Raw genomic sequence first — 57,671 nt, 5'->3', positions numbered from 1 at the left:
ATTATGTCTCAGCTTGCGGAACAAGTTGGAAATAGAATACGAATGTATCGGAAATCCTCCAATTTAACTCAAATAGAACTAGGCGATCTGCTTAATATTGATGCTTCTTATTTGGGGAAGATTGAGCGCGGCGAAGCAAACGCTACTTTAGAAATGATAAATAATATTGCTATTGCTCTTAAAATTAGTCCGTTTGAATTGTTTGTCTCTCCATCAAATAAAAATAGTAGTATTGAGAATATAAGTACTACGTTATTAGGCTTCAATAATAATGATTTAAAAATTGTTTCTCGAATAATAAAGGATATCTATTCTTTGACTGAAGGCAAATAATCCTGACCCAAATGTTACGCTACCCTAATGGTTAGAAAAATGTATTTGAAAAAGTAAAGGAGCTATGCAGGACGTATCTGCTTAACTCCTTTGCTTTTGTCGTTTATTATTGTTTTCTTCAATAAGTTCCGGGTGAGTGAAGGCTACCTGAACTCCAAACTTTCTTTCTCTGTAAGCCACGAAACAGGAATCTATTGAATCTCTGGTTACTTTTAATATACCCAAATACAGGATCCGGTTCGATCATCTTTTATTTTAAGTTACACATTCAAAACAATAAATTCTTGAAATTCTTGAAGGTTTAACGAAATAACTTCGGTAGTATAAATATGCGTTGCTCTTATTAATTGAATTTCTTCCTCTAATTCATTAAATTCAAATGGGAATGGTTCTGGTCTAGTTGTTCTCCCAAAGCCACTATTCTTATTTTTAAGGATGTACCACTCGCCATAAGTACTATCTTCTGGATTCTCAATCAAAAGGATGTTAAACCCTTTATTATTATGCTCTTTCAAATAACCCCAAGCAAGCACCTTCCGATTGTCTAGGACAGGCCTAACCACTCTTTTAAAGGTTCTTTTTCTTTCCCCAGGAAAAGAAAATTCCGCAGGAACATCTCTTACAAAATCCTCATCGAACAATGCTTTTAAAATAATTGTTAATACATTCCCTGAGAGTAAATGAATCTTTGTTGTAATTTCATCTGAATCCATCGACCCCAAGCCTGATATTTTGATCTTTCCTTGTGTGTACCTTGAATTAAACTCATCAATAAAACCTTTTAGTGGATTATATATGTCGTTCGAATATTGGTAATTAATTATATTCAAAAACATAAGCCTTTCTTCACGTTCTTTATTCTCTTTTAATTGCTGTTCTTTAATCGAGTTGTCCTTAGCTAGTCGGATATTTATCATGTTTTCAATAATTGTGGTGTTTTCAGTGTTTGGTATATCTTGAATCGTTAAATCTCTTCTAATTTCATCCCATGTCTTATACCTTTTACCAACACTCTTTTCCACCATTTTCAAAACAACTTGAGCAATGGTTGTGTTTAATGAATTATTAATTGTTTTAGGAGAAGGAGCAGTAGTAAACAGATGTGCCTGCTGCCACTGATGCATATCTGCATCTTGCTTCAAATTGTAAGGGTGCTTTAATGTGGCCAATTCAAAGAAAGTGATTCCCATAGCATAGATGTCCATCTGGATTGTGTTCTTTTCGTTTTTCCATCCTTCAGGAGCCATATATCTTAGAGCACCAAATCCTTTAAAAGTAAGTTGTCTTGTACTGTCATGAACTATTTTGGATAATCCAAAATCAGATATCTTGATGACACCTTCATTTAAAAGAATATTATCCGGTTTAATGTCACGATGAACAAGTACAAGGTTTATTTGTTCCATTCCATCAATAAGTTGATTATAATAATTTAATAACTCTGAATTCGAAAAAAATTCACCTTTTTTCTTTGCCTTTTCAATTAAATCAAACAAAGTACCACCGTTAGCAAACTCCATAATAATATATGGGGGTAATTGAGGATATGTATCGCCATCATGAATATAAACATATTTTACAACATTCTCGCCATTTACATTTATAGCCATAGAACTTTCATTAATAAATGCTTGTAACTGCTCTTGACTTGGAAAGTTAGAGGGTAGAGTTTTTAAAGCCCATACAGAATTATCGGATTGCTTTTGGATTTTATAAACGTAACCAAATGCTCCATTTCCTAATGGTTCTATAACATTATATTTTTGATTTTCTGAATCATATACAATGGAATTTGGCTGTATAATCATTGATTCGGACCCCCCAGTACTAGGAATTTATACACAACTAATTATATATTGGTATTTATTATCTTTCCATCTGAAATTGTCCTAAAGGGTATTCTGAAACCAGATATGGCTCATCACCATTAACTTAATGATTCTATTACGACAGTGTGGTCTTTCCGCGAAAAGCTCCAATTACCCTACTTGCCTCATCGTATATCCGAACCAACCGCCGCGGAATCCAGGCCGCGCGCCTCTCCACTTTTGAGCAGGAAGTAAGTCCGTAGGTGGAACTTAGCGTCTATGACCGCATGCTGGAGACCCTTGGACGGTGCAGGGCGATGAGTGTGGTTCGGGAGAGAGAAGCGCGCTGCGTACGGAAATCTCGGCCTATTGCAAAGCTGGGCTCTGCCAGCGTGCCGTGCAGCTCTGTGAGCTTGAGGCCATGCCGAAGCAGGGGGAAATTCTACATCGCGTCCTCACCGAGGAGATGGAGAACCGGGAACACAGTCGCCGTGTTGGCTCCTTAGTCGCGCCGGATTTACGGTATACAAAACGCTGGAAGGCTACGAGAGTCATGGCGTGAAACTGCCGAGTTCCTTGCAGTGAAGCGATCTGACGGAAGGCACGTTCATTGAAGCGCGACGGAATCTGGTATTGTATGGCCCCATCGGAATGGGCTTGACGCATCTGGCGATTGCCGTAGGTCTGCATGCCTACGATATGAGCATGCCGGTAAAGTTCTACACGGTAGCAGCGCTGGTGATGCGACTGGGCGAGAAACGAAGTGAAGCGCGGTGGAAGCTGAAGTATCTGTTTAGCGAGATCCAGCGAGCACAGCTGCTTATTCAGGACGAATGGGGCTACATTCCCGTAGAATAGGAAGGCGCGCAACTCCTGCTCCACGTCATAACTGACAGCTACGCGAGCCGCAGTGAGGTCATTCCGAAGAATCCGAAATTTTCCAAATGGGGCTCTGTATTTACGGACGACCAGATAGCGCGGCGATGATTGACCGCCTAGCGCATCATGGGCATTTGCTTGTGTTTGAAGGCGAAAGCTACCAGCTGAAGCATGCGTTGACGAAAGAACGCTAGATGAGGGAGGAAAACCGGATGAACGTGCAAGCAGATCAAAATGGGATCGCAGAAATGGAAGCCGCCGTCGAACGATTGCGGGAAGAGATCCGGCGTCTTCAAGCGGAACGCGATGCCTTAGTGCATGGCAATTTAACGCTTTACCGTAAGCTAACCGAGCCTGATTTTTAGGCTTGGTTGGTGGAAAAATCCCCACGATAAAATGCACGTAGCCTAGCTTGGCGGATACTTAATTTGCAGTTCCGCAGCAACTCGATGACGAAGAGCTTGAAGAACAATAACTAACGTTGAAACACTTTCAACAGCAAAAAAGACGCCTTTATTCTGGCGCCTTTTTCCCCTTAGCAACTCCGTGATTCGATTCATGCGTGCGCTACTCATTCAAGAATTTCCCTTTTTAAGTTAGTGCTCTGTATACTGGTCCTTCCCCACTATATCCTTCTATGTGATACTGGGTTATTTTTTTATTCCTCATTTTTACGGCGAGTAGCTCCGCAAAATTGTCATCGTGAGTTGAGATTATCAAATGTTTAGTATTAGATTCAGCATCTAGCAGCGCTCTCAGAACATCAATAAATGCTAAAACGTTAACATCGTCCATACTTTGAATTGGATCATCAAGGAGCAATTGATCTAACTTGCTAAGCTTTTGAGTAATTCCAATACCTAAGAAAGTACTTAATGCTAAAATATTTAGTTGCGCTTGACTAAATATCTGATCTAAATATAGATTCTCGCGAATTTCTTCACTCGTAAAATGGGCTCCTTGCTTATCCACTATCACCTTTAGATCTTTGTATTGTGAATGAGGATTTATTACATTGTATACCCATGAAATAACAGGGTGCCCGTGTAGTTTATCACCCAGTATCTGATTTTGCTTTTGAACTAACTGCTGTAGCTTACTTTTTGCTTTATCTTGTAAATCGACTATTTGCCCCAATATATCATTTAGCCTGTTAATATCAATATTCAGATTTTCATATTGCTCAAAATGATTGGCGAATTCAACAGGTACCTTCAACTCTAAGAATTTTGATAATCGTTTATGAAGAGCTTCAATAAATCTGAGGTTCCATTTAGTTGAGAATATCTCTTTAAGTAGCTCGTCAGGTTTGTCCATAAAGTAGGATACTTCGTTTAAGCCTTTTACATATTGTATTTTGGTAGCAACTTCTTCGGTTGTTGGGGGGACTTGAAATTCGATTTTTTCCAGATTTGTTTTAAACCATGTCTCTTTTGTCTTTATACATTCATTTAAAGTATTGATACTAATATTTTGTAAAGGAACATCCTCCCCAAAAATTATTCTAGAAGAATCTTTAATTCTATCCCATTGGCTCTTCAGTTGTTGGCTGTTAATTATCAATTTATTTTCTTCTATAACTAGATCATCTATTTGTTTAATTAAGTACTCACGAATACCCTCTAAAGATTTTTCACTGCTCTCCCTCATTAGTTTTATCCAGTTTAGCAATGGAACAATAACTTCTTCTTCAATAAGTTTTTTTATGTATGAATCTTTCTTTACTAATTCATTCTCCTCATTGCTTAGCTCAAGTAAGGCTCGATCTCCATTTGCTATTGTGTAGTCAATAATTGCAACTAGTTTCATGTCAGTATCAGCATCTTCTGGAATACCTAGAATTTTTTCTACAACTGAAAAATTATCACTTTTGCAAATCGGACAACTTTTAATTGGCTCACTTTGGTTTTGTATATATTGTTTTACTCGTTCTAATATTTGTTGATATTGTTGATTTAATGTGGACAAGCTCTTCTTGTTATTAATTAGATGGTCTAATTCTAAGAAACACTGATTTCTGTCCCATTCTAGATCCAGCAACCTGCTCTTCCATTCTTCTAATTGCTCCTCGTCTTTTGTTGGTAATTGCAAATGCAAATTGGGGGGCAGTTTTAAAACACTTTCAAGTTCAAACTGAAAAGTATTTAGCCTTTCGAATTCTTCATTTATTGCATTCCAAATTAATTTATTAACTGAAAGGTTTTCATTATCAATGTGTTTGTCTAAGGAATTAAACAAGTTCTGATACTCTGAAGTAGTTTCAAGCTTCAAATTAATTTCTTTCTTGTTATTTTCGAACTCCAATCTTTTTCTTTCATATTCCCCATATTTGCTTTGTAGTGAAGCGATATCGCTTTCCAACAAAAACTTTGCGTGGTTACTATTTCGAATTACTCCTTCTGTAATAAATAATAGATTAAGCAAATCTATATTTTGTTTCGCACTCTTTAATTCATTGTCTCTTGTTTGAATTCTTACTTTTTCTTGGTTAATCTTTTCAATCAAAAGTTCGGCCTTTTGGAATAAATTTATATAATTCTTAATCTCAATTGGCCCCTCGGTTACAAGCATAACTAGTGGGACAGCGTAATATCTACGTCGTCGCTTAATGTACGGTAATAAATTTCTATAGGTATTTAAAAACTGTTTCTTGTAATCGTCAATACTAGAATACCCAATATTTTGCAAGAAGTTATTAATCCTTTCTTGCTGAACTACATATTCATCTCGTTTATTCTCTAATTCTGTCTTCTTCCTAGCAAGCAAGTTTCCTCCATTAACATACCCTTTTAAACTTTCAATATGGTTCGATATTCCTTCTTGCTGTAAGAATCGCATGAACAATGATTTTCTTTCCTCAGGACTTCTTATGCGTATAAAATCAGTAATTCCATCTTGTGCTAATATATGAGCTCCAATAATCCCCTTTTTATCTCCCGAAGAATAAGCCAAAAATTCTAGCAACTCTGAGTTAGAAATTAGTTTTGCCGGATGTCCCTTTTCGGTCAATTCAACAGTGGAACTGTAATCAGTAGCTCCAATCGACCCGAGTACCTTACTCTTACTTCTCCTGATGATCCGTGTTCCATTATTAAAGTATATCTCTACGCTAATTTCACGTTCTGATTCTCCATCATCATTTGAGGTACTGGGTGAAAATTTGAGGTAATGACTCTTTTTTAATATGGGAGCAGAGTATGCCCCCCCATGAATCCCCCCTTTGTATAATTTTTCCAGACGAACAACTGTATCGGTGAGACACCATTCGATTGCTTCAAAGAATGATGTCTTTCCGTGCCCATTAAATCCATGAAAAATAACCAACTGACTATCAAGATCTTTAAAAACAAAGTGTCTATCTGGGCCTGCTTTATATTCGCCATACCCTCGGAAATTTCTAATTCTCAATTCACTTAGAAGCATAAGAGTCACTCCTATTTTGTATTCAACAATTCTTCAATAGTATTTAAAAGTTCATCAATTTCTAATGGCTCATAAGAAACTTGTTCACTTTTATAATTCTCTAATACTTGATTTAATGCTCGTTCCGGTAGTACCAATTGATTAAACTTATGAATAAGGTCCTCAGTTGTCTGGTATTCAATAATTATTTTTCTTGCAACAAAACGATTTCTTTGAATTTTTGAGACTATAAGTGGATCAAATTTATCATCCTCATTCTGAACTAGATGAAGTCCAATCACATATAAATCCCACAAAAATTTTGATAAGTGCAACTCCGGTACCACAAATAGATTTTCCTCATTGGAGATTTTTGAACTTAATTTTTCTCTCAACTGAGGTAACTTATAAACAGTATCCTTTAGTTCTTCTACATCCACTATTTCTTGTATAATCAATACTTTATCATTATTGAAATTGGAAATAAGTGCATTCTGCAATTCATCCATTACTTGAAAATCATTTAACTCTAGTAATTTCGCAATCCGTTCCGAGTCCATGACTCTCCCTCACTTCCTGAATAAATGGACATTTACCTATATATGACAACTTCATGCATTTAGAACACTTATATTTAAACGACTTATACATTTCTTGGAATTGTATATTGCTTCTTATTTTACAAATATCAATAATCAGATTATCTATCGCTTCTGCTTCGAATTCACAAACATTAATGTCTGTATCAAATACAACCGTTTCTCCCCCAGAAGCTTTAGAGATCTGGTGGTTCTCGCGTGTATGGTCGATAAAATTATTGAGAATAAGATAAAAACCTTTGTTGGCTGAACGCGCGGCAGGAAGTGTCCTCATTGAAACTGATGTTGCTTCTCCAATAGAAATGTTATTAAAGCCTTCAATATCTTTGATACTGACCTTTAAGTGTTGCAAGTCGTTTTTTACAATCATCTCACTTAGGGCTTCAAATAATTTAATTGTCTCAAGGGGGTGGCTTCTGTGGGACATTACAAATCTACCCAGAACTTCTTTCACGCCATATTCATCTATTTCAGAATATAATTCTTCTTTAAGGCAGATTATTAAAGACATAATGTCATCCAAATATTTAGAATGTCCTTCCGCAGCAAGTACATATTCATAATCAAATAACTCTTCTTCTATTTCTTTGATAATATCTTGATACTCGATCTGTTCGAAGTATTTCAATTTAGCATTTTCTTGGTCTTGTATAATTTCTTTACAAGCCTTCACCGTCAGTGTCCTAATTTTGGGATCAACTGTCGTATTAAGAAAACCTTCAAGTATTAACAACTTTATTTTAGCTACGTCTTGTTCGTTTAAACTATTATCAAATTTCAATAACTCATGTTTAATCGTTTCATTTAACCTTGATATTGACTCATACTTGGCACTTTTTTTTAATGGAAAATCAAACTCTATTGTGCTTAAAAACAACTCCAATTCAGCATCATCACAAATAAGTTCTGGAAACAAATATTTTTGGAATTCTGTAGGATCTGGGTGTAAAGCGAGATGTTGAAGCAGGGCCTGTTTATACTGCGGCTTTTTCAAATGGGGGTTCTTCTTAATGTAGTCGTCTTTGAATTGTTTATAAATATTCGTTGAGATTGGCTCTTTGTCAACTGATTCATAGATAAAGCATTCTCTTATATATTTTATTGTTTCACTCGACTTATTCCATTTGTTAAATAAGTCCGCATCATCAGGATGGATAGGAACATTACATTTAAATCGATATTTAACCGTTGGATCCTTTTTAAAGGTATTATAAAAATTATAAATACTATGAGTTATTGCTTCTTTATATCTTGTAAATACATTACTATTATAAAACTTCGCTTCCATTCGAATATCAAATGCATCGAAGATTCTAACGTCTGCTCCGAATTCTACAGCAACATAACTCTTATCTGATTGGAAATTATTTAATAACGTAATCAACTCTTTACACGCTAGCATCAACTGGTAGTAAAATCCTGCAATAGAGTGCTTTACGTCTGATGACTTCAATTTGGACACCTAAAGTCCCCTCCTTGCAGTTGGATAATAAAAAATTTTTATATTTCACATAAGACTCTTTTTGACAAAAGGTGAGTTCGTTCTACACTATAGTATATATTACCATTTACTCCAAGCTGTTTCTATGCACAATTCTAAATTCGATAAAAATAGGAAATATAATAATGATGGATCAAAAACTTATTAATGCGGGGGTACCAGATGGTCAAAATTGGACTGGCTGGTTGGGGCGATCACAATCGTCTATACTCAAAAACAAACTCTAAAAGTCGGTTAAAAGAATATAGTGAACATTTTCAAGTTGTCGAAGTCGATAGTTCCTTTTACGCTTTACATAATCCAAATCAATATGAAAAATGGGTGACAGATACCCCGAGCGATTTTGGTTTTATTATTAAGGCATTCCGTGGTCTAACTGGTCATGATCGTGGTAGTACTAATACAATGACTAAAACAGCCATGTTTCACGCATTTAAGGACTCAATCTTTCCTGCTTCCCAAAGTGGAAAATTAATAGCTGTGCTTTTTCAATTTCCACCTTGGTTTGCTTGTAATCGAGATAGTGTTCAAATGTTACGTTTAACAAAGGATTTGATGGGTCATGTACCTGTTGCTTTAGAATTCCGAAATCAAACCTGGTATACGGAAGAAATGAGAGATAAGACACTCGAATTTATGAAACAAGAAGGTTGGATTCACAGTATTTGTGATGAACCGCAAGCAGGTGTTGGTTCAGTGCCAACCGTATTAGAGGCCACGAATAGGGAACTCACCATTGTACGTATGCATGGAAGAAATGTAGCCGGTTGGAAGTCAGGAGGGCAATCAAATTGGCGTGACGTTCGTTATCTGTACGATTACAACATAGAAGAATTGATTGATTGGAGGAACAAAATAGAGAAGCTTCAACAACAGACAAATCAGATATATACGATATTTAATAATAATTCTGGTGGGCATGCAGCTGCAAATGCAAAACAACTTATGGAGTTGTTTAATTTAAAAACAAAGGATCTTCTCCCTATACAGGTAGACTTGTTCGACTTATAATACCTCTATTATTTAGAAATGTTAGATGAGAACTTAGACCAAGATCTAATTCTGATAGAGAGCTTATCAAAATATAAATGCCGAAAATATCAAAATTCAGAAGCTAGAATTATGTACAGAGGGATAAACATATTAATAGTTTAAGTACAGTCACATAATTATGTACATCTGTGAAATAACCAATTCCTACTTATATTTCAACAAAAATTATACCCAAATTAATTTTGTACACCTAAATTTATAAAGATAATGGCGGGTATTGAAACAGCACAAGCCGAAGCTTGCCGGCCTGGAGCAGCGGCTCGACCGACTCGCGGAACGCGGCGAACATCTCGGCCGTCCCGGGAAACGGATTGTCGCCGCGCAGATGGCCCGTCATCCCTTGATACGCTTTGACCACGAAGGCAAAATCGGGCGGCGTCTCCTCCGCCCACTTGGCGTAGTTTCGCGCCGGCTGCACGGCGTAGAAGGAACTATCTACCTCGACGACGGAAAAATGGGCGGCATAAACGCGCAGCTTCTCCCGCGCCGGAATGCCCGGCGGCAGCGCCAGCACCTGATCTCCCCAGCCCGCAAGCCCGATGCGAATCATTCCGTCTCCCCTCCTCTACTCGCCATCAGTTGTTTTCGATCGCTGCATCGTTACCCAATCCTCGCTGGACAGTCGCTCTCGGCTCGTTACCAATTGCTTACCCCATTGTCACATATCCGGCTCAACCCGCCACCCGGCCGGCCTGCCGAATGACGTCCCAATCCTGCTCGGTAAACAGCCCCATCCGCCACAACGATATGCCGGACAGGCCGTAGTACCGGGCCAGCCACAGCTTGCGGGCGATCGCGTCGGCGTCCTCATACCAGATCTCATGCGCGCCGCGCTGGTCCCGGAACGTGATGTGCCGCAAAAAGTAAGGCATTTCCGTCTGCGCTTGCACGCCTTCCGTTTTCAGCCGCGCTTCGACCATATCCGCCGTCGGTTTGGCGGAAGTCGTAACGCCGTCCGCAGCGGTCGTCCACTGGTTGGCTTGCTTGGAAATGCCCAGCACCAGCTTGCTCCGCGGCACGTCCCGCAACACGGCGGCGACGGTTTCGCCGACGAGCGGCAGCGGCGCCGAAGGCAGCCGGTCCGGGTCGTAGGTGAAATCGTAAGCCATCAGAATCACACGGTCGGCAAGAGCGCCGATCGCCGCCATGTCGTAGCCTTTGTAATAAAACGTCGGCTGCACCGCAACGGTCAGCGGAAGATCGCCGATCGCCCGTTTCACCTGGCGCAGGAAATCGACGTACGGGTTTTGCAGCCGTTCGTCGAGCAGCCCTTCCCAATCGAGCGTCACGCCGGTAAACGCGTCGGGCGCCGCCGCCAGCTTCTCTTGCAGCGAAGCGAGAAACGCCATCTGCGCGAGCGAATCGCCGAGGAAGGCGTCCAGCATCCGCCCCTCATTATTCGCGTACACCATCAGGTCGCGCGACACCCCGGCCGCTTGCGCCGCTTGTACGGCGGACTGCCAGTCCGCGGGAAGCTTGTACTCCGTCGTATCGACATTCAGGGATGCCGCGCCCGGGGCGGCATAGTCGAGATGCGACCAGCCGAACGCCACATGCCCGAGCGCATCCAGTTTGTCGATATCCGCATAGGAACGGATGGCGTAAAAGCCGGTGACGTCAAGCGGCGCATCCCCCGACCGCTCGTTGATCGTGCGGTACAGAATCGCCGCCGCTTCCCGCCGGGTCAGCGTGGCATCGGGGCGAAACCGGCCCGCATCGCCGACCATAATAGCGGCGTGGGCCGTCAAGTAGGCGTAAACCGCCTGCGAGACGTCGATCTCGCCGTCATCGGCGAAAGCGCGCGTCTGCCGCTCCGCCTTCCAGCCGCTGTCGCTCCAGCTCCGGCGCTCGTCCGCCGTCATATGCCCGAACAGCTCCCGGCCGACGGCAACGGCAACTTCTTCGCGCGTCATCGGCTTGTCCGGCTGGAACGCGCCGCCGTCGATCATCGCGCCGAGCAGGCCCTCTTCATAGGCGCGCTCGACGAACGGATACGACCAGCGCTCCGGCGATACGCCGGCAAGCGGCGGCAGCGCGGGCTCCGTCGCTGGAGGCGGCGGCGCAATCGGCTGCACGGGCGCCGAACCGCCGGCAGCCCCCGGCTGCTCATCCGTCGCCGCATCTTCCTGCCAGGAAGTGACAAGCATTTTCAGAAACGCTTCCCGCGTCACTTGATCGTCCGGACGAAACGTCCCGTCGTCATAGCCGGATATGATGCCTACCGCCGATAGCGCGTAGACGCTCTCTTCTCCCCAGTCCCCGGCCGGGACGTCGGGAAACGGCTTCAACTGCGAATCGTACGCCGACGCCGACGTTCCGAAGCCGCACAAAAGCATGCCGAGCAAAGCGCCGGCGATTATTTTTCCCCGCATGGGCTGTCACTGCCTTTCCGAATTGTTCTCGGCTGTCGCCTGGATCGCCCGCGTCACCGCTACTCTATGACTCTACTATAAGCAATCCCGGACTGGAAGGCCAGAAAACGACCCTCCGCCCCGCATCCAAATAGACAGGCAAGCCGCGCTAATTGTTGCGCATTCCCGCCAATTCGGATACGATGGGGACAAATCGGAGGTACCCGTTCAGGAGGACAGCCTATGCGCGGCGTCTGGAAATCGAGGATGTTTTACCGATACTTGCTCTCCTATCTGCTCATTTTCCTGTTCCCGCTCATTGCGCTCGGTTATTTGATGTACGGCAATGCGGTCGCCAGCCTGCGCAGCGAGGTCAAGGACTCCAATCTGCACAAGCTGGAGTTCGTCAAGGACACCCTCGACGGCCAAATCAAGACACTCGGACAGACCGCCGCCAAAATCGCCTTCGACCCCCAATTGACCTCCTTCGCCGTCAAGAACGGCGGCTACAACTCGCGGGAAGCGATCGCCCGGCTGCAAAATTACCGCGACAACAGCTACATTTTGGACGATGTGATGCTGTACTACCGGGGGGACGATTCGATTTATTCGGCTACCGGCCTGCAATCTTTGTATACGCTTACACACTATATTTACAAATTCTCCAACTGGCAGGAGGACGCGTTCTACCGGGACATCAACACCGTCGCCCAGGCGACCATCCGCTCCGCCGAGGTCGTCAGCGTCAACAACAACGAGTCGCGACGCGAGCTGACATACTTGTTCCCCATCCCCGTCAATGCGCTCCAGCCGCTCGGCACGGTCATGTTCCTCGTGCGCGAGTCGACGCTTACCGAGCCGATCGAACGGCTGCTCGGGGAGTATGACGGCAGCATTTTCGTCTGGGACGAGAACCGCACGCTGCTCGCTTCCGGCAGCCGCAACCTCGCCTTGAGCGATGCCGCCCGCGACCGGATCGTCGATACCCGCTACGCGACGGGCGTTTACGATCTTACGCTCGACCGGCAGTCGCTGTCGCTCGCCACGGTGACGTCGGCGGATACCGGCTGGACGTTCAGCATCGTGATGCCGGCCGATCAATTCATGCAGCGCGTCGTTGCGGTGAAAACGCTGATTCTGTACGCCCTGCTCGCGGTGCTGTTCGTCGGCGTCGTCCTCGCCGCCTTGCTGTCGTCGAACAGCTACAGGCCGATCCGGCACCTGGTCGAGCATGTTCGCAAAGGCTGGCTGAAGCCCGGCGACTCGCCGCGCGGCAACGAGCTGGACATCATCCGCCACTCCGTTCACGAAGCGTTCGACATGAATGCGAATTTGCGCGGCCAAATCGATACCCAGCGTCCGCTCGTGCGCAAGCAGACGCTGCACCGGCTGCTGCGCGGCGAAGTCCGGTCGCGGGAAGCGCTCGACCGCGAGCTGGCGGCGCTGCATATGGCGCTGGACGGGCCGACCTACTACGTCATGGTGATCGCCCCGGACGATTCGGCCGGCCTGCAAACCGTCGAAGCGAACGAGCGCCTGCAGCTGCTGCTCGACGAATTCGCCTGCGGCGGGCAAATCGGCTACGGCGTCGAACTGATCCGCGAGCACGCGTATGCGATGACGATGAGCGCGCCGGTCCGCGCCCACGACGTCCGGCGGCAGCAAGACGAAGCGGCCGCCCGGCTGCGGGAGCTGTGCCGCGACAACGCGCTGCCGCTGCCAACCGTCGCCATCGGCAAAGGCTGCGACGACCCGCTCCAGCTGCACCGCTCCTTCGTCGAGGCGTGTGCGGCGCTGGAGAACCGGGTACGGGCGGGCAACGGCAGCGTAATCTTCTTCGAGGACGTTTACGCGCGCGGCGACAACAAAGGCTGGCATTCCGCCGAGGAACAAATCAAGCTCGTGCACGGCATCAAGCAAGGCAACCGCAGCGTTGCCCTGGAAGCGCTGGAGCGCATGCTGGCCGAAATCAAGCACACCGAACAACCGCTCCATCTGCTGAAAATTTCCTGCTTCGACGTCATCAACACCGTGCTGCGCACCATGCGCGAGCTGGAGATGGACGACGCCCCGGAAGCGGTTCGGCGGGCCGCCGGGTTCGGCACGATCGAAGAGCTGCAGGCCGAGCTCGGCGCGCTCGTCGGCGTTTTGTGCGACCGCGTGGAGCGGCACAAGGAAAGCAAAAACTCGTCGCTTGCCGAAGCCATGCTGCGCCATACGCACGAGGCGTATTTGTCGCCCGAGTTCAGCCTCGAGGGCCTGGCCGATGCGCTCGGCTTGTCGGCGGCGTACGCGAGCCGCTTCTTCAAGGACCAGACCGGCCTAACCTTCACCGATTACGTCGGCGGCTTGCGGCTGACGCGCATCAAGCGCGAGCTGATCGAAACCGACGACCCGATCAAGGACATCGTCGTCCGCTGCGGCTATCTTGACGTGCCCAGCCTGCTGCGCAAATTCAAAAAAGTCGAAGGCATCACCCCCGGCGAGTACCGCCGGCTGCATGTCCTGCAGCTGCAGCGCGAACAGAACCGCACCTAGCCGCTCCCCGTACAGCACAAGACACAGCGCCCCTCCTCTCGCCCGCCCGCTTCGAAATGAAGCGCGGCGGGCTTTTTGCGGCTGGGCGCCGAATGGCCGCCGCCCCGCATGTAACCTCCCGCATATCGCCGCAACCGCCGCATATCGCGCCGCTCGGCCCGCGCCGGAAGCCGATGTAGCCTGCCGCACATCGCCGAATGAACGACAAATTTACAGCCGCTCGAAACCCGGCGTACAGTAGGCTCAAACGCAGCGAAGGAAGGGAACAGATGGGATCTTTCGGAATGAAAGCGGTTATCCGCAATTGGCAGCTTTACGCATTCGTGCTGCCGGCAGTGCTTTATTTTGTCGTCTTTCATTATTTGCCCCTGTACGGCGTGCAGATCGCATTCAAAAACTTCGTCGCCACGCAGGGGATCTGGGGCAGCAAGTGGGTCGGCTTCGACCACTTCGAAACGTTTTTCCACTCCTACTATTTCTGGATCCTGATCCGCAACACCGTGCTGATCAGCGCCTACCAACTGCTGCTGTTCCCGGTGCCGATCATCGTCGCGCTGTCGCTGAACGAGCTAAAGAACGGCCTGTTCAAGCAGCTGGTGCAGACGGTGACGTATGCGCCCCATTTTATTTCGGTCGTCGTCATGTCGGGCATGATTCTGGCCTTCCTCAGCCCCAGCGCCGGCATCGTCAACAAGCTGCTCGGCTGGGTCGGCTTCGGACCGATCGGATTTTTGAGCGAGCCGGGCTGGTTCAAGACGGTGTACGTGTTCTCCGGCGAATGGCAAAGCATGGGCTGGGGCGCCATCATTTACCTCGCCGCGCTGGCCGGCGTCAACCCCGATCTGCACGAGGCGGCGACCATGGACGGAGCGAACCGGCTGCAGCGCATCTGGCATATCAACCTGCCCGGCATCATGCCGACGATCGTCATTTTGTTCATCCTCAATATGGGCAGCTTCATGGCGCTCGGCTTCGAAAAAATACTGCTGCTGCAAAACCCGCTCAACATGGAAGCGTCGGACGTCATCCAAACCTACGTTTACCGCAACGGGCTGCTGCAGGGCCGCTACAGCTTTTCGGCCGCCGTCGGGCTGTTCAATTCCGCGATCAACCTGGTCATTCTGGTGACCGCCAACCAGGTGGCGCGCCGGCTGAACCAGGCCAGCTTATGGTAATCGAAGAAAGGACCCCACAACCATGACACCAACTTTTCTGGACAAAACGTTCGAATGGGCCAACCGTCTGTTCCTGCTGGCGCTGTTGTGCATCGTGCTGTATCCGCTGCTTTATGTCGTAAGCGCCTCCATCAGCGACCCGGTTGCCGTCAATTCCGGCGCCATGTGGCTCTTCCCGCGCGGGATTACGTTCGAAGGCTTCTGGCGCGTGTTCGACAACCGCGACATTTGGATCGGCTACCGCAACACGTTCGTGTACACCGCCGCCGGAACGCTGATCAACCTGCTCATCACGCTGCCCTGCGCCTACGCGCTGGCACGCCGCGACATGGCCGGCCGTCATTTCGTCATGGGGCTGCTGCTGTTTACGATGTTTTTTAACGGCGGGCTCATCCCTACCTATTTGCTGGTCAAACAGCTCGGGCTTGTCGATTCCTTCTGGATCCTGCTGCTGATCAATGCGGCTTCGGTGTGGAATATCATCGTGACGCGCACGTTTTTTCACAGCGCGGTGCCCCGCGAGCTGGAGGAAGCGGCCGAAATCGACGGCTGCTCCAACTTCCGCCGCTTCGTATCGATCGCGCTGCCGCTGTCGCTGCCGATCGTTGCCGTCATGGCACTGTTCTACGGGGTTGGCCACTGGAACCAATATTTTACCGCGATGATTTATTTGTCGGACCGCCATCTGTTCCCGCTGCAGCTCATCCTGCGCGAAATTCTCGTCATGAACGAAATGAGCGCAATGATGATGGACGGCTCGGACATGGAAGCGATGGCCGAACAAGCGCGCATTGCCGACATCGTCAAATACGCGGTGATGATCGTGTCGGCGCTGCCGCTGCTGGTCGTGTACCCGTTCGTCCAGCGCCTGTTCGTCAAAGGCGTGCTGATCGGTTCGCTCAAAGGGTGACGCTGCGGCAGGCGGAGGCGGGGACGGGCGCAGGCTTGAAAGGAGGTGTTGGCCATGGCAACATAGAGGGCAAGAACCGGAACGATCGGCTGGGCAAAAGGGGCTATGCTAGCGGTAGCGGCAGTACACTATAAGCGAAAGTCGGGGATACAATGAAAAAGAAAGCGACACAACGGGGCCTATGGACGTTGACGGCGGTGGCGGCGGCAGTCGCGGTGGCGGGATGCTCGGGCAACGGCGGCGGCGGTTCGTCGGACGGAGCCAAAGACACGGGCAAAGAAACCGGCAAGGAGCAGCAGGCTCCGGCCAATTTGAATACAAGCGGCTATCCGATCGTCAAGGAGCCGCTGACGCTCAAGATGATGGGGCCCAAGGCGCCCATTCACGGCCCTTGGGAGCAGATGGATCTGTTCACCGAGATGGAAAAGCGGACGGGCATCAAATTTACGTTCGACACGCCGGCGTCGGAATCGTACCAGACCAAAAAGAACCTCGCTTTCGCCAGCGGCGAAGTGCCGGACGTGTTCTTCAGCGGCCCGCTGACGGCGAACGACGAAGTCGTGTACGGCCAGCAGCAGCATATCCTGATCCCGCTGGAAGGGCTCATCGACAAGTACGCGCCGAATTTGCGGCAAATTTTGCAGCAGTATCCGGAGGTGCGCAGCGCCGTTACGCTGCCGGACGGCCACATCTATTCGCTGCCGCGCATCAATAACGTCACGCGCGACCTCGCGCCGACGAAGCTGTGGATCAACAAGAAGTGGCTCGACAAGCTCGGCCTGCAGCCGCCGAAAACGACCGACGAGCTGTACGAGGCGTTGAAAGCGTTTAAAACCAAAGACCCGAACGGCAACGGCAAGGCGGACGAAATCCCGCTCACTTCGATCAAGATCGGCGATCTTCGGCCGATGTTCCTCGCCGCCTTTGGCGAATTGAACGGCGGCAGCGGCTATATCAGCCTGATCGGCACCAAATTGAATTTTTACCCGACCCAGCCGGGGTATAAAGAGATGCTTGTTTATTTGAACAAATTGTACAAGGAAGGACTGCTCGACAACGAAACGTTCGCCCAATCGTCGCAGCAGCTGAACGCCAAAGGCAACTCCGGCGTGCTCGGCGTCGTATCGGCAAGCGGCGGCGCGTTCACCGCCGTCGGCACCGACCGGAACGACGATTATACGATGATCGCTCCGCTCACCAGTCCGGCGAACCAAACGGCGATGTACCCGCAAATGTCGAGCGTAACCCGCGGCCTGTTTTCGATCACCGGCAAAAACAAGGCGCCCGAAGCGACCATGCGCTGGATCGATTATTTTTATTCCGACGAAGGGTCGGTGCTGGCCGTGTTCGGCAAAGAGAACGAAGGCTGGAAATGGCTCGACGCCGGCAAAACGCAGTGGGAGCGGCTGACGCCAAACGGCATGCAGCCGGAGGAATACCGCGGCGGCAAAGTGACGCCGGATGCCGGTACGGCGGTGCCGACGATCCGCAAGCAGGATTTTCTCGCGAAGCGGGCCAACACCGGCCAGATCGGCCAGGTGGACAAGGAAGTCGACGACAAAATCGTCAAGGTATGGAAGCCGGTGTACCCGCTCGTCTATTTCAATGAAGCCCAGCAGAACCGGATCAGCGCGCTGGAAGCGGACATGAAGCCGTATATCGAGCAGATGGAAGGCAAGTTCATCACCGGTTCCGAGCCGCTCGACAACTGGGGCAAATACGTGGAGACGCTGAAGAAAATGGGCGTTGACGAATACATGAAAATCCACCAGGACGCCTACGACGTCTGGAGCAAAACGAAAAAATGACGCGGCGCTTAATTAAAGAAGCGGAGCGTTTGCGGAAAGGCGGGAAGGAACAAGGTGAGCGAAATGGATGGAAAAGCGGAGACGACGGCGGAGAGCGTCATGGAGCAGGCGAAGCGGCTGCCGCTGGCGGGGAGCTATGACGCGATTGTCTGCGGCGGCGGACCGGCCGGCGTGGCGGCTGCGCTGGCCGCGGCGCGTGCGGGCGCACGCGTGCTGCTGATCGAGCTGCACGGCTGCCTGGGCGGCGTCTGGACCGCGGGCGCGCTCAGCTGGATCATCGACGCGGGGAACAAGCCGGGACTGATGCGGGAGCTGACGCTTCGCATGGAGCGGCAGCGCGTCAGTCGGGACGGCGCGGGCGGTGCGGACAGCTTCGCGTACGATCCCGAGCGGATGAAGCGGCTGCTTGAGGCGATGTGCCTCGAAGCCGGCGTCGACATCCTGCTGCACGCCCGCGTCTGCGGCGCGCTGAAGGACGAAAGCGGCCGGCTGACGCACGTGCTCGTCGAGTCGAAGTCCGGCCGCCAGGCTTATTCGGCGGCGGCGTTCGTCGACGCGACCGGTGATGGCGACCTGGCGGCGCAAGCGGGCTGCGCGTTCGAGAGCGGCCGCCCGGACAACGGCGAAACGCAGCCGATGAGCCTCATGGCGCTGCTCGCGGGCATTACCTTCGATGCCGCCGGTCGCTTCTGCATGAACAACGGCATCGCCGAAGACGGGCGCAAGCTGCTGCTCGCGGAGCTGGCGCGGGTCGGCGTCCGCCCTTCGTACGCGGCCCCGAGCTTGATCCATATCCGCGAAGGCTTGTTTGCGCTGATGGCCAACCACGAGTACGGCGTCCCGGCCACCGACGCCGCCGCGATCACGAAGGCGACGCTGCGCGCCCGGGCCGAAGTGCACGCCATGGTCGACGCGCTGCGCGCCGCGGGCGGCATCTGGGCCGGTTTGGCGCTGGTCGCCACGGCGGGACAGATCGGCGTGCGCGAAGGGCGGCGCATCCGCGGCCGTTACCGCGTCGACGTGAACGACGTCGCGACGGGAGCACGGCACCCGGACGCCGTCGCCCGCGTCACGTTCTGGACCGACATCCACGCCACGAACCCGGCTCGCGGGCAGGCATACGGCGACGACGGCGTCCGCAGCCAGCCGTACGACATCCCGCTGCGCGCGCTGATCGCTGCGGATGCGGACGGGCTGCTGCTCGCCGGCCGCTGTATCAGCGGCGACTTCTTCGCCCACGCGAGCTACCGGGTCACCGGCAACGCGGTGGCAATGGGCGAAGCCGCGGGCGTGACGGCGGCGCTCTCGGCCAAAAGCGGCGCGCTGCCGCAGGACGTGCCGTGGGAACTGGTGCGGCAGCAGCTGGAGCGACTCCGCGAAGGGTGATTGACGCAAACGAGAGAGTTGCGGCAATGCGATCGGGCCGGGCTGGACTAGGCCAGCCACAGCGGGAATTCGCGGGCAGTCCAAATAAGCCATGTTTTACTGGCTATTTGGCCCAAAATGGCCAACAGCCCGAAAATAGCCAGCGTTTTCACTGGCTATTCGTGAGAAAAACGCCATTTGACAGCTGTATAGCTGGAATAGCCAGTGTTTTCACTGGCTATTTTGGAGCGGCAGACCGTTTTTGGTAAAATAGGCCATAAAACCTGGCCTATTTCACCAGAGGCCTCATCGGAGCGGCACAAAAAGCGAATTTGTTAGTTGCCGGAGGGGAGAATGCCGCGATTTTTGTGCAACTGTCTGCTTGGCGATGATTCAAACAGGAGCGAAGGGGCGGGAGCGGAGAGCGGGGGTTGGGATGGAGAAGCGGCAGCGTTCGCCTTTGTTTTCCGGATTCCCCCTTGGTCTGATTGTTCAAAGAATCCGGAAAACAAGAAGCGATCGGAATCCCATCCCCCGCGCGCAGCGGGAGCCGGTTTCGCTTACGTATTCACAGCAATTTTATACAAGAGGCCTCCCTTCCCGGGAGGCCTTTTTGTGCGTTCCTGTGCCGCGCCGAAACCCGCCCGCAGCGCAAAAAATCGGAGCTTGCTTCTCCGATCCTGTTTTCACTCTTGATTTTGCCGGGGGATGTTGTTAGACTTCTGCACAAGGGGATGCTGTATCTTTGGATGTCGCAGGCTGATTCTTGCACATTGACGCCAAGGTAGGGAATCCTTTTTGTGTTTCAACCAGGCGAGTAAAATGCGAAACATGTCGTACAATATCTGTTGTTCGACAAACATCTAATAAAAACTGCATATTTTGTCGAGATATTACCTGTTAAGTATAGTCCACTAGCCCTATGAAAGCAACGATTTTATCTGCTCACATAAACTCCTTTAACCCGTCATGGATGAAATCCGGCGCCGCCTTTTTCAACTGCTCTACCGTATGCAAGTAACGTTGGGTCGTATTGATATGCGAATGGCCCAAATTCTCCTGAACCTGCTGCAGCGATGCGCCGAACAACAGAGCCAGCGTAGCGCTCGTGTGACGCAGCCAGTGCGGGGTCAGTTTTTTGTCGATGCCGCTCAGTACGCTGGCGCTGCGAATGATTCGTTCCACCTGGCGCACCGACAACGGAAACAGCCGCTGCTCCGCCGCACGACTCATTCGCTTTCCATTGCCATACTCCTCCAGCTTCTTCCACAATTCGGCCGGCACCTTGACGTTCCGCTTCTTGCCGCCCTTGCCGTCATGAACGGCAAGCCACACCGACGATTCCGCAATGTCTTTGCTGAAATGGCCCCATCGGATGCCGGTCAGCTCGGAAACGCGCAAGCCAAGCAGCACGAATACCATGCCAATCAAATAATCGCGCGGGCTGCTCCGCCGCAAATGCTCGAGGAACCGGCCGACTTCCTGCTTGGTCAAGTAATGGTTTCGGCTCGTCACCTGAATGTGCGGGGTTCGTACGCACGAGGTCGGGTTAAGCGGAAACAACCGAATATTCGGATCGCTTCCCCACTTGTACAACGATCGCAGCGGGGCAATAAAGCTCGCCACCGTAGCCGGCGCAAGCGGTTTCTTCTGAAAGCTGAACATGCCGTTCATCAAGCCAAGCTTGAAAATCTCTATCTCTTTCCAGGTTACTTCAGAAAGCGATTTGTCGGGTACGAAGCGTCGGAAAAGATCGATGGCCCGCTTGTAATTGCGGAGGGTGTATTTGGAGCGAATGCCCGTCGACAAAAACATCTGGACGATTTGTTCATCGGTATAACCTTCGTTGCGTAAAGCAGGGTCAGGCAATCGAATCGAAACAAGTTCATGCTGACTCACCAATATTCCCCCTTCTATCGTACAACAGATATTGTACGACATTTCCAATGGAAGCGTAAGCGCATCCTCTTCCGACACTGGCATCACAATCTTCTTCAGGACGGTGAAACGTGGCGAATGCAAAGTGTGCTCATGATCAAGGAGCTGGAACAGCTGCGGAGCAAGGATGCCGACACGTACGAGCACAGCCTCCGCGTTGCCGCGATTGCCGGCAAGGCCGCTTCTCGGCTGAATTACGACGAGCGGCAAAAGTACCAGCTGGTCAACGGATGTTTGCTGCATGACATCGGAAAACTGTACGTACCGGATGAGATTTTGCAAAAATCGTCTGCGCTGACGGCCTCGGAATGGAACATCATGAAAAAGCACACAACGCTGGGGGCGATGATTATCCGGGACTATCCCCGCATCGATGAGGAAATCATCGAAACGATCGAATTTCATCACGAAAGGTGGGATGGCAAAGGTTACCCGATGGGGCTCAGAAAGAAGGAAATTCCCGTCTACGCACGCATCTGCGCCATTCTCGACGCCTACGACTGCATGGTGTCGGACCGCCCGTACCGGCCCGGGATGCCCGACGCGGAAGCGAAGAAACAGTTGCTCCAGCACGCGGGTTCGCAGTTCGATCCGTCTTACGTGCAATTCGTCTTGGAACTGCTTGAGAAGTGACACCGCGGCAACATACATATGAACAACAAGGAGCGACAGACCATGAAATGGTATACGAACTTGAAAACGGCCACGAAGCTTGTTTCGGCTTTTATCCTGGTGGCTTTGATTTTGGCGGCCACCGGAATGTATGCGCTTTCAAATTTAAGCAATATGAATGGGCGCATGAAAGTACTCTATAACAACAACCTCATCTCCGTCCGCGACTTGTCCGCGGCGGAGATTTCCTATCAGAAGATGCGCGTCACGCTGCGCGACCTCAGCATCGCTTCGACCAAAACGGAAACGGACACGCTCGCTCTCGACATCCCCGTCGCCAAGAAAGAAATTGAAGACAAATTCAACTCCTACCGGAACACCACGCTCACGAAAGCGGAGAAGGACGAACTGAAAGTGTTCGACGCCGAATACGCGGCTTATGTGAAGCTGTACGATACTGCCGCCCAGTTGGCGGTACGCGATGATCAAACGGAATTCAACACTTACAAGAACGACACGCTGAACCCCCAGGGCGCCAAAATGAGGGACAGCATGGAGCGCCTGATCGCGATCAACGTCCAATTGGCCGAGGACGCGAACCAGGATGCGGCCCATTCTTACTCCAGGTCGCGCAACGCCACGATTGCGGTCATCGTGGGTGCGCTGCTGTTCAGCATCCTGCTCGGCTACGCCATCTCGCAATCGATCGCCCGGCCGCTGAATCGCATCGTGGGCCTCGTAGCGAAGGTCGCGGAAGGCGATCTGCGGGAAAAGTCGCCGATCGTCACCAAAGACGAAATCGGCGCGCTCGCCGCTTCCGTCAATCACATGATCGACAATTTGAGCAATCTGGTTGGCGGCATTGCCCAGTCGTCGCAAAGCGTCGCCGCCGCGTCCGAGCAAATATCGGCGAGCAGCGAGGAAATCGCCAGCGGCAGCACCAGCCAGGCCCGCTCCGCCCAGAACATCTCGGAGCTGTTCGGCGAGTTGTCGAAGGCGATCAATTTCGTCGCACGAAGCGCGGAGGAAGCGGCCGAGCTGTCGACGAGCACCGTGCAGACGGCAAGCGAAGGCAGCAAAATCGTCGAAGGCGCCGTGGCGGGCATGAAGAGCGTCAGCACCTCGATGTCCCGTCTGGAGGAAGACTCCAACAAGATCGGCGAAATTATCGAAGTGATCGACGACATCGCCGATCAAACGAATTTGCTTGCGCTGAACGCCGCCATCGAAGCGGCCCGCGCCGGCGATCAGGGGCGCGGCTTCGCCGTTGTGGCCGACGAAGTGCGCAAGCTGGCCGAGCGCAGCAGCGCGGCGACCAAAGAAATTTCGACCATCATCAAAGCGATGCAGCAAAATACGAAGCTGAGCGTCACCTCGTTCAACGAAAGCATGACGCAATCGATGCAAACGGGCGAAGCGTTCCGGCTCATTACCGGGATGGTGAACGACTCCGCGAACAAGGTGTCCGAAATTGCGGCAGCTTGCGAAGAAGAAGCGGCGCAAGCGTCGGAAGTGATGCAATCGGTCGAATTGGTCGCATCCGCCAGCGAGGAATCGGCCGCCGCATCCGAGGAGACGGCCGCCACTTGCCAATCGCTCGCGCAGCTGGCCGACGAGCTGAACGTATCTGTGTCTGTATTCAAGCTGGGCAGCGTGAAAAATTAACGATCCGGATGTGAGGATATGAGCGCGTATTTGCAGGAGCAGTACATCGAACTGGCGTTGCAGCAGGAGCAATACGCCATTCGGATACAGGATATCCATGAAATCATCAAGCTGCAGCCGATTACCGAAATTCCGAATTGCCCGCCGTACGTTCGCGGCATCATCAACCTGCGCGGCGTCATCGTGCCCGTCGTCAGCTTGCGGCAGCTGTTCGGGCTGCATGAAGTGCCCTACACGAAGGCGACGCGCATTGTCGTCGTCAATCATCGCGAGGAATCGGTCGGCATTATCGTCGACGAAGTGAGCAAGGTGTCCGTCTACCAGGACATCCAGAAGCCTCCGGTGCGGGTAGGCGGCGTGAGCGGCGACTTTATGACCGGCATCGGCATTCGCGACGGCGCGCTGGTCGGCATTCTCAAGCTGGACGAGCTGCTGGTGCGCTCGTGAGTTAAACCGCGCGAAGCGGCTGCGCCAATGGAAACGGGGCTGTTCCCTCTGTCACGAACATGACGGAAGGAACAGCCCCGTTTGCGCCCGCGGGCGTCACACTTCAAACGAGCTTTTGAGCGAAACGATGCGATTGAATACCGGCTTGCCGGGCGTCGAATACTTGGAATCGACATTGAAATAGCCGTGGCGGAAAAACTGAAATTTGTCCTGCGGCTCCGCCGCCTGCATATTCTGCTCGACAAACCCCATCTTCACCGCAAGCGAACCCGGATTCAGCTGGCTGAGGAACGATTTGTCCACGGTGCCGTTCTCTTCCGCTTCTTCTTGCTCCTGCAGGCCCAGCTCCGCCTCATCCGGCAGCGCTGCCGGTTCCGCGGCTTCGCCCTGCGCGGCGCTTGCGCCGGCTTCTTTCTTGAACAACGGCTCGAACAGCCGAAACTCCGCCGGTACCGCCTGGCTAGCCTCGACCCAGTGGATCGTGCCTTTCACCTTGCGCGCGTTGAAGCCGCTGCCCGACTTGGTCGCCGGGTCGTACGTGCAGCGCAGCTCGACGACATTGCCTTCGGCGTCCTTGATAACTTCCTCGCATTTGATGAAATACGCCGACTTGAGCCGCACTTCGTTGCCGGGGTACAACCGGTGATACTTGGGCGGCGGGTTTTCCATAAAGTCTTCGCGCTCAATGTAGATTTCGCGGGAGAACGGGATTTGCCGGGTTCCCATGGATTCGTTTTCGGTATTGTTTTCGGCTTCGAGCAGCTCGGTTTGGCCTTCCGGGTAGTTGACGATCACAACCTTGAGCGGGTCGATGACCGCCATCGTGCGCGGCGCCTTCAGCTTCAGGTCCTCGCGGACGAAATGCTCGAGGTAGCCGAAATCGATGATGCCCGCGCTCTTCGAAACGCCGGTCTCGCGGCAGAACGCACGAATCGCTTCCGGCGTAAAGCCGCGGCGGCGGACGCCGGACAACGTCGGCATGCGCGGATCGTCCCAGCCGTCGACGATGTTCTCCTCGACCATCAGGCGCAGGTAGCGTTTGCCCATGACGGTGTCGGTCAGCTTCAGCTTGGCGAACTCGTACTGGTGCGGCTTCGCCGGCGTTTCGCATTCGCGGATGACCCAATCGTAGAACGGGCGCTGGTCTTCGAACTCCAGTGTGCAGATCGAATGCGTCACGCCTTCGATCGCGTCTTCGAGCGGATGCGCGAAGGCGTACATCGGGTAGATGCACCATTTGTCCCCGGTATTGTGGTGATGGGCGCGTACGATCCGGTAAATGACCGGGTCGCGCATGTTGATGTTCGGCGACGCCATATCGATCTTCGCGCGCAGCACCTTCTCGCCGTTCTTGAACGCGCCGGCGCGCATCTGCTCGAACTGCGTCAGGTTCTCTTCCACGCTGCGGTCGCGGAACGGGCTCGGCGTGCCGGGCTTCGTCAGTGTGCCGCGCGTTTCGCGGATGCGGTCGGCGGACTGCTCGTCGACGTATGCGAGTCCTTTGCGAATGAGCAGCACGGCGCGCTCGTACATCTTGTCGAAGTAGTCCGAAGCGAAGAACAGTCCGTCCCACTCGAACCCGAGCCACTTCACATCGCGTTTGATCGCTTCGACGTATTCGACGTCCTCCTTGAGCGGATTCGTATCGTCAAAGCGCAGGTGCGTACGGCCGCCGAACTCGTCGGCCACTTCGAAATTCAGGCAGATCGACTTGGCGTGGCCGATATGCAAATAGCCGTTCGGCTCGGGCGGGAACCGTGTGACGACGGTCGACTCCCGGCCGGAGGCGAGGTCGCTTTCGATAATCGATTTGATAAAATGCGTTGCCGCAGGCTTGCTCTCCGGTTTGGTAGGCTCCACAGCGACCTCTCCCCTCTCTGGTCTGGTTCTGGCTCATTCTTTTCAGTATACCACAAATTCCCGCGGAATAAGCGATTGAGCGTATTGACGAGGGCAATCGCTTACGAATGGTTACGATTCACCGTCACCCTGCTCCTGAGGCACGATTCCATGAAATAGCGGAAAGCGGTTCCGCAATTGCCCAAAGTTGGCTGTTGAGCACCGGATAGCGGAAGGAGGTTCCGCTATTGCTCCAAAGTTGGCTGTTGAGCACCGGATAGCGGAAGGAGGTTCCGTTATTTTTCCTACGTTGGCCTTCCAACACGCCTTAGTGGAAGTCGGTTCCGCTATTGCTCCAAGGTGTTTTTGAGGCCCGGGACTATGGCTGGCTGTGAATCGTAACGATACATTTTCAGGAAGCTGGAGGACGTTCCGTACATCATTGGGATCCAAGCCGCAAATGTTCCGCTTCACACCGGTCATGTCCAGCGTCTCGTGCAGGGTGTTTTCAATCCTCCGGTGACTGGCCTACCTGCAAGAGTGGCTCGGCGGTTGTCCCTTTTCACTGTGAATGAAATAGCGGGTTTCAACCGATTGGGCTCCCGTTGTCCCGCGGCTTGCAACGGAGCTTTATCTCGCATCGTTTTTATCGTTGACTTGCAGGACATAGTCGGCCCCTTGTTCGATGATCGTGGCTGCAATCTCTTTTGGAGTGCGCATCGCATCAATCGTGATACTTCTTTTGAGATCGAGCAGGTGCTTTCATTGCTTGTTTGATCAACGGCAACTCCCCTTGTCTTTTTCCAGCTTGGGTTTACTTTCGTAAGCGATTGCCCAGGAGTTGACGCAAGCGAGGCCGGTTTCGGATCCCATTGCTTTCTTCGGCATCTTCACGTACAATCGATATGTAAATAATTTTCTTATAAACTTGCAAATATGATAAAACTATTTTCACGAAAGGCGGTGCATCCGTGTCCAGCATCACGAGCGCACTGCAAGCGGGCATGGCGCAGCTGCACCCCAAGGAGCAGGAGCTTGCCGCTTACGTTCTGGCTCATCCGCAGCAAGTGACGCAGCTCAGCATCACCGAGCTGGCGGCGCAATCGCAGATCAGCACGGCGACGATTTCGCGGTTTTGCAAGACGTTTCATTTTACGGGTTATGCCGACTTTAAAATGAAGCTGTCCGCCGAGCTCGCCGCGTTGCCCGCGGTGCAGTCGTACCAGGACATCGTCGCCGGCAACGACCTCGGCAGCATCGTGCAGGCGATTGAAACAAACCACCTGCGCTCGATCGCCGACACGACGCGGCTGCTGGACCTGGCGCAGCTGACGCGGGCGGTGTCGGCGCTGCGCGCGGCGAAGCGCATCGATATATACGGCGTGGCGACGTCGGGCGTGGTGGCGCAGGATTTTCACCAGAAGCTCGTCCGCATCGGCCGGCACGCGACCTGCTTCAGCGATCCGCATATGCAGCTGACGTCCGCCGCCAACCTGGGGCCAGGCGACGCGGCTTTTGCGATTTCGTTCTCGGGGGAAACGCAGGAGACGATCGACGCCCTGACCTGCGCCAAGGAAGGCGGAGCGGCGACGATTTCGTTGACCGGCTACGGCGCGAACAAGCTGGCCGGCTTGTCCGATATCGCCCTGTTCACGTCATCGCTCGAGCGCGGCATGCGCCGCGGCGACATGGCGTCGCGCATCGCGCAGCTGCATGTGATCGACATCCTGTTCACGTCACTGGTCAGCGAGCAGTTCGACGAGTATGTCCCGCGATTGGAGCAATCCTATCATATGGTGCGCAAATACCGCAAAAACGCCAAAACCGGCTTGTGAGCAAGCCGCAAGCCCGCGTTTGGAATTCGGCAAGATAAGGTTAAGGAGAGGGTACATCCATGAATCGGTTGATTTTCCGTTCCACTCAGGAGCTTAACGAAGCGGGAGCCGGCATTATCGTCGGGCTGCTGCAGACGAACCCGAAGGCGGTGCTGGGCCTTGCCACCGGCAGCACTCCGATCGGCATTTACGAGGAGCTGGTCAAATCGCACCGCCGCGGGCTCGTCAGCTTCCGTTCGGCGACGTCGTTCAACCTTGACGAATACGTCGGCTTGCCGCCGGAGCATTCGCAAAGCTATCACTACTATATGCAGCAGCATCTGTTCTCCCATATCGATCTGCCCGCTTCGCGCGCGAACATCCCCGACGGCACCGCCGCCGACTTGGCCGGGGAATGCGAACGCTACAACAAGCTGCTCGACGACGCCAAGCAGATCGACCTGCAGGTGCTCGGGCTCGGCCATAACGGCCACATCGGTTTCAACGAGCCGGACCAATCGCTTGTCAGCGGCACGCATGTCGTGACGCTGGAAGCGGCGACGCGCGAAGCGAACGCGCGCTTCTTCGACAAGCCGGAGGATGTGCCGACACATGCATTGACGATGGGCGTCGGGACGATACTGAAAGCGAAAACGATCCTGCTCGTCGTCCGCGGCGCCGATAAGGCCGATATCGTGTTTCGCGCGCTGACCGGCCCGATCAAGACGGAAATTCCCGCTTCGCTGCTGCAAACCCATCCAAATCTGGTCGTCCTGCTGGACGAACAAGCCGGGAGGCTCTTCTCATGAAAAATCGCCATTTGACCCGCATCGTCGGCGCCAACGTCATCCTCGAAAACGAAGTCGTCGAGAACGGCATTGTCGTACTTGCCGACGATCACATCGTCTACGCCGGCCATGCCGAAAGCGCACCGCCGCCGGCCTATGAAGCTGCAATCGGCAGCCATCATTATGAGGGCGATCCCGAACACAAGGACCAGGCGGTCGTCATCGACGCCGAGGGAGGCTGGGTGCTGCCCGGCTTCATCGACATGCACGTTCATGGCGGCGGCGGAGCCGATTTCATGGACGCGACGAGCGAAGCGTACGAAACGATCACCCGCTTCCACGGCCGGAACGGCACCACCACGATGCTCGCCACCACGATGACGGCGCCGCGCGAAGCGATCGACCGCGCCATCGCGGCGGTCGCCGCTTTCCGCACGGGCGACATGCCCGGCGCGGACTTGCTCGGCGTTCACGTCGAAGGTCCGTTCGTCAACACGGACTGGCGCGGAGCGCAGAACCCCGCGTATATCGTGCCGCCGCAGCCGGAATGGGCCGAAGCGTGGGAACGCGACTATCCCGGCCTCGTGCGGCAAATTACGCTCGCGCCGGAAATCGACGGCGCGCTGCCGTTCATCCAGTGGCTGAACGAACGCGGCATCGTCGCTTCCAGCGGGCATACCGCCGGCACGTACGAGCAGCTTGTTGCCGCGGCCGATCACGGCCTGCGCCAGGCGACGCATACGTACAACGCAATGACCGGCCTGCATCACCGCAAGCCCGGCACGCTCGGCGCGGTCATGACGGACGAGCGCGTCTACGCGGAAATTATCGCCGACGGCCACCACGTGCATCCCGCGGCAATCCAGGTGCTGGCGAAGATGAAGCTGCCGAACCGGCTGATCATGATTACCGACGCCATTGCCGCTGCCGGGCTTCCCGACGGCGATTACGAGCTGGGCGGCTTGCCGGTCGTCGTCAAAGAGGGCGTTTGCAAGCTGCGCGACGGCGACAGCCTCGCCGGCAGCACGCTGACGTCGATCAACGCGTTCCGCTATCTCGTCCGCGAAGTCGGCCTGACGATGGCGGAAGCGAGCCGCTGCGCCAGCGGCAACCCGGCGCGCCAGCTTGGCATCGCGGACCGTACCGGCACGCTGGCCGCCGGCAAGGCAGCCGACCTGCTGCTGCTCTCGCCCGATCTGGAGCTGCAGCAAGTGTGGGTCAAAGGCCGGGCGCTGCTTTAGCGTCTGTGCCAGGGCTGAGGCCGAGACCGCAGCCTGGCTGATACGCAACTTGCGTTGTCATCGAAGTCTGTCCATAAAAAAGTGGCTTTTTGCGCCACTTCACTTGTTCGGCCGGAATAGCCAGTGATTTCACTGGCTATTTCGGCGTTTCTGTCCATTTTGGCAAAATAGCCCATGATTTCACTGGGTATTCGTGTCAGTTCGCCCGGATTGGGGCTGTTTGGCGCAAATAGCCAGTGTTTTCACTGGCTATTTTTGATGAGGCACCTGAAATGATGCAAATAAGCCACTTTTCATGGCTTATTTCGCCCCGGCCAGCCCATCCGCAAGGGCATGTAACGTTGCCGCTTAAACCAAGTCCGCTTCGGTAGCCGCTTTTTCCTCATCGCCTCCTTCCTCCTGAAGTTAAGTAACAAGTATGTCGAGCAGCGGTCGCTTTACCTGACAACATCCCTCGCCCTCCCCTTATGCCGCACCGGTACAGCAACGGTGTATGTCAACAGGGGTTATTCCGACTTCGCATCCATGCTCCTGAACCGCAAAGATGTTAGAAATCGTTGATTTGTTGTATTTCCAGACGGAATTTGCGGCGCCTATGATGGGGGTGCAATCGATCACGATGCCGCTTTGCCGGCAGAAATACACAGGGGGTGTCAGGCAAACGATGAACATCGTAGTTGCCATGAATGTCCGGGATCGGTGGAACCGGATTCCCGCCGGCATGGCATGCACGTATTGCGCTCCGGACCCGCAGGCGATCGCCCGCGCCATCTCGCCGGATACGGCGGTCCTGGTAACGGACGCCATGCCGACGGACGTTTCCTCCTGCGGCGGGCTGAAGTGGCTCCATCTCGTATCGGCCGGAACCGAACAGCTGATCGGCCACCCGCTGATGAAGCGCGAGCTTCGGGTGTCCAACGCCGCAGGAATCGGCGCCGTCCACATGGCCGAGTTCGCCGTCGGGCAGCTGCTGCGCCACCGCAAACGGTTCGACGCCTTGGCGGCGTTCGCCCACGATCGCCGCTGGCCCGACCGGCTCGCCGAGTCGCGCCCTTCGCTGCGCGGCGGCCATGCGCTGCTCGTCGGCTACGGCGGTGTCGGCCGGGAAACGGCCCGGCTGCTGACGGCCTTCGGCATGACGATCACCGCCGTGCAGTCCGCCGCCGTCAGGCAGCCGTATCGCGGCTTCCTGCCGTACGATGGGATCGGCGACCCCGACGGGTCTCTGCCGGAGCGAATCGTCACCGCGGCCGAGCTGCCGCAAGTGCTGCCCCAGGCCGATGTTGTCCTGCTTTCGGTGCCGCTTACAGCGGCGACGCGCCATCTGATGAATCGCGAGGCGTTCGCGCGGATGAAACGCGATGCCGTGCTGATCAACGTGTCGCGCGGGGGAGTAATCGACACGACGGCTATGCTCGCAGCGCTCGACGCGGGAGAATTCGCCCATGCGTACCTCGACGTCTTCGAAGTCGAACCGCTGCCCGCCGAATCGCCGCTGTGGACTCATCCGCGCATAACCGCTACTCCGCACATGTCGGGCGTAATGCCGGATTCCGCGGAGCTGCAGCAGGAGCTGTTCCTGCGCAACCTGGAGCGCTTCCTGCAGGGCGAGACGCTGCTCAACGAACTGGACCGGGCAAGATTCATCTGAGCGAAAGGGATAGTGATGGAAAGCAAGCGAAAGGAGCTCAACATGAACATTACAAGCGTAGCCTGCTACTTATGCGGCGCCCGGAACGCTTCCGGCTACGAAGCCGGTTCCGCGATCGTCCGCATCGAAACGGACGAAGGATTGATCGGCCACGGCGAATCGCTGGTGGGGCTATTTTGCGGCGAGGTCGCCAAGGCGCTGACCCGTTACTACGAGCCGCTGCTGATCGGCCGCAACGCTGCCGCCATTGCCGCGATTCGGCAGACGATGTTCGATTCCAGCGTCTGGTGGGGACGGTCCGGCGCTGCGGTCAGCGTCATGGGCGCGATTGAAAACGCGCTCTGGGATATCGCCGGCAAAGCGGCGGACAAGCCGGTTTACCGGCTGCTCCGCGATAACGCGCCGGCATCGCTGCCGATCTATGCCAGCATGGGGCCGTCGCCGCAGCCGGAGGAAGTCGGCAGCGTGATCGCAAGGCTGCAGCGGGCGGGCTTCAAGGCCGTGAAGATCGGCCTCTCCTTCCGCGAGCCGGACGGGTCGCTGGTCACGCCCGCCGGTGACGAGCTGCTGCGCCGCATGGAGTCGGTGCTTGCCGGCATCCGCCGCCAGGCGGGCGACGGTTTCCGCATCCTGGTCGACGGCCATATGGGCGGCATTCCTGACCCTATCGGCCGAGAGGAAGCGCTTTCAATCGCCAAGCTGCTTGAGCGCTATAACGTCCGTTTCTTCGAGGAGCCGCTCAGCTATCTCGATCCGGAAGGCTACGCCTGGCTGCGCGAGCGCACAAGCGTCACGATTGCGGGCGGCGAAAGTCTGGCGACGGCGCGCGAGTTCGCGTCGTTCCTCTCGATCGGCGCGCTGGGCATCGTGCAGCCGGACGTCAATTACGTCGGCGGCATCGGCCGCTTCGCCGAAGTGGCGCAGCTTGCCGCCGATAAGGGCCTGCCGGTCGTGCCGCACTCGTGGTGCGGCGGTCCGGGCATGATCGCCAATGTGCATATGGCGTTCGCCTTCGCGAACGTCGAGATGCTGGAAATGGGCGAAGAGCTGACCGACTTGCAGCAGGCGACGCTGCCGGAGCGGCCGCGCCTGCACGAGGGAACGATTCTCCCGCCCACGCTGCCGGGACTGGGCATTCATTTCGAGCCGGAGCTGGCCGAACAATTCCCGTTCGTCCCCGGCACGGCGGAGCGAGCATCCGGCGTCATGAATGTGCCCTTGAAAAAGTAAGCGGGAAGGTGGACAACGAGATGAAAGAGCTGCAAGCGCTGAAGCATGCCGCCACTTTGGAGGAAAAAGCGGCGATGATCCAGCAGTTTTACGAGCGGGTCATTTTCCATGAATCGGGCATTATGTACTCGCTGATGAAAATCGACGGCGATCGCATCCGGCCGTTCACACCCGAAGATTTTGCAGGCCGGGATACGTTCGACTACAGCCAGTGGCGGATCAAGCCGGAAGGGCATTGGACGATGCTGGACAACGAAAATTCGATCACGACGTCCGGCATCTACCTGGCTTCGCAAGCGTATCGCTACGAGGCGACCGGCGATGCTGCCGCACTCGAGCAAGCGGGCAAGGCGTTTCGCTCCCTGGAGCTGATCTACGCTTTCGGGGTGCAGGACGGCCGACCCGGCTGGATGGGCAAACCGTACGGCTTCCGGCTGTCCGACCAGACGAGCGGCGATCAGTATCTCGACGCGCTCTGGGGGCTTTTCGCCTATCATCGCGTCGCGCCGGAGCCGCACAAACGCAAGATCGAACAAATGGTCATCGGGTTTGCCGATTACTGGCGAAGCATCGACTACAAAATCGTGTACATTACCACCTTCTGGGACAACAAACTGGAGCAGCATGCGTACAACATGATTTTTCTCGCGATCAACTCGGCGGCTTACGCCTTTTCGCACGATCCGGTCCATTTGCGCGAGGCCGAGTTTTTCATCGGCAGGGCGTTGTGGCACGAGGAAACGAATGTCGACAAGTGGCGCAACAAGCACCTGGCCGGCAACGACGCCGACGGCAAGTTCAACCGGCTGGTCGCAGGCCATCTGCAGCCCGGCGAGCATCTGTGCTGGGAGTCGACGATCCACAGCAAATTTGTCGCCGTCGGCGCGGAGATCGTCTACCTGACGAACCGCGAGCTGATGGGCGACAAGCTGGAGCCGACGCTGGTCAAGTGGTGGTCGACATGGAGTCTCGGCATCGATGACGATCTGCTGCCTTACTACTATTTTATCGTCAACGCGCTTACCGGCGAATGGCGCCCGGCTCCCCGGACGCCAAGACTGCCGCGGGATCAATGGCCGCTTGGCCATCCGTTCATCTCCTACGCCTCGCAGTCGCGATGGATGGAGCCGCTCTGCCGCTTCCTGTTCACCTCCGTACTGGCCGCCTCCTACGGGACATCGGTCAAGGACGAAGCACAAGCACTCGCCCTGCGGATCATGGACAGCGTCGACGACGTCCGGATGCGTTGGCAGTACGATCCGGACGGCAACCAGATCATCCGCGAACTGGATTATATGAACAACGTGCTCAGCAGCGAGATGCCGGCGACCTTCCTGGCTACGTTCTGGCGCGGCCGTTTGGAACGATTATGGTAAACGTCACGGAAAGGAGCCGCTCCCCATGGAAGCCTTGCAGCAATTGAAACACCTCCCCCTGGAGGCCAAAGCGAACCGGATTCAGGCGCTCTACGAAGCCGTCATTTTCGACGAGTCGGGAATCATGTATTCCCTGATGAAAATCGACGGCGAACAAATCCGGCCGTTCGAGCCGAAGGACTGCGTTGGCGCGGAGACCGAACGTTTCGACCGGTGGCGCTATCCGCTCCAGGGTCAATGGGAACTGCTGAACAACGAAAACTCGATCACGACGTCGGGCATTTACCTCGCTTCGCAGGTGTACCGCTACAAGGCGACCGGCGACGAAGCGGCACTTGAACAAGCCGGCAAAGCGTTCCGTTCGCTGGAGCTGATCTACGCGCTCGGCGAACAAGCCGGCAAACCCGGCTGGATGGGCAAGCCGTACGGTTTCCGGCTGTCCGAGCAGACGAGCGGCGACCAGTACCTCGACGCCTCCGTCGGGCTGTTCCTCTACCACGGCATCGCGCCCGAACCGCATCGCCGCAAGATCGAAACGATGCTGATCGCTTTCGCCGATTATTGGCGCAGCATCGACTACCAGATCATCTACTTCACCTCAACGCGCAATTACAAGGTAGACCGGCTCGCGTTCAATTCGGTCGTGCTGATGATCAACCTGATGGCGTACCGGTTCAGCGGCAACGAAGTGCATTTGCGGGAAGCCGGCTATTTTATGGAGCAATCCCGCTGGCATCACGAGAACAATCAGGACGCCTGGAAAAACCGGGTCCTGCACGGCGTGCCGATTCCGAACCGCGAGGAGACGATCCGCACGTTCAACAAGCTGCTGGAAGGGCAGCTGCAGGATGGCGAGTATTTGTGCTGGGAGTCGACGATTCACGGCAAATTCGTCGCCAAGGCGGCGGAAATCATCGCGCAGCTGAGTCCTGACTGGATGAAGGAGAAGCTGGAGCCGACGCTGGTGAAATGGTGGTCCGTCTGGAGCCTCGGCATCGGCGACGATCTGCTGCCTTACTACTACTTCATCTACAACGCGTATGACGAGTCGTGGCGCCCTGCGCCGATCACGCCGCGGCTGCCGGAGGCCGAACGGCCGCTCGGCAAACCGTTCTTCTCGTATACGTCGCAGGCAAGGTGGATGGAGCCGCTCAGCCGGTTCATGGCGGTTTCAGTGATCGCCGCCCTGCGCGCGCCATCGATCGCGGACGATGCCAAACGGCTCGCGCTCAGACTGATGGACAGCGTCGACGACGTGCGCATCCGCTGGTTTTACGACCCGGACGGCAAGCAGCTCATTCCCGAGCTCGCCTATATGAACAACGTGCTGAGCAGCGAAATGCCGGCCACGTATCTGGCCACCTTCTGGCGCGGACGCTACGAAAAGCTGTGGTGAGCGGTTGTTTGCGCAAAACTTGTAAGCAAAGCTTCTATCGTAGCACACTCACGACGTTGGCCCGGCGTTAGCGGTAACTTTTCATGCAAAATCAGGAGGAATGATCACAGAAGGCTATAACAATCTGATTTTGTTAGAAAAAGCGGATTTGTTTTATATCCAAACGGCGAATCCGGGCACTATGATGAAGACATGCAGTTTCGCTTCTTCATTGCCGGATTCCGAACACAATCGAGAAGAAAAGGGGAACGAAACGTGATCCATCTGAAAAAACGCATGACCGGCGCTTCGGCACTCATCCTCGTCGCTTCGCTTGCCGCCGCTTGCTCCGGCAAACAAGCCGCAACTCCGTCCGCATCACCGTCCGCATCCGCGGCGGCAAGCTCGCCCGCTTCCGCCAAACCGGCGGACAAAAAGGACTACGGCACCGTCATCGTCACCCGCCCCGCCGCTCAAGACAAACCCGGCAACAAGAAAGTCATCGACTATGCCAAGGAGAAATCGGGCGTCGAGGTCAAGCTTGTGTTCGGCAACGATCAGGTGGAGACGTTTAATCTGATGCAAGCGTCCGGCGAGAAGGTGGACGGCGTCAAAGTATCGATGATTCAGTTGACGGACATGATCGCCAAAAAATCGGTGCTGCCGCTGGACGACTTAATCGCCAAGTACGGCCCGAACCTGAAAAAAAACATCGCCCCGGAGCTATGGGACTGGGCCAAAGGCTCGGACGGCAAAATTTACGGCGTGCCGAGCGCCTCCGAGGTCCATCGTTATTCGCCGATGATTCGCACCGACTGGCTGAAGAAGCTGAACCTGAAGACGCCGACGACGATCAAGGAATACGAGGACGCGCTGGTCGCCTTCAAAACGAACGGCTCCGCGTTGACCGGCCAGCAAGCGAAGCTGTATCCGCTCTTCATCGATTACGAACAAACCGACTACACGATGCTCGGGTACTTCTTGCCTGACGGCATCAACTGGTGGAAGAGCAGCGACGGCACGTACCTGCCGCCGGAAATGCATCCGAACTACAAGAAATATTTGGCCACGCTGCAAAATTGGCACAAGATGGAGCTGATCAACCCGGAAACGTTCGTCAACCGCAACCTGAACCAGTTCGGCGTACGGAATATGATCGGGTCGACGCTCACGTGGTTCTCCAACTCTTTCTTCCTCGATTTCAGCAAAACACTGGAAACCTATCCCGATATGACCTTTGAAGCGGTACAGCTCAAGGGAGATGTCGACCTCGGCGTGCCGGCCTTGACGCAGCCCTCGGGCGCCTTCGTCTTGAACGCCAAAGCGCCGAATCCGGAAGGCATGATTCGCTACCTGGACTGGTCGATCTCGAACAAGATTGACTATAGCGTCGTTCGCAGAGGATTGCCGGGCATAAACTACGATGTCATCGACAAGGACAAGCTGATCTATAAGCTGAAGGCGGCGGAAAACCCGAACGACGAATACGCTCCGGCAGCGCTGCAGTATATCGATCTGCCGCTTAACGCGACGACAACGGAAATTGCCCAGGATGCGCGCTTCGAGCTCTATATGAAGTACGGCGACGTGTCCCCCAAACTCAAAGACTATCCGTACCTCGACAACAAGCTGCTGCTGAATGAGTCGACGCTGGAATCGCGCAAAAAATACGGCGCCGACATCGACAAAGCGAAGAAAGAGAAGTTCATTCGCGTCGTGATGGGCGAAGATCCGGTCGACAGCTGGGACAGCTTCATCGAAACGTGGAAAAAAATCGGCTTGAACGATCTGATCGCCGAGAAGAACAAGTTCTACAAGAGCAAGGGACTGTAATCGGCCAACAGACGGGAATCGCTGCCGCCCACGATGGAATGGCGGCGATTCCCGCCTTTATCCTAACGGAAAGGAACGTATCTTATGACGGCAGCCAAACGATGGCGAACGGTGTTGTCCTACAAAACGATGTATCTCATGGTGCTTCCGGGCCTCGTCTACTACGCCCTCTTTCATTACCTGCCGATGTCCGGCCTGCTGATCGCCTTTAAAGACTACAGTCCGCTGGACGGTTTCAAGGGCATTTTCACCGCGCCGTGGATCGGCATGGAGAACTTCGACAAATTTTTCGGCTCGTATTATTTTTCCAAAATCCTGTTCAATACGATCATCATCAGCGCGCTCAAAATCGCCTTCGGCTTCCCCGCGCCGATCCTGCTCGCCCTGCTGATCAACGAAGTAACGCATTCCGCGTTCAAACGGTTCGTGCAAACGGTATCCTATCTCCCCCACTTCCTGTCCTGGGTCGTTGTTGCCGGCATTCTCCAGCTGCTGCTGTCGCCTTCCTTCGGCATCGTCAACGACTGGATCGCCGCGCTTGGGTTGGAGCGGATATCGTTTCTCGGGTCGAACGAATATTTTCGCAGCGCGCTTGTCGCCAGCAGCATGTGGAAGGAAGTCGGCTGGGCGAGCATCATTTATTTGGCGGCCATTGCCGGCATCAATCCCGAGCTGTACGAGGCGGCGCAGATGGACGGCGCTTCCCGCTTCCGGCAGGCGATCGGCATTACACTGCCGTCGATTCGCAACATCATCAGCGTCATCTTCATTCTGAACGTCGGCCATCTGCTCGACGCGGGCTTCGAGCAGGTATTTCTGCTCTATTCTCCACAGGTGTATCAGGTAGCTGATATAATAGACACCTACGTGTACCGCGAAGGCCTCCTGCGCATCAACTACAGCTTCGCCGCCGCGGTCGGGCTGTTCAAATCCGTTGTGGCTTTCGTCCTCATTATGGCGGCCAATCGGCTGGCCAGGAAGCTGGAGGCGGAGACGTTATGGTAGGCCGCTTGTCGCAGGGCCTTATCTACGCGCTGCTGCTGCTGTTTTCGCTCAGCGTGCTGTTTCCTTTCGCTTATTTGATCGCGGTGTCGCTGACCAATGAAACGGTGTTGTCGCACATGAGCTGGGGCAAAGTTACCCTGGGCACCTACAATCTTATTTTTGCCAACAACCGGTTTTTCGACTCGTTTGCCATTTCCGTGGGGCGGACTGCCGTCGGGGTCGCGCTTAACATTTTGTTCTCGGTCCTGCTCGCTTACGGCGTCTCCAAACGGGAAATGCCCGGGCGCAAGGCGATTATGCTGGTGATCATTTTTACGATGGTCTTTTCCGGCGGCATCATTCCGACTTACATCGTCGTCACATCGCTCGGCTTTTCCAATCAGTTTCTGGCCATGATCATTCCGTCGCTCATCAACGCCTTTTACGTTATCTTGCTGCGCAACTTTTTCATGGAGCTGCCCGCTTCCGTCGAGGAATCGGGGAAGATGGACGGCGCAACGGACACCACCATCCTGTTCCGGATCATTCTGCCGATGTCGAAGCCCGTCATCGCGACGATTTCGTTGTTTTACGCCGTTTATCACTGGAACGAATGGTTTTCCGTCCTGCTGTATATTCGCCAAAGCGATTTGTGGCCGCTGCAGGTGCTGCTGCGCAACTTGATTATGGAAGCGAACAATATGGAGACGATGATGGGCATCGGCGCCGGCGATCTCGTTACCATTTCTCCCGAATCGATCAAGATGGCCACACTCATCGTCGCCACGTTTCCCGTCGCCGTCCTGTATCCGTTCGTCCAGAAATACTTCATTAAGGGCATTATCGTCGGTTCGGTCAAAGGTTGACTATAGAGGGGGGACCGTCCTTGAGAGCTCGATTGATTGTGATTCTGGCGCTGCTGGCGATTTTGCCCGGGGAGCTGCTCTGTTATTTTGCCTATACCAAAAATGTCACGGAATCGAAGACGGCCAAAATCGAAACGCAGCAGCTCATCATGCGCGGCTATGCGCAGCAAATCGATACGGTGTATGAAAATTTGCTGGAAAACGCGAAGGAGTACGGGCTCAATCAACTGTTTCGCGACTCGACATCGGCGATTTCGAACAGCGGTTCGATCGGCTCCGTGCAGAAGATCGACCTGATAGCCAAAATGCAGCAAATCCGTCTCTCCAACGCCAATATCGGCAAAATCCGCTACGTCTATCAGACAGAGCATATGGCGCTGATGTTCGATCCCGATCTCGAATACTTCTTCGCCGCTCCTGATTGGAAAGAGGTGCTGCAGCATTCGAACCAATCCATGGAGGTGCTGTTCCGCCTGACGGACGACGGCGCGGACAAGCCGGTTTCTTCGGTGATCGTTCGTTACCCGTTCCAGTCGATGGAGAAGCAGGCGATGCTGATGATCGATATCGACGTCGACCGGCTGCTGGCTAAAATAACCGGCGCCGGCGCCGACGGCATCTCCTTCATCGACGCCGGGTTCGCCGCTTCCGGACGTTATCCGCAGGCGGTGACGGACGAGGTCGGTCAGCTGGCGAAACGGGAGGCGACCGGCGCCGAGTCCGGCTACAGCCGCCTCCGGATCGACGGGAGCGACACCCTGCTGCTGATGCAAAAAACGAATTATTTGAACGGCTATCTGGTCCACTCGCTTAAGGAAAACGAGCTGTTCGCAGCGGAGAAGCTCAACGTTCGCATCATCCTGTTCGCCTCGTTGTGCGTCCTGATCATCGGTTTTCTGATCGCGTACGGGGTGTCCGGGTATGTGGCCAAGCCGCTCAATTATATCGTGCAGGTCATCCGGGCCTCTTTCCAGGGCAAGGAGAACGCTGCCGCCAAGCCGGGCTGGAAGGACATGCAGGCGCAGCTCGACCGGATGCTGAGCGAGCATAAGTCGATGAACGCCGCTTACGAGCGGTTTTTGCCGCAAATGCGGGAGCGGTTCCACGCGATGCTGCTCGGCGGACGGATCGGGGAAACGAACGACCCGGCCCCCCATGCCAAAATGCTGCAGCTAACGCTGCCGGCCGCCGGATTCGGCATCGCCGTCGTCGAAAACGATTCGCTGCCGCAGGATGCCGCGCAGCACATGCAGGCGTTGCGGCTCGCGATCAACTACTATTTGGAAACCGAATGGCAGGGCGAAAAAGACGTCCATCTGGCGGAGCTGGAAAACAACCGCTGGTGTCTGCTGATGTACAGGCATACGCCGGCCGAGGAGCGCGCCTGCTACAAATCGGCTTATGAGGCCTGCAAAAAGCTGCAGGATTATATCGACGGACAGCTGCGAATTTCGCTCTCGTTTGCCATCGGGATGTGCGGCGGGGAGCCGGCGGAAGTGTCGCTGACCGTCAAGAAGCTGCTGGCCTTGCTGAATCACCGGTTCAGCCTTGGCAGCGGCATGATTCTGAATTTGAGCGATCAGACGAACCAGGCGGAGAGCGGCGCTGCCAAAGTCAGCATTCACCCGGAAAAATGGGACAACCTGCTGATCGCCGGCGACAAACAAGCCGTGGAGCAGGAACTTGCCGCCTATTTGAACGCGTTGGCCGGACTGGGCAGCTTCCGGTCCATCCAGGAGCATCTGGTCGGCTTCCTGTATTATGTAAGCGATTTTATCGATCGCAATGGCGTCGACCGAACCGCGATCGGACTGGCGGACCGCAATCTGTATGAGGAATTGCTGCGGCTGAACAACCAGACCGCCGTCCGTCAATGGCTGCTGGCGCTGCTAGGCAACATCAGCGGACAGATCGATATCGGCCGCCATACGAAGGAAAACTTCTGGATCGGCGAAATCGTCGCCTTCATTCAAACCCATTACGCCAACCCGAATTTGTCGGTGGCGATGATATCCGACGGCATCCATTTGAGCCCCAACCACATCGGCCGGCTGTTCAAAATTATGACCGGGGTATCGCCGATCGATTATATCAACGAATACCGGATCGAACAGGCCAAGCGGCTGTTGGTCGATTCCAGCCAGAAAATTTTCGAAATTGCCGAAGACGTCGGTTTTCAGACGACGCATTATTTCAACAAACAATTCAAGACCAAGGTCGGCGTTACCCCGGGCGATTATCGCAAAATCCACGCGGCGCCGGTTCGTACGATTTTCGAGGACAATCACTGAACAGGAGCGAGTGCGTTGAAAGCTGCTTATCCACTCTATGAATATGTGCAAGATACGATCGATACGGCCGTCGGTCCGGTCGTCTACGAGCTGGGCATCCCGCATCAGCCGGCTCCCGACTGCGCGCTGCTGCTGAATGTGGCGATGGATCGCGAGCGTACCGTGAGGCAACACCCTTATTCGATCATGGCGGAATGCTTGCAGGAGCAGGGACATTACACGCTCAGCTTCGACCTGCCGTGCCATGGCGCATGGGCATGCGGCGGCGGAGAAGGTATCGTCGGCATCGCGGCTGCCGTTGCGGCAGGCGGCGATCCTTTCGCCGATTTTATCGCCGTCGCCCGGGCGATCCTGACACGCGCCTTGTCCGGTCGTGCGGCCGCATGCCGCGCGGTGTACGCCAGCGGGACATCGCGCGGCGCCTATTTTGCCTTGCGGCTGGCCGCCGTCGACGCGCGGGTTACCCGCATCGCGGCAATGGCGCCCGTTACCGATTGGCGCGAGCTGCGCGAATTCGCCGCGATCCGCGAGCGTTCCGACGTTGCGGCGCTGGCGTTGTGCGAATATATCCCGGCGCTGCTCGGCAAATCCGTCATCATGACCATCGGCTATGCCGACGAGCGCGTCTCCACGGCGCGCTGCGCGCAATTTTACGCGGAGCTATACGAACGCAATCGGGGATTGCATGACGATGCCGGGCGCAGGGAAGGCCGCGTTGTGCTGTTGATTACCGAAGACGAAGGACATCAACTGGAGGAGAAGCGGTATCGTCAAGGAGCGGCATTCCTGTTGAAGCCGTTCTGATACCGGCGGAGGTGCAAATGGGAACTCTTGTTGTGCTGCAGGAATTGCCCGACACACTGCTCGAGCGAATCGCTGAGGCCGCCCCGCACTGGCAGGTTCACGCTGCGCTGACGCCGGAGGACCGGTTGCGCCGCTTGCCTGACGCGGAAATCGTCTTCGGCTGGCATGCGGATGCCGCTGACCTGACGCTGCGGCCGGGCACGAAGCTGCGCTGGATCCAATGCTGGGGAGCCGGCGTCGACAAGTTCCCGCTGGAGGAACTGGCGCAGCTCGGCATTGTTCTGACCCATACGAGCGGCATCCATGCGTATCCGATATCCGAGGTCATCGTGATGATGATGCTCGTCTTGACGAAACGATTTCAGCTGACGCTGCGCGATCAGCAGCAGCGGAAGTGGCGGCCGGATTGGCAGCCGGAGCTTCACGGCAAGACGATCGGCATCGTCGGCGTGGGAGAAATCGGCCAGGAAACGGCCAAAATCGCCCAAGCGTTCGGCATGACGGTGCTTGGCGTCAGAAGATCGGCCTCCCCGCTCCCCCATATCGACCGGATGTATGCGATGGACGATCTGGACCGGGTGCTCGGCGAAAGCGATTTTGTCGTTGTTACGCTGCCGCTCACCCCGGACACGTATCGCGTCATGAACCGCGGCCGTTTCGCCGCGATGAAACGCGATGCTTGTTATATTAACGTCGGACGCGGCCGGACGACCGACGAGCAGGCGCTGATCGAAGCGCTGCAGAGCGGCACGATCGCAGGCGCGGCGCTCGATGTGTTCGAAACGGAGCCGCTGCCCGCGAACAGCCCGCTTTGGACGATGGACAATGTGCTCGTTTCGCCGCATCAATCGGGCGCTTCCCGCCACTACGCGGATCGTGCCGTCGATCTGTTCGTCCGCAATCTTCGCGACTATGCCCAGGGACGGCCGCCGGCAATCAACTGCATTGATTGGCGGAAGCGTTACTGAAGCGGAAAGAAACGTCCCCTCATCTGCCGGGTCCGGCGGATGAGGGGACGTTTGTCGATAGCAGCGGCAAAATCGGTCTGGCGAAGGCCGATCGGACGATCGCGCGCCTGACGATAATGTCGTGCTCCGTTTCATACCCGTTTCATTTTTATGGCGTACAATAGGGTGAGAAGCTTGCCGCCCTGCGGCGGACGGAGGGATCGAGGGTGCGCATATTGTTTGCGGAAGACGACGAATCGCTTGGCGAGCTGACGGAGCATCAGCTGCAGCGCCGCTACCATAGCGTCGACTGGGTAAGGGACGGTGCCGAGGCGAAAACGTGCATGCAGGCGGGAGCGTACGACGTGTACGTGTTCGACTGGATGCTGCCGGACAGCAGCGGCATCGAGCTGACCGCAAACGCGCGCGCTGCCGGCGATAAAACGCCGATTCTGCTGCTGACCGCCCGCGATGCCGTGCAAGATCGTGTGCTCGGCCTGCGCACCGGCGCAGACGATTACATGATCAAACCGTTCGCGCTGGACGAGTTGGACGCGCGCATCCATGCCCTGGCCCGCCGCGGAGACAGCGTGTATCGGCCTGATCAGCTGCAAGTAGGCGAATTGTCGGCCAATCCGGCCCGTTATGAAGTGACACGCGGCGGCGTTCCCGTCGCTTTGACCCGGCGGGAATTCCAACTGCTCGTCTGTCTGATGCGCCACGCCGGACAGGTGCTGTCGCGCGAGCAATTGCTCGATCACGTGTGGGGGATCGGGGCAGGGGTAACGCTGAACACGGTTGACGCCACGGTCAAGCTGCTGCGCAAAAAAGTGGACGGCCCGTTTGCCGCCAAGCTGATCCGCAGCATATACGGCGCAGGCTACCGGCTTGCCGTCCCGAACGGGGAGAAAGCCCATGTTTGAGCGGACGCGGCGGAAGCTGGCATGGCAGTTCAGCCTGACAGTCGGGCTCATTATGCTCTGTTCGGGCATTTTCGCCTACTGGCTGGTGCAGCGTACGATCACGACGACGGAAAACGATCAATTGAACGAGCTGATGGCGCTTTCTTCCGCCGAGCTGGCCAAGCTGGCGGCGTCGCCCAAGATGGATGCCGTCATCGGCAAAGGCGACGACAAGCTTCTTGTCAAAGCCGGCGGCGTCGGCTTTTTTTCCGCCAGTTTGCGACAGAATCAAGCGATCTGGCTGCTGAACGCCGGCGGAAGCATCGTGCTGGGGCCCGCCAATGACGATCCGAACCGATCCGAGGAGCTGCTGGCGCCGCACATGCCCGACTTCATGCAGATGGACAACGGGCAAATCCGCAATTTCGCCGCAAGCGGCGGCCGTACGTTCCGGGTATCCGTAGACGCCAATGTCAAAACGGCCATTATTGCGGGTCACCGATTGGTAGTCGCCCAGGAAATTACGGACGACCTTGCGCTGCTTGCCAACTTGCGCTACGCTTTTGCCGGTTTCTCCGCGCTCCTGCTGGCGATCGCCTCGGCGATCGGCTACTGGCTTTCCCGCCGCGCGATGATTCCGATCTCCGCCGCTTATCGCAGGCAAGAGCAATTTACGTCCGACGCGTCGCACGAGCTGCGTACGCCGCTCAGCATTCTTCGCTCCTCCGTCGAGGTGCTCGAGGAACAGCGGGAGCATCTGCCTCCGTTTCACCGGCAGGTATTGACGAAGATGGCGGCCGAGTCCGGCCACTTGATCCGGCTCGTCGACAATTTGCTGACGCTCGCGCGCAGCGACAACGACCGGCTGGAGCTGGCGCGCCGGACCTTCTCGCCGAAGGAAACGGTGGCGAATGTCGTCTCGCAGCTGCAGCCGTTGGCCGAACGCAAGGCCGTTACAATCGGCTGGAACGAACAGGAAGCGGATAACGGTACGATGACCGGCGACGACGTTCGGCTGCGCCAGCTGCTGACGATACTCGCGGAGAACGCGATCCAGTACAACCGCGAGGGCGGCAGTGTCGCACTAACGCTGACGATAAGCGAAAAGACGGTCCGCTTCGCCGTCGCCGACAGTGGAATCGGCATCGCCGCCGAGCATTTGCCGCGTATTTTCGAGCGGTTTTACCGGGTCGATCAAGCCCGTTCCCGCCGCAAGGAAGGAACCGGGCTTGGCCTTGCTATCGCCAGGCAAATCGCCGCCTCGCACGGCGGCATGATCGAGGCGGCGAGCGTACCGGGAGCCGGCTCGACGTTTACCGTGACGCTGCCGCGTTTTTCAGACTGATTTCATGATGTTTCCTTAGCATACAGATAACGCCGGAATCAACGGCGAATCCCCTATTAAGGAGGCAACCTTGCGTGAAGAAATCAGTGAAGTGGTATGCGGGAGCCGTGCTCGCCCTTGCCCTCGCGCTGCCGGTCACCGTATTCGCATCGGGTGGTGCCGGTTCGCCAAGCCCCAGCCCGAGCCCTGCGCCGGAAGCCGGAACTAAAGTGCTCGGCGCCCCATCCGGCGACGAACAAGCGATGCTGCTGAAGAAGCTGGAAGCCGCCCGCGCCGAAGGGCTGACGGAAGAGCAATTGGACAGTATCAAACGCAAGCTGGAGATGGCGGCAAGCGGTCAACTTGTCATCAAACGGCCGGGCGTCGGACCGAACCTGAAGCCGGCGCTTGATTTGCTCGACCTCGACAAGCAAGCGTACGGCAAGCTGTTCGAGGAAGGCAAGTCGCTCGCCGAAATGGCGGCGGACAAGGGCGTCTCGCGCGAGCAGCTGAAGGCGGCGCTGAGCGCCGACATGGAGGCGCAGGCGGACGCGCTCGTGGCAGCGGGCAGCCTTACGGCCGAACAGGCCGCCCAGGATAAAGCGAATTCGCTGCGGAAGCTGGACGCGCTCTTGGACGAAAAGCTGCAGGACAACCGCGAAGGCGGCAAACAAGCCGTTCCTTCGCCCGAAGAACAAAAAGCAAGGATCGAGAAAAAGCTCAATGCCGCGCGCGCGGAAGGGTTGTCGGATGAGGACCTGGACAATCTCAAGCGCAAAATGGCCATGGCCGACAGCGGCAGCGGCTTGCAGGCGGCGAAACGCCCAAGCGTCGGGCCGAATCTGAAAGCAGCATTCGACCTGCTGGGACTGGACAAACCGACCTACGCCAAGCTGTACGAGGAGGGCAAGTCGCTTGCCGAAATCGCAGCCGACAAAGGCGTCACGCGCGAGCAGCTGAAAGAAGCGCTCAGCGCCGACTTGGACGTCCAAGTGAACAAACTGACGGCAGGCGGCATCCTCACGACGGAGCAGGCCGCACAGGACAAGGCGAATGCGCTGCTGGAGCTGGACGGCATCCTGGACGGCAAAATCACGGACAAGGAACACGTATTCGTAAAGTAAGCGGCAAAAAGAGGAGGGGACCCTGCTGCGGTCCCCTCCTCTTTTTGCGATTCAATAATCCCTTACGGCTTCATGATCATGAAGCTGAACAGCAGCACGCCGCAGGCGGTAGCCGCGTAAAACAACCGGTTCACTTGCGCATGCAGCGACGATTGTTCGGCCGGAAGCGCGGCCGCCGCCGCATTGTGCGGATCGAATACCCAGGCGGAAAGTCGATTGGCGCGCGGCGTGATGATGGCAATGACGATAATCTGGATGATGACGTACAGAATCAGCGAACCGAGCAGCCACATCTGGGTAAACTTGCCGTATTCCCCCGCAAAGAACAATGCAAGTCCGCTAAGCACGGCCAAGCTGCCGCCCACCTTCGGGAACAATTCCAGCTTCTTGTTCATGGCGAGCGACGATCGGAGCTCGGGCAGCGTTTGGCTGCGGCGCAGCAGCACATGGGCGAAGAAGGTCGGACCGACGCCGATGATAGACGATAAAACATGAACCAACACAAGCCACTTCATTGGGATTCTCCTCCGTTTGTCCGTTAATGGCAACGCTTTCATTATACCAGTCTCCAGCTCGCCGTGCAGAGGAAAAACGACAAATTTTGCGCAACGAAAAAACCATCGTCCGGCCGGCATCCGCCGGAACGATGGTTTGGGGCTGGATAGATGAATCGGTTGCAGGCTAAAATCGGAAACTCACGACAAAGATGACGGCCAGCACGCCAACGGCCGCTACGCCCATCGTCGACAAGTAGCCGTTCAGCCGGACTCCCGCCATCGCCGCCGCACCAGCTCCGACTGCCGCGGGCGCTTTCCCTGCACTCGCCGCTTGCCCGGCGCCGCTTGCCCCTCCGCCGAGTCGTTTGGTCAGCTTGCGGCCGGCAATCGTCAGCGCGATGATCGACAGCAGCACGACCGCCCCGCCTACCCGTTCCATGAATGTCAGCCAGAACGGGTGGTCCGTATCGCTCCAGCGGTCCATCATCATCAACCCGCCGCTGACCAGCACCAGAAACGAGCTCGGATGCGTCAGCCGGTTGAACAGCTTCACCATCTTGCCTACCATCTTCTTGGCTTCCTCCGAGCGCAGATCGCGGCGGAACGCAAGCAGCATCAACCCGATCGCCGCCATCGATCCGAACCACACCGCAAGACCCGTCAAATGAATAAAGAGCATCGTCTCGAACATTTTCCTTTCCTCCCGTTCGTATTTCATGATTGCATGTAACTAATCACATATGACTAATCACCAAAACCAGTCTAGCAAAGCTTTGACCGTATAGTCAAGCGTGATTATAATGGGGATGCGGCCACCCGCCGCCAGGAAGGAGCGTCCGCCATGGACGAACGCGAATTGCTCATTCTCGGCTTGCTCATGTCGCAAAGCCAGCATGGCTACCAATTGAACGATTTCATTGAGCGCAATCTCGGACGAGTGACCGATATGAAAAAAGCGACCGCTTACGCCATTCTGAAGCGGCTCGATGCCGCCGGGTACGTCGAAGTGAAGTTCGAGCAGGAAGGCAACCGTCCGCCGCGGCAAGTATACGCCATCACTTCCGCCGGCGAACGCGCCTTCGGCGAGTTGTTGCGCAGCTCCTTGTCCGAAGCGAATCCGTCCGTTCCGCACGGCAGCATCGGCCTGATGTTTCTCGATCATCTGCCGCCGGACGAGCAGCTCGGTTGCCTGGAGCGGAAGCTGGCCAAGCTGGACGAGCTGCTGCGGCTGACCGAACTTTCCCCGCGGCACGGGCATGGGATCGGCGTCGACCTGTCGATCGATCACCGCATCAGCCTGTTACGCTGCGAGTGCGACTGGCTTCGCGGGGTCATCGTACGCATTCGCGGACAAGCGTAAGCGCGGAAGGAAGGAAATAGTCGCCATTTGTCGAACCTTATTGTCGAACCTTGTCTTGCAGCTTCATGAGAAGGAAAGGAGAATGCGACAACATGGACAACACGACAAGCCGCTCGCCTCGTGCGCCGTTCCGGCGTTTCGCGCATACGGCGCTTGCCGCCTTGCTGCTCGCCGCAGCAGTTCCGGCGGCGCCGGTGTCGGTCCCGCACGCGCAGGCGGCATCTTCCGCAGCCGGGGCTGCAGCCGCCGAAGGCAGCCTGCTTCCGGCGCGCAGCAAATCGGCACTCGCCGCGTTATGGTTCAAATGGAACACGCCGCCCTGGAAAGAGAGCGGGCTGAACCAGGAGCCCTACGAGAAGGCTCCGCTCGCAAACGCTCCCTATTCGCTTGGCGCCGTCAAACCGGACTACATCCGTCAGGCGCTTGATGCAGCGAACTTTTATCGCTATGCGGCAGGGCTGCCAGGCGATCTGGAAACGGATTCCGAGCTGAACGAACAGGCACAATACGGGGCCGTGCTCACCGCCGCCAACAACCGGATCGACCACTATGCGCCGCAGCCGGCCGACATGGACGCCGCTTTCTTCCAGTCCGGGCGTCAGGCGACGGAAAGTTCGAATTTGTTCAGCATGTCCGGTTATCCCGGCAATCCGCTGGTCAACTCCGTTTACAGCTATATGTCAGACTCCGACGCCGCCAATATCGCCATGGTCGGCCATCGCCGCTGGCTGCTCAATCCGCCGCTCAAGAAAGTCGGCTTCGGGCTGGCGAACACGCTGACGAAAGCCGGGAAACCTTACTGGTTCTCGGCGATGAAGGTATTCGACTTCAGCCGTGCGGAGGAGATCGATTACAACTATATCGCGTTCCCGGCCCAGGGCAACTTCCCGGTCGAGGCGTTTGCCCCGAACGACGCCTGGTCGGTCGAATTGAACCTGAACAAATACGCAACGCCGCTGCTTTCGCAAGTTACCGTTTCCGTCACGCGGACGGCCGACGGCCGGACATGGACGATCGACAGCCGCAACAATGATGCGAACGACTCCGGCGGCAACTACTTGAACGTAACGCCGATTGGCGTCGGCAGCGGCAGTGCCGTTGTGTTCCGGCCGGGCCAGATCGACCGGCTGAACGACGGCGATGTTCTCCGCGTCAGTATCGGCGGCGTCCGCAAACTTGACGGCACGGCGGCGACGCTGGGCTATGAAGTGAAGTTTTTCCATCTGGTCGAGGGGATTGCCGATCCGGACGAGGCCGAAGGCACTCCGGCAGGCGGCGCGAACGGTGCGGGCGGCGAAGGCGGCGGTACGGAACAAGGCGGCGGTGACGGCGGCGGGCTGGTTGAGGTCGACTTGACCGATATTGCCGGCCACTGGTCGGAGCAGACCGTCCGCTGGGCCGTCGCCAACCGTATCGTCAGCGGGTATCCCGACCATACGTTCCAGCCGGACAAGCAGGTGAGCGAAGCGGAATTTTTGTCGCTGCTGCTGAAGGCGTATGAGCCGGCGCTTGGCGACTTGCCGGCGCGCGGTCACTGGGCCGACCCGTTGTACGACCGCGCGGCGGCGCTGAACTATCCGCTGGCCGGCGATGACAATGCCTCGCAGCGCGATGCCGCCATCACACGCGTGCGCGTGGCCGAACTGATCGCCGCGGCGGACGGCGTAAACGCAAGCGGCGACGAGGCGATCCGCTACATCCTTGGGAAGCGCTACGCCTCCGGCAAATCGGACAACGCCGACATCGTTGCCGGCTTCCAGGGCGGAGACCGGCTCACCCGGGCCGAAGCGGCGCAGTTCATCCGCAACGTGAAGCAAGGCGGCTTGACGAAGCTGAAGCCGCGGCCTTAGCGGGCGGGGGCTGCGAGCCGAAACGGCGCATCGTCGCCTAACCGGCCAGAGGCAGCGCCTCATGGCCGGTTAGGCCTGGCGTCAGGCGTGCCATCCTGCAAGCTAATAATAGCCCATAAAAAATGGCCTATTCGTACATTTTCAGGTGGTTCGTTAAAAATAACCAGTGAAAACACTGGCTATTTCGACCAAATCGCCCGAAAATCGAACGTTTCAAAAGAATAGCCAGTGATTTGACTGGTTATTTCTTTGTTGCCTGCCCTTTCTGATGAAATAGCCAATAAATCATGGCCTATATTGTGAGATGCCGCGCCGGACTCAGGTTTCCCGCCCTGGCCCGGCGATGATTCCTTCGCGGCGGCGCATTTTCGGAGCGAAGCGCATATATGCACTTCGCTCCGAAATCATGATCGGGCGAGGAACCTCACACCAATCCGTCAATAATTTACTATAATTAACATTTATTATATATTAAGGGCATAACGTTCATATACCTGCCGCGGACCAGCATTTTCGGAGCGTTATGCATATATGCACATCGCTCCGAAAACCGCTCGGCCGGATATGATGCCCTTGCCTGCCGCCGCCGCAAACAAGCTTCGCACCAAAAAACGTCCCCTCACCTGCCAACATCGGCGGGAGAAGGGACGCTTTCTTTTCATATGCTGCCGTTACACCGTTTCCGATGCCAGGGTCGTACGCTTCGCCGCGGAGGACTTCGCCTCATTGCGTTGGCGCTTCGACTTGCGGAAGAAGAACAGCTCGTAAGCGCAAGGCACGATCAGCAGCGTCAGCAAGGTAGCAGCCGCCAGACCGCCGATTACGACGATGGCCAAGCTTTGCGAAACGATGCTGCCGGCTTCGCTGTGGCCGACGATGAGCGGCGTCATCGCGCAGATGGTGGCGATGGCCGTCATCAGAATCGGACGGGCGCGAGTCGTCGCCGCTTCGATCAGCGCTTCACGGATCGTCATGTGCTGCTCATTCTGACGGACGCGGTCGACCAGCACGATCGCGTTCGTGACGACGATACCGATCAGCATCAGTGCGCCAAACATGGCGGTGAAGTCGGGCGTCACGCCCGAGACGACCAGGCCGATGACGGCGCCGATCGCGGCCAGCGGCAGCGAGAGCAGGATGGCCAGCGGCGCGCGCAGCGTTTTGAACGCCACGACCATAATCAGGTACACCAGGAAGATCGAGATCAGCGCGATCAGCCCCAGGTCGGCAAAATCGCTCGCCTGATCCGCCGAAGCGCCGCCGACGTTGATCGTCACGCCTTGCGGAGGCGTCAAAGCCGCCACTTTCTTGTTGATTTCCGCGCCTACCTTCGACAGTTGGCTAGGCTCTGCCGTTACGGTGACACGTACGTAGCTTTTGCCGTCTTTATGGAAGAACGTGCTCGCTTCCTCCGATTTGACCAGCTTGGCGATCGAGGATACGCTGACCGGCCCGTTTTCTGTCATGACTGTCAACGCGTTCAGATCGTTCATCGAACCCGGCTTCACCGTCGGCTGGAGGAACACCGCCGCATCGCTGTCGCCCAGATGCACGCTGCCGATCGGCACCGGATTGAGCATCGCCTGCAGTTGCATCGCGACATCGCGCCCTTTGCCGCGCAGCGGATCGACTTCGAACGAATAAACCGGCTTCTTCTGCTCCAGGTTGCTCTGCACTTTCGTGACGCCGGCGATCGGCTTCACTTGCTCCATCACCTGGCCGGCCACGTCGGCCAGCTTGGTCGTGTCGCTGCCGGTGACGTCGACGACGATTTGTGTCGAGCTGGCGCCGGAAGCGAAGTCCATCGCGCCTGCATTCAGCTCCGCGCCGGGATATTGGCTGCGCTGAGCTTTCACTTTTTCAATAACATTCTCGGCGTTTTCGCCCTTCTTCATTTCCAGCAAATACGAAACGAGCGTCGGCGACACGACTTCGCCGTATTGCGCCGCGTCGGCGCTGTTGCCCATCGACATGGACACCCACTTCGGCTCCGGCAATCCAATCAGGAACTGCTCGAGCTTCTTGCCGTTCTCCAGCACTTTGTCCTTCGGCGTTTCGTCGGGATATTGCAGCGAAATGGTCAGGTTGGTCGCGTTCGACGAGTCGATCGCACCCTTCGGCATGTTCATGTAGGTGCCGATGGAACCGACGAACAGTACGGCGGCGATCGTCAGCGGCACCCACTTGCGCTGCAGGTTCCAGTCCAGGAATGCGGCGAACTTCCTGTTTGCCGGGCGTTCGTGATGAACCGTCTTCTTCAGCAGCAGCGAACCGAGCAGCGGCACAACGGTCAGAGCGACAAGCAGCGAAGCGAGCAGCGAATACGTAACCGTCAGCGCAAAAGGCAGCAGGAACGCCTGCAGCGAACCGCGCAGCAAGCCCATCGGCAGGAACACGGCGACGGTGGTGATCGTCGATGTCGTGATCGCGCCGGACACTTCTTTGGTTGCGTCGATGACCAGTTGCAAGGAGAATTTCTCCTTGGACATGCGCCGGTACATGTTCTCGATGACGACGATGCTGTCGTCGACCAGACGGCCGACCGCTACGGCGACGCCGCCCAGCGTAATGACGTTCAGCGTAACGCCGGATACGTCGAGCAAATAAAGCGTGAGCGCCAGCGACAGCGGAATCGATACGATCGTAATCAGCGTGGCGCGGATATTGCGCAGGAACAGCAAGATGACGATGGTGGCGAACAAGGCGCCGAGCAGCACTTCGCGCAGCATGCTGTTGACGGAACTGACCACTTGCTCCGACGTGCTTGTCAGCAGCGTCACTTCCGCGTTCGGCTCATCGGTTTTCAGCTTTTCGACGGCGTCCTCGACGCCTTTGCCGACCGATACCGCATTGGCGTTCGCGCCTTTGGAGACGGTCACCATCAGCACGTCTTTGCCGCCGACGCGGCTGATGCTGTCCTGGCCGCTGTTCATCGCGACGGTCGCGATATCGCCGAGCGCCACGCCCGGTGCGACAGGAAGCTTCTTCAAGGTTTCGAGATCGTTCACTTTGGCGATGACCTGCAGGTTGCCGGTTGCGCCGTCGATCGTCGTTTCCCCGATCGAGGCGGAGCTGGCGCGGCCGTCAAGCACGCCCATCAGCTGTTCGAAACCGACGTTCTTTTGCCCCATTTTGGCCGAGTCCGGCGTGATGGAAACTTGCGGCGCAACCGTACCGGACAGCTGCACGGCGCCGATGCCTTTGATTTTCTGCAGCTCTTCGAGCACATGCGCCTGGGCCGCCTTCTTCTCCCCTTCGGACAGCCCGTCCTTAATGCCGATCGTCAGCCACGAAATCGGAATCATCGAGGTGTTGAACTGCACGACGAACGGCTTGGATACCCGCTCCGGCAGCTGCACCTGATTGACCGCTTCCTGCACTTCGGCTTTCGCCGCTTTCATGTCGGTCTTCGAATCGAACGCAAGATCGATCTTGGAAAAGCCGTTGCCGGAAGTCGAGAAGCTGTTCGTCTTCCCTTTGATTTGCGCCAGCGCCTTCTCCAGCGGCGCCGTGACCGACGTTTCCATCGACTTGGCGTCGTAGCCCGGCCCGATCGCCGTTACCGTGACGGCCGGATTGTCGGCCTCCGGCAAAAACTCCATCGGCAGCTTGAAGTAGCTGAAGATGCCGACGAACAAGGTCATGATGACCACAATAATCATGGCCGCTTTGTTGCGAAACGCCCAATTCGTTACCCCTTGCATTTCACTTGTTCCCCTTTCGGTCCCTTGAATGTGGAACGCTCCCCGTTCCGCTAGTTCCAAGTGTACCGATTTCGCCGCTTGCGAAGAAGCGGCGAGGGGCTGACCGTCCGCTGGACCGCGGTCGAGTCTTTTCCTCGGTCTTGAGACCGAGTCGCGGCACTGCCTCCGCACCGCTTGCCCGCTCAAGACAAATTGTTATCGCTCCCAACATTTTTCGCGCCATACCGCTGTGCTATCGTGGCATTAATCGGTTGTTGCCGGGCGGCTTTCGGCCCGGGACATCGTTCGATTCGCACAAGACGATAGGAAACGGAGTGGAGCCACTTGGTCATATTAGGCATTTTGGCCGCATGGTCGAGCAAGTTGACCAGCGCGCCGTCGCCGCCGTACTTATTCGGCAAGTCGTAATTGCTGAAGAACATCAGGTCGGGCAAATCTTTGGTGGCGAACAGCTTGTTGTACGCCTCCGTCGGATCGTTGGTCGCCACGGAAACGGGTTCCAGCGTGACGCCCGAGCCTTCGCGGCCGGAGGCCGACGGTGTCGGGCTGCCCTTGGCGTCGCCGGAAGAAGGCGCCGGGCTTTTGCTGCATTCCGCTACGATGGCGAGAACGAACGCGGCTGCCAGCAGGAGAAGCTTTTTCGTCATGGATTCAAACCCCCTGCGGATGTGAAATCGCTTGCACCTTCAAAGTATCATAGCGCCCACGGCGAAAACATGTCGGTGGAAATAACATTTTGTCCTCCGGCATTTCCCGGAGGAACGTCAAATAACCCTGCCGGGCGCTTCCCCTGCAGAGCTGGATTGCAATAAGCCATGTTTGATTGGCTATTCCGTATAAAATGGGTGGCTGCGGCAAAATAACCAGCGATTTCGCTGGCTATTTTGTCGAATCACTTGATTCCGGGGCGGTTGAGCCACAATAGCCAGTGTTTTCGCTGGCTATTTCTGATGGAGCGCGGGAAAGAGGCGAATAGGCCATTTTTTGCTGGCTATTTTTTGGCGGGGAAGCGGCGGCTTACGGGCGGGCCGCCGCCTCCGGCATATGCCGCGCCAGCACGTTGCGGTACGCGGTTTTCGGCTGCAGGCCGACGAGCTTCTCCACCGGCTGGCCGTCCTTGAACACGATGACGGTCGGCATCGACATCACGCCGAAGGCTTCCGCCAAGGCGGGCGATTCGTCGACATCGACTTTCAACATCGGCACGGCGCCTTCCAGCTCCGCGTCCAATTCTTTCAGCCGCGGCAGCAGCACTTTGCACGGCGGGCACCACTCCGCGCCAAAATCGACCAGCGTCACCCCTTCCGGGCGGATGCCCGCCTGGAATTCGGCTTCGGATACGCTTCTCATGGACATGTCGTTCCCTCCCAGCGAGCGTGGAACACGCTCACGCATTCGATCCGGTTTCCATCGCGATGGCGGCGATTCGTTCCTGAAGATTCGACTTCAGCTGCTGCAGCTGGCGGAGCTGGCTTTCGATTTCGGCCAGCTTCGACTCGTAAATCGGCATAATTTCGCGGCAGAACGCTTCCTTGTTCTTGAGCACGCAGTGCAGGAAATGGGCAATTTGCTCGGTCGACAGCCCGAGATTCAAATAGAACACGATCGTGTTCACCTGCTCGATCGCGAACTTGTTGTACTCCCGATAGCCGTTCTCCTGCCGTTCGGGCGCCAGCAGCCCCATCTGCTCGTAATACCGCAGCGACCGGATGCTGACGCCGGTTTGTTTGGCCAATTCGCCGATTTTCATGCCGCTTCCCTCCGCTTCTGCCGCCGATCGCCGAATCGCCGTCAAGCCATTCGAACCGGTAGCCTTATCATAAACCATGACATTGGTGTCAGGGTCAACCCCAATTTTCGTATAAATCCACTTTTCCGGCAAAAGATAACGGGAACGCTTGCTCATTCGGAGTGGAAGGGAGCGGAAGCCCATGTTCCGCTTATCGTGTATAGGACGGTTCCTCTTGCTAGCCATCGCCGCGGCGGCGCTGCTGTACCGGCTGCCGGAGGCAGGCGCGGAACCGGAACGGCTGCCGCAAGCCGCCTTTGTCCGCGGCAGCGACTTGTGGCTGTCGATCGGCGGCGTCGAAATCCAAGCGACCGCCGGCGACCGGGCGGCCGCGCCAACATGGTCGGCCGACGGGCAGTTCGTCGCTTATGCCGCGGGTGAGCAAGGCGACCGGATTTGCGTCTACAGCGTGGCCGGCAAACAAAGCTTCCCCGTGTACGACGGAGGCGTCAACTTTAAGTGGGCGCCGGCCGGGAACCGGCTGGCGTTCCTGAGCGGCGGCTTGCTGAACGTGGCCGACATCACGGCAGCGGGCGCCGCGCCGTTCCGCAACGTTGTCGGCGGCGTCGGCAACTATTCCTGGCAAGCCGGCGGCTCCGGCTTCCTCGTATCGACGAACGCGCAGTTGCTGCCGGACGGCTGGACGAGCGTCCGGCTGTTGGAGGTACCCGCCGACGCGAACATGGACCCGAGCCGGGCAAAGCCGCTCTTCACGCTGCCGAAGCCTTCGGACAACTTCTTCGCGGTCGGCACGAGCCCGTTCCGCTGGTCCGCGGACCGCAGCCGGATCGCCTTCATCGCCCATCCGACCGCTTCCTTGTCGGCGGACAGCAATACGCTGTGCGTATTGTCCGCGGACGGACGCGATTTTCGAACGCCGGCCCGCATGCTGAACGATTACCACTGGTTTCAGTGGGCGCCGCGCGCGGGCACGCTCGCTTTCCTCGAAGGCGAAGGCCGCTTCGTCCTGGAGGACCGCAAGCGGCTGGGGCTGACCCGCTTCGCGGCAGCGCGGCGGCCCGATCGGACGCCGCCCGGCACTACCGAACGCGACTTCGCGTGGATCGACGATCGGACGATCGTCGTTTCCCGCTCCGCGTTCGCCGGCAAGGACGTTGCCCCGGCCGAGCGGCCGCTGCCGGCGCTGTACCGGGTCCCGCTGCCGGACGGCGAGCAGCGGCAGTTTACGGTGCCGCCTCCGGGCAGCGGCGACTTCGCCCCGACCGCGCTGGGCGGCGGGCGCACGCTGGCGTGGGTGCGCACGGACCGCACCCGCGCGGACGCGTGGATCGCCGATGCGGACGGCGCGAAAGCCCGCGTCTTCATCTCCGGCATCGGCGTCGGCGAAAGCTACTACGAGCGCTGGAACTGGGACGATGCGCTCGCCTGGTACGACCCGCCGCCGCTTGCTCCGCGGCAGGCCCGCTAACGCGGATAACCCTCCCGTATGCTCCTCCCCCGCCTGTCTGAGGCGGGAAGGAACGATACGGGAGGGTTATCCCGCTTCGCAGCCGGAAGCGGCTTTACGGCGTTGCGGTTTTGCCGCCGCCGGAAGGCGAAACGGCCCCGCCGCTTGCCGGCGCCGTTGGCGTGCCGCCGGCCGCAGGCGTTGCGCTCGGCTTCGGCGTTGCCGTGGCGCCGCCGCCCGCTGCCGGCGAGCCGCCTGGCGCCGTCGACGCGCCGCCGGCCGGCGTTGCG

The 57,671-nt window shown here is 56.0% G+C and carries 43 protein-coding genes and 2 pseudogenes; 31 read left to right on the top strand and 14 right to left on the bottom strand.

Features of this window, described 5'->3' with window-relative positions; translation table 11 throughout:
* Positions 1-3: 3 nt before the first annotated feature.
* The gene (locus tag EXY20_RS35220) at positions 4-333 is read left to right on the top strand and encodes a helix-turn-helix domain-containing protein (RefSeq protein WP_135557117.1); all 330 of its coding nucleotides are present in this window, start codon (positions 4-6) and stop codon (positions 331-333) included.
* Positions 334-593: 260 nt separating this feature from the next.
* On the opposite strand, the gene EXY20_RS35215 is transcribed toward EXY20_RS35220, so the two are convergent.
* On the bottom strand, positions 594-2,141 hold the full coding sequence (locus EXY20_RS35215; protein WP_135557116.1) for a serine/threonine-protein kinase: 1,548 nt from the start codon (positions 2,139-2,141) through the stop codon (positions 594-596).
* A gap of 591 nt (positions 2,142-2,732) precedes the next feature.
* On the opposite strand from EXY20_RS35215, the pseudogene EXY20_RS39600 reads away from it, so the two are divergent.
* A pseudogene (locus EXY20_RS39600) lies at positions 2,733-3,128 on the top strand (ATP-binding protein).
* 104 nt (positions 3,129-3,232) lie between these two features.
* A complete protein-coding gene (locus tag EXY20_RS39380) occupies positions 3,233-3,385 on the top strand; it encodes a hypothetical protein (protein WP_167859746.1) in 153 nt (50 codons plus the stop codon).
* A 226-nt stretch (positions 3,386-3,611) separates the two neighbouring features.
* Here EXY20_RS39380 and EXY20_RS35205 read toward each other — a convergent pair whose 3' ends face one another.
* Genes EXY20_RS35205 through EXY20_RS35195 form a run of 3 tightly spaced genes read right to left on the bottom strand, consistent with a single transcriptional unit; the run spans position 3,612 to position 8,483 of the window.
* Positions 3,612-6,443 (bottom strand): AAA family ATPase, encoded by a 2,832-nt coding sequence (locus tag EXY20_RS35205; RefSeq protein WP_135557115.1) that lies wholly within the window; start codon positions 6,441-6,443, stop codon positions 3,612-3,614.
* Between the two features lie 11 nt (positions 6,444-6,454).
* The gene (locus tag EXY20_RS35200) at positions 6,455-6,982 is read right to left on the bottom strand and encodes an ABC-three component system middle component 1 (protein ID WP_135557114.1); all 528 of its coding nucleotides are present in this window, start codon (positions 6,980-6,982) and stop codon (positions 6,455-6,457) included.
* Positions 6,942-8,483: a hypothetical protein gene (locus tag EXY20_RS35195; protein ID WP_135557113.1), complete on the bottom strand. Its 1,542-nt coding sequence runs from the start codon at positions 8,481-8,483 to the stop codon at positions 6,942-6,944. Before EXY20_RS35195 ends, EXY20_RS35200 begins: the two co-directional genes overlap by 41 nt.
* A 201-nt stretch (positions 8,484-8,684) precedes the next feature.
* Between EXY20_RS35195 and EXY20_RS35190 the strand changes: the two genes are divergently transcribed.
* On the top strand, positions 8,685-9,533 hold the full coding sequence (locus EXY20_RS35190) for a DUF72 domain-containing protein (protein WP_135557112.1): 849 nt from the start codon (positions 8,685-8,687) through the stop codon (positions 9,531-9,533).
* Between the two features lie 250 nt (positions 9,534-9,783).
* Here EXY20_RS35190 and EXY20_RS35185 read toward each other — a convergent pair.
* Positions 9,784-10,125 (bottom strand): annotated as a pseudogene (locus EXY20_RS35185) (DUF72 domain-containing protein); the annotation flags it as partial.
* Between the two features lie 121 nt (positions 10,126-10,246).
* Positions 10,247-11,947: an S-layer homology domain-containing protein gene (locus tag EXY20_RS35180; protein WP_135557110.1), complete on the bottom strand. Its 1,701-nt coding sequence runs from the start codon at positions 11,945-11,947 to the stop codon at positions 10,247-10,249.
* Between the two features lie 222 nt (positions 11,948-12,169).
* On the opposite strand from EXY20_RS35180, the gene EXY20_RS35175 reads away from it, so the two are divergent.
* The 5 genes from EXY20_RS35175 (at position 12,170) to EXY20_RS35155 (ending at position 19,743) form a co-directional block, all read left to right on the top strand.
* The gene (locus tag EXY20_RS35175) at positions 12,170-14,464 is read left to right on the top strand and encodes a helix-turn-helix domain-containing protein (RefSeq protein WP_135557109.1); all 2,295 of its coding nucleotides are present in this window, start codon (positions 12,170-12,172) and stop codon (positions 14,462-14,464) included.
* 269 nt (positions 14,465-14,733) lie between these two features.
* Complete coding sequence (locus tag EXY20_RS35170) at positions 14,734-15,639, top strand: ABC transporter permease (protein ID WP_135557108.1); 906 nt, start codon at positions 14,734-14,736, stop codon at positions 15,637-15,639.
* A gap of 22 nt (positions 15,640-15,661) precedes the next feature.
* Positions 15,662-16,549, top strand: coding sequence for a carbohydrate ABC transporter permease (locus EXY20_RS35165; RefSeq protein ID WP_135557107.1), 888 nt, complete (start codon positions 15,662-15,664; stop codon positions 16,547-16,549).
* A 152-nt stretch (positions 16,550-16,701) separates the two neighbouring features.
* Positions 16,702-18,357, top strand: coding sequence for an extracellular solute-binding protein (locus EXY20_RS35160; protein WP_135557106.1), 1,656 nt, complete (start codon positions 16,702-16,704; stop codon positions 18,355-18,357).
* A gap of 63 nt (positions 18,358-18,420) precedes the next feature.
* Positions 18,421-19,743, top strand: a complete 1,323-nt coding sequence (locus EXY20_RS35155) for an FAD-dependent oxidoreductase (RefSeq protein ID WP_135557122.1) — start codon at positions 18,421-18,423, stop codon at positions 19,741-19,743.
* 924 nt (positions 19,744-20,667) lie between these two features.
* Here EXY20_RS35155 and EXY20_RS35150 read toward each other — a convergent pair.
* A complete protein-coding gene (locus tag EXY20_RS35150; RefSeq protein ID WP_135557105.1) occupies positions 20,668-21,621 on the bottom strand; it encodes a tyrosine-type recombinase/integrase in 954 nt (317 codons plus the stop codon).
* A gap of 117 nt (positions 21,622-21,738) precedes the next feature.
* On the opposite strand from EXY20_RS35150, the gene EXY20_RS35145 reads away from it, so the two are divergent.
* From EXY20_RS35145 to EXY20_RS35135, 3 genes are read left to right on the top strand one after another with little or no spacing between them, the layout of a single operon-like run.
* Positions 21,739-22,293: an HD-GYP domain-containing protein gene (locus EXY20_RS35145; RefSeq protein ID WP_235886350.1), complete on the top strand. Its 555-nt coding sequence runs from the start codon at positions 21,739-21,741 to the stop codon at positions 22,291-22,293.
* Positions 22,294-22,335: 42 nt separating this feature from the next.
* A complete protein-coding gene (locus EXY20_RS35140; RefSeq protein WP_135557104.1) occupies positions 22,336-23,937 on the top strand; it encodes a methyl-accepting chemotaxis protein in 1,602 nt (533 codons plus the stop codon).
* 18 nt (positions 23,938-23,955) lie between these two features.
* Positions 23,956-24,384, top strand: coding sequence for a chemotaxis protein CheW (locus EXY20_RS35135; protein ID WP_135557103.1), 429 nt, complete (start codon positions 23,956-23,958; stop codon positions 24,382-24,384).
* A 96-nt stretch (positions 24,385-24,480) separates the two neighbouring features.
* On the opposite strand, the gene EXY20_RS35130 is transcribed toward EXY20_RS35135, so the two are convergent.
* Complete coding sequence (locus tag EXY20_RS35130) at positions 24,481-26,244, bottom strand: glutamine--tRNA ligase/YqeY domain fusion protein (protein ID WP_135557102.1); 1,764 nt, start codon at positions 26,242-26,244, stop codon at positions 24,481-24,483.
* Positions 26,245-27,194: 950 nt separating this feature from the next.
* Between EXY20_RS35130 and EXY20_RS35125 the strand changes: the two genes are divergently transcribed.
* From EXY20_RS35125 to EXY20_RS35050, 16 genes are all read left to right on the top strand, one after another.
* Positions 27,195-28,058, top strand: coding sequence for a MurR/RpiR family transcriptional regulator (locus EXY20_RS35125; protein WP_135557101.1), 864 nt, complete (start codon positions 27,195-27,197; stop codon positions 28,056-28,058).
* 59 nt (positions 28,059-28,117) lie between these two features.
* Positions 28,118-28,846 (top strand): glucosamine-6-phosphate deaminase, encoded by a 729-nt coding sequence (gene nagB / locus EXY20_RS35120; RefSeq protein WP_135557100.1) that lies wholly within the window; start codon positions 28,118-28,120, stop codon positions 28,844-28,846.
* Positions 28,843-30,066, top strand: coding sequence for an N-acetylglucosamine-6-phosphate deacetylase (gene nagA / locus EXY20_RS35115; protein WP_135557099.1), 1,224 nt, complete (start codon positions 28,843-28,845; stop codon positions 30,064-30,066). Before nagB ends, nagA begins: the two co-directional genes overlap by 4 nt.
* Positions 30,067-30,730: 664 nt before the next feature.
* Positions 30,731-31,717, top strand: coding sequence for a D-2-hydroxyacid dehydrogenase (locus EXY20_RS35110; protein ID WP_167859745.1), 987 nt, complete (start codon positions 30,731-30,733; stop codon positions 31,715-31,717).
* Positions 31,718-31,759: 42 nt separating this feature from the next.
* Positions 31,760-32,947, top strand: coding sequence for a mandelate racemase/muconate lactonizing enzyme family protein (locus EXY20_RS35105; protein WP_167859744.1), 1,188 nt, complete (start codon positions 31,760-31,762; stop codon positions 32,945-32,947).
* 20 nt (positions 32,948-32,967) lie between these two features.
* The gene (locus EXY20_RS35100; RefSeq protein ID WP_135557096.1) at positions 32,968-34,323 is read left to right on the top strand and encodes a hypothetical protein; all 1,356 of its coding nucleotides are present in this window, start codon (positions 32,968-32,970) and stop codon (positions 34,321-34,323) included.
* A gap of 25 nt (positions 34,324-34,348) precedes the next feature.
* On the top strand, positions 34,349-35,719 hold the full coding sequence (locus tag EXY20_RS35095; RefSeq protein ID WP_135557095.1) for a hypothetical protein: 1,371 nt from the start codon (positions 34,349-34,351) through the stop codon (positions 35,717-35,719).
* A gap of 255 nt (positions 35,720-35,974) precedes the next feature.
* Positions 35,975-37,531 carry a type 2 periplasmic-binding domain-containing protein gene (locus EXY20_RS35090; protein WP_135557094.1) on the top strand — a complete coding sequence of 519 codons (1,557 nt, stop codon included), beginning with the start codon at positions 35,975-35,977 and terminating at the stop codon, positions 37,529-37,531.
* An 84-nt stretch (positions 37,532-37,615) separates the two neighbouring features.
* Positions 37,616-38,536, top strand: coding sequence for an ABC transporter permease (locus EXY20_RS35085; protein ID WP_135557093.1), 921 nt, complete (start codon positions 37,616-37,618; stop codon positions 38,534-38,536).
* Positions 38,530-39,381 carry a carbohydrate ABC transporter permease gene (locus EXY20_RS35080; protein WP_135557092.1) on the top strand — a complete coding sequence of 284 codons (852 nt, stop codon included), beginning with the start codon at positions 38,530-38,532 and terminating at the stop codon, positions 39,379-39,381. Before EXY20_RS35085 ends, EXY20_RS35080 begins: the two co-directional genes overlap by 7 nt.
* A 20-nt stretch (positions 39,382-39,401) precedes the next feature.
* Positions 39,402-41,672, top strand: a complete 2,271-nt coding sequence (locus tag EXY20_RS35075) for a helix-turn-helix transcriptional regulator (protein ID WP_135557091.1) — start codon at positions 39,402-39,404, stop codon at positions 41,670-41,672.
* Between the two features lie 15 nt (positions 41,673-41,687).
* Positions 41,688-42,476, top strand: coding sequence for an alpha/beta hydrolase family protein (locus tag EXY20_RS35070; RefSeq protein ID WP_135557090.1), 789 nt, complete (start codon positions 41,688-41,690; stop codon positions 42,474-42,476).
* Between the two features lie 17 nt (positions 42,477-42,493).
* On the top strand, positions 42,494-43,444 hold the full coding sequence (locus EXY20_RS35065) for a D-2-hydroxyacid dehydrogenase (protein ID WP_135557089.1): 951 nt from the start codon (positions 42,494-42,496) through the stop codon (positions 43,442-43,444).
* Positions 43,445-43,650: 206 nt separating this feature from the next.
* Complete coding sequence (locus EXY20_RS35060; protein WP_135557088.1) at positions 43,651-44,346, top strand: response regulator transcription factor; 696 nt, start codon at positions 43,651-43,653, stop codon at positions 44,344-44,346.
* Positions 44,339-45,670, top strand: a complete 1,332-nt coding sequence (locus EXY20_RS35055) for a sensor histidine kinase (RefSeq protein ID WP_135557087.1) — start codon at positions 44,339-44,341, stop codon at positions 45,668-45,670. The genes EXY20_RS35060 and EXY20_RS35055 overlap by 8 nt, the downstream gene beginning before the upstream one ends.
* Positions 45,671-45,744: 74 nt before the next feature.
* Positions 45,745-46,773 (top strand): amidohydrolase family protein, encoded by a 1,029-nt coding sequence (locus EXY20_RS35050; protein ID WP_135557086.1) that lies wholly within the window; start codon positions 45,745-45,747, stop codon positions 46,771-46,773.
* 62 nt (positions 46,774-46,835) lie between these two features.
* Here EXY20_RS35050 and EXY20_RS35045 read toward each other — a convergent pair whose 3' ends face one another.
* Together EXY20_RS35045 and EXY20_RS35040 are read right to left on the bottom strand one after the other, a co-directional pair.
* On the bottom strand, positions 46,836-47,288 hold the full coding sequence (locus EXY20_RS35045; RefSeq protein ID WP_135557085.1) for a DUF2269 family protein: 453 nt from the start codon (positions 47,286-47,288) through the stop codon (positions 46,836-46,838).
* Between the two features lie 166 nt (positions 47,289-47,454).
* Positions 47,455-47,961 (bottom strand): hypothetical protein, encoded by a 507-nt coding sequence (locus EXY20_RS35040; RefSeq protein ID WP_135557084.1) that lies wholly within the window; start codon positions 47,959-47,961, stop codon positions 47,455-47,457.
* 150 nt (positions 47,962-48,111) lie between these two features.
* On the opposite strand from EXY20_RS35040, the gene EXY20_RS35035 reads away from it, so the two are divergent.
* Together EXY20_RS35035 and EXY20_RS35030 are read left to right on the top strand one after the other, a co-directional pair.
* Positions 48,112-48,630: a PadR family transcriptional regulator gene (locus EXY20_RS35035; RefSeq protein ID WP_135557083.1), complete on the top strand. Its 519-nt coding sequence runs from the start codon at positions 48,112-48,114 to the stop codon at positions 48,628-48,630.
* 92 nt (positions 48,631-48,722) lie between these two features.
* Positions 48,723-50,480, top strand: coding sequence for a CAP and S-layer homology domain-containing protein (locus tag EXY20_RS35030; protein ID WP_167859743.1), 1,758 nt, complete (start codon positions 48,723-48,725; stop codon positions 50,478-50,480).
* 671 nt (positions 50,481-51,151) lie between these two features.
* Here EXY20_RS35030 and EXY20_RS35025 read toward each other — a convergent pair.
* The 4 genes from EXY20_RS35025 to EXY20_RS35010 form a co-directional block, all read right to left on the bottom strand.
* Complete coding sequence (locus EXY20_RS35025; RefSeq protein ID WP_135557081.1) at positions 51,152-54,184, bottom strand: efflux RND transporter permease subunit; 3,033 nt, start codon at positions 54,182-54,184, stop codon at positions 51,152-51,154.
* Positions 54,185-54,366: 182 nt separating this feature from the next.
* The gene (locus EXY20_RS35020) at positions 54,367-54,831 is read right to left on the bottom strand and encodes a hypothetical protein (RefSeq protein WP_135557080.1); all 465 of its coding nucleotides are present in this window, start codon (positions 54,829-54,831) and stop codon (positions 54,367-54,369) included.
* A 370-nt stretch (positions 54,832-55,201) separates the two neighbouring features.
* Entirely contained in the window at positions 55,202-55,540 is a 339-nt protein-coding gene (trxA, locus tag EXY20_RS35015; RefSeq protein WP_135557079.1) for a thioredoxin, read from the bottom strand.
* Positions 55,541-55,571: 31 nt separating this feature from the next.
* Positions 55,572-55,934: a MerR family DNA-binding transcriptional regulator gene (locus tag EXY20_RS35010; RefSeq protein WP_135557078.1), complete on the bottom strand. Its 363-nt coding sequence runs from the start codon at positions 55,932-55,934 to the stop codon at positions 55,572-55,574.
* A gap of 214 nt (positions 55,935-56,148) precedes the next feature.
* Between EXY20_RS35010 and EXY20_RS35005 the strand changes: the two genes are divergently transcribed.
* Positions 56,149-57,402, top strand: a complete 1,254-nt coding sequence (locus EXY20_RS35005; protein WP_167859742.1) for a TolB-like translocation protein — start codon at positions 56,149-56,151, stop codon at positions 57,400-57,402.
* The last annotated feature ends 269 nt before the right edge of the window (positions 57,403-57,671 follow it).

The organism is Paenibacillus cymbidii (genome assembly GCF_004764705.1).
Classification (GTDB): Bacteria; Bacillota; Bacilli; order Paenibacillales; family NBRC-103111; genus Paenibacillus_AN; species Paenibacillus_AN cymbidii.
The sequence above is the reverse complement of the archived record's forward strand: the minus strand, read 5'-3'. Positions and strand labels throughout refer to the sequence as shown.

Bases quoted from the DNA above. Each gene is read 5' to 3' on its own strand.
- EXY20_RS35205 (WP_135557115.1), bottom strand. From the start codon at position 6,443: ATGCTTCTAAGTGAATTGAGAATTAGAAATTTCCGAGGGTATGGCGAA.
- EXY20_RS35190 (WP_135557112.1), top strand. From the start codon at position 8,685: ATGGTCAAAATTGGACTGGCTGGTTGGGGCGATCACAATCGTCTATAC.
- EXY20_RS35170 (WP_135557108.1), top strand. From the start codon at position 14,734: ATGGGATCTTTCGGAATGAAAGCGGTTATCCGCAATTGGCAGCTTTAC.
- nagB (WP_135557100.1), top strand. From the start codon at position 28,118: ATGAATCGGTTGATTTTCCGTTCCACTCAGGAGCTTAACGAAGCGGGA.
- EXY20_RS35110 (WP_167859745.1), top strand. From the start codon at position 30,731: ATGAACATCGTAGTTGCCATGAATGTCCGGGATCGGTGGAACCGGATT.
- EXY20_RS35055 (WP_135557087.1), top strand. From the start codon at position 44,339: ATGTTTGAGCGGACGCGGCGGAAGCTGGCATGGCAGTTCAGCCTGACA.
- EXY20_RS35135 (WP_135557103.1), top strand. From the start codon at position 23,956: ATGAGCGCGTATTTGCAGGAGCAGTACATCGAACTGGCGTTGCAGCAG.
- EXY20_RS35165 (WP_135557107.1), top strand. From the start codon at position 15,662: ATGACACCAACTTTTCTGGACAAAACGTTCGAATGGGCCAACCGTCTG.
- EXY20_RS35025 (WP_135557081.1), bottom strand. From the start codon at position 54,184: ATGCAAGGGGTAACGAATTGGGCGTTTCGCAACAAAGCGGCCATGATT.
- EXY20_RS35020 (WP_135557080.1), bottom strand. From the start codon at position 54,831: ATGACGAAAAAGCTTCTCCTGCTGGCAGCCGCGTTCGTTCTCGCCATC.
- EXY20_RS35100 (WP_135557096.1), top strand. From the start codon at position 32,968: ATGAAAGAGCTGCAAGCGCTGAAGCATGCCGCCACTTTGGAGGAAAAA.
- EXY20_RS35065 (WP_135557089.1), top strand. From the start codon at position 42,494: ATGGGAACTCTTGTTGTGCTGCAGGAATTGCCCGACACACTGCTCGAG.
- EXY20_RS35145 (WP_235886350.1), top strand. From the start codon at position 21,739: ATGCAAAGTGTGCTCATGATCAAGGAGCTGGAACAGCTGCGGAGCAAG.
- EXY20_RS35040 (WP_135557084.1), bottom strand. From the start codon at position 47,961: ATGTTCGAGACGATGCTCTTTATTCATTTGACGGGTCTTGCGGTGTGG.
- EXY20_RS35010 (WP_135557078.1), bottom strand. From the start codon at position 55,934: ATGAAAATCGGCGAATTGGCCAAACAAACCGGCGTCAGCATCCGGTCG.
- EXY20_RS35180 (WP_135557110.1), bottom strand. From the start codon at position 11,947: ATGCGGGGAAAAATAATCGCCGGCGCTTTGCTCGGCATGCTTTTGTGC.
- EXY20_RS35160 (WP_135557106.1), top strand. From the start codon at position 16,702: ATGAAAAAGAAAGCGACACAACGGGGCCTATGGACGTTGACGGCGGTG.
- EXY20_RS35220 (WP_135557117.1), top strand. From the start codon at position 4: ATGTCTCAGCTTGCGGAACAAGTTGGAAATAGAATACGAATGTATCGG.
- EXY20_RS35080 (WP_135557092.1), top strand. From the start codon at position 38,530: ATGGTAGGCCGCTTGTCGCAGGGCCTTATCTACGCGCTGCTGCTGCTG.
- EXY20_RS35105 (WP_167859744.1), top strand. From the start codon at position 31,760: ATGAACATTACAAGCGTAGCCTGCTACTTATGCGGCGCCCGGAACGCT.
- EXY20_RS35030 (WP_167859743.1), top strand. From the start codon at position 48,723: ATGGACAACACGACAAGCCGCTCGCCTCGTGCGCCGTTCCGGCGTTTC.
- EXY20_RS35045 (WP_135557085.1), bottom strand. From the start codon at position 47,288: ATGAAGTGGCTTGTGTTGGTTCATGTTTTATCGTCTATCATCGGCGTC.
- EXY20_RS39380 (WP_167859746.1), top strand. From the start codon at position 3,233: ATGAACGTGCAAGCAGATCAAAATGGGATCGCAGAAATGGAAGCCGCC.
- nagA (WP_135557099.1), top strand. From the start codon at position 28,843: ATGAAAAATCGCCATTTGACCCGCATCGTCGGCGCCAACGTCATCCTC.
- EXY20_RS35155 (WP_135557122.1), top strand. From the start codon at position 18,421: ATGGATGGAAAAGCGGAGACGACGGCGGAGAGCGTCATGGAGCAGGCG.
- EXY20_RS35175 (WP_135557109.1), top strand. From the start codon at position 12,170: ATGCGCGGCGTCTGGAAATCGAGGATGTTTTACCGATACTTGCTCTCC.
- EXY20_RS35200 (WP_135557114.1), bottom strand. From the start codon at position 6,982: ATGGACTCGGAACGGATTGCGAAATTACTAGAGTTAAATGATTTTCAA.
- EXY20_RS35140 (WP_135557104.1), top strand. From the start codon at position 22,336: ATGAAATGGTATACGAACTTGAAAACGGCCACGAAGCTTGTTTCGGCT.
- EXY20_RS35035 (WP_135557083.1), top strand. From the start codon at position 48,112: ATGGACGAACGCGAATTGCTCATTCTCGGCTTGCTCATGTCGCAAAGC.
- trxA (WP_135557079.1), bottom strand. From the start codon at position 55,540: ATGTCCATGAGAAGCGTATCCGAAGCCGAATTCCAGGCGGGCATCCGC.
- EXY20_RS35095 (WP_135557095.1), top strand. From the start codon at position 34,349: ATGGAAGCCTTGCAGCAATTGAAACACCTCCCCCTGGAGGCCAAAGCG.
- EXY20_RS35085 (WP_135557093.1), top strand. From the start codon at position 37,616: ATGACGGCAGCCAAACGATGGCGAACGGTGTTGTCCTACAAAACGATG.
- EXY20_RS35215 (WP_135557116.1), bottom strand. From the start codon at position 2,141: ATGATTATACAGCCAAATTCCATTGTATATGATTCAGAAAATCAAAAA.